Annotated in this window: 45 protein-coding genes and 3 pseudogenes; 41 read left to right on the top strand and 7 right to left on the bottom strand. The window is 64.6% G+C overall.

Annotated features, from left to right (window positions below):
• A partial coding sequence (locus WDA27_09465; GenBank protein ID MFA5891160.1) for an LLM class flavin-dependent oxidoreductase occupies positions 1-639 on the top strand: 639 nt, incomplete at its 5' end.
• Here WDA27_09465 and WDA27_09460 read toward each other — a convergent pair.
• From WDA27_09460 to WDA27_09440, 5 genes are all read right to left on the bottom strand, one after another.
• Positions 636-1,862, bottom strand: a complete 1,227-nt coding sequence (locus WDA27_09460) for a glycosyltransferase (GenBank protein MFA5891159.1) — start codon at positions 1,860-1,862, stop codon at positions 636-638. The genes WDA27_09465 and WDA27_09460 overlap by 4 nt on opposite strands.
• A gap of 48 nt (positions 1,863-1,910) precedes the next feature.
• Positions 1,911-3,182 (bottom strand): glycosyltransferase, encoded by a 1,272-nt coding sequence (locus WDA27_09455; protein ID MFA5891158.1) that lies wholly within the window; start codon positions 3,180-3,182, stop codon positions 1,911-1,913.
• Positions 3,164-4,489 carry a glycosyltransferase family 4 protein gene (locus WDA27_09450; protein MFA5891157.1) on the bottom strand — a complete coding sequence of 442 codons (1,326 nt, stop codon included), beginning with the start codon at positions 4,487-4,489 and terminating at the stop codon, positions 3,164-3,166. Before WDA27_09450 ends, WDA27_09455 begins: the two co-directional genes overlap by 19 nt.
• A 14-nt stretch (positions 4,490-4,503) precedes the next feature.
• Positions 4,504-6,885: a glycosyltransferase gene (locus WDA27_09445; GenBank protein MFA5891156.1), complete on the bottom strand. Its 2,382-nt coding sequence runs from the start codon at positions 6,883-6,885 to the stop codon at positions 4,504-4,506.
• A gap of 143 nt (positions 6,886-7,028) precedes the next feature.
• Positions 7,029-10,199: a polysaccharide pyruvyl transferase family protein gene (locus WDA27_09440; protein ID MFA5891155.1), complete on the bottom strand. Its 3,171-nt coding sequence runs from the start codon at positions 10,197-10,199 to the stop codon at positions 7,029-7,031.
• 46 nt (positions 10,200-10,245) lie between these two features.
• Between WDA27_09440 and WDA27_09435 the strand changes: the two genes are divergently transcribed.
• Complete coding sequence (locus WDA27_09435) at positions 10,246-11,097, top strand: class I SAM-dependent methyltransferase (protein ID MFA5891154.1); 852 nt, start codon at positions 10,246-10,248, stop codon at positions 11,095-11,097.
• Between the two features lie 5 nt (positions 11,098-11,102).
• Here WDA27_09435 and WDA27_09430 read toward each other — a convergent pair whose 3' ends face one another.
• Together WDA27_09430 and wecB (WDA27_09425) are read right to left on the bottom strand one after the other, a co-directional pair.
• The gene (locus tag WDA27_09430) at positions 11,103-13,109 is read right to left on the bottom strand and encodes an acyltransferase family protein (protein ID MFA5891153.1); all 2,007 of its coding nucleotides are present in this window, start codon (positions 13,107-13,109) and stop codon (positions 11,103-11,105) included.
• A gap of 364 nt (positions 13,110-13,473) precedes the next feature.
• Positions 13,474-14,586 (bottom strand): UDP-N-acetylglucosamine 2-epimerase (non-hydrolyzing), encoded by a 1,113-nt coding sequence (gene wecB, locus WDA27_09425; GenBank protein ID MFA5891152.1) that lies wholly within the window; start codon positions 14,584-14,586, stop codon positions 13,474-13,476.
• 95 nt (positions 14,587-14,681) lie between these two features.
• Here wecB (WDA27_09425) and WDA27_09420 point away from each other — a divergent pair, with 95 nt between their 5' ends.
• The 39 genes and pseudogenes from WDA27_09420 to WDA27_09230 all read left to right on the top strand — a co-directional run bounded on the left by WDA27_09420 (position 14,682) and on the right by WDA27_09230 (position 55,908).
• Positions 14,682-15,983 (top strand): nucleotide sugar dehydrogenase, encoded by a 1,302-nt coding sequence (locus WDA27_09420; protein ID MFA5891151.1) that lies wholly within the window; start codon positions 14,682-14,684, stop codon positions 15,981-15,983.
• A gap of 81 nt (positions 15,984-16,064) precedes the next feature.
• Positions 16,065-17,345, top strand: coding sequence for a geranylgeranyl reductase family protein (locus tag WDA27_09415; GenBank protein MFA5891150.1), 1,281 nt, complete (start codon positions 16,065-16,067; stop codon positions 17,343-17,345).
• Positions 17,346-17,427: 82 nt separating this feature from the next.
• A pseudogene (ndhC, locus tag WDA27_09410) lies at positions 17,428-17,781 on the top strand (NADH-quinone oxidoreductase subunit A).
• 98 nt (positions 17,782-17,879) lie between these two features.
• Positions 17,880-18,329: pseudogene (locus WDA27_09405) on the top strand (NADH-quinone oxidoreductase subunit B family protein).
• Between the two features lie 32 nt (positions 18,330-18,361).
• On the top strand, positions 18,362-18,919 hold the full coding sequence (locus tag WDA27_09400; GenBank protein MFA5891149.1) for an NADH-quinone oxidoreductase subunit C: 558 nt from the start codon (positions 18,362-18,364) through the stop codon (positions 18,917-18,919).
• A gap of 11 nt (positions 18,920-18,930) precedes the next feature.
• Positions 18,931-20,190 carry an NADH-quinone oxidoreductase subunit D gene (locus WDA27_09395; protein MFA5891148.1) on the top strand — a complete coding sequence of 420 codons (1,260 nt, stop codon included), beginning with the start codon at positions 18,931-18,933 and terminating at the stop codon, positions 20,188-20,190.
• A 29-nt stretch (positions 20,191-20,219) separates the two neighbouring features.
• A complete protein-coding gene (nuoE, locus tag WDA27_09390; GenBank protein ID MFA5891147.1) occupies positions 20,220-20,816 on the top strand; it encodes an NADH-quinone oxidoreductase subunit NuoE in 597 nt (198 codons plus the stop codon).
• On the top strand, positions 20,813-22,099 hold the full coding sequence (nuoF, locus tag WDA27_09385) for an NADH-quinone oxidoreductase subunit NuoF (GenBank protein MFA5891146.1): 1,287 nt from the start codon (positions 20,813-20,815) through the stop codon (positions 22,097-22,099). Before nuoE ends, nuoF begins: the two co-directional genes overlap by 4 nt.
• On the top strand, positions 22,089-24,554 hold the full coding sequence (locus WDA27_09380; protein MFA5891145.1) for an NADH-quinone oxidoreductase subunit G: 2,466 nt from the start codon (positions 22,089-22,091) through the stop codon (positions 24,552-24,554). Before nuoF ends, WDA27_09380 begins: the two co-directional genes overlap by 11 nt.
• Complete coding sequence (nuoH, locus tag WDA27_09375) at positions 24,551-25,708, top strand: NADH-quinone oxidoreductase subunit NuoH (GenBank protein MFA5891144.1); 1,158 nt, start codon at positions 24,551-24,553, stop codon at positions 25,706-25,708. Before WDA27_09380 ends, nuoH (WDA27_09375) begins: the two co-directional genes overlap by 4 nt.
• Positions 25,695-26,258 carry an NADH-quinone oxidoreductase subunit NuoI gene (nuoI, locus tag WDA27_09370; protein ID MFA5891143.1) on the top strand — a complete coding sequence of 188 codons (564 nt, stop codon included), beginning with the start codon at positions 25,695-25,697 and terminating at the stop codon, positions 26,256-26,258. Before nuoH (WDA27_09375) ends, nuoI begins: the two co-directional genes overlap by 14 nt.
• A gap of 14 nt (positions 26,259-26,272) precedes the next feature.
• The gene (locus WDA27_09365; GenBank protein ID MFA5891142.1) at positions 26,273-26,806 is read left to right on the top strand and encodes an NADH-quinone oxidoreductase subunit J; all 534 of its coding nucleotides are present in this window, start codon (positions 26,273-26,275) and stop codon (positions 26,804-26,806) included.
• Positions 26,806-27,105 carry an NADH-quinone oxidoreductase subunit NuoK gene (nuoK, locus tag WDA27_09360; GenBank protein MFA5891141.1) on the top strand — a complete coding sequence of 100 codons (300 nt, stop codon included), beginning with the start codon at positions 26,806-26,808 and terminating at the stop codon, positions 27,103-27,105. Before WDA27_09365 ends, nuoK (WDA27_09360) begins: the two co-directional genes overlap by 1 nt.
• Positions 27,099-29,069 carry an NADH-quinone oxidoreductase subunit L gene (gene nuoL, locus WDA27_09355; GenBank protein ID MFA5891140.1) on the top strand — a complete coding sequence of 657 codons (1,971 nt, stop codon included), beginning with the start codon at positions 27,099-27,101 and terminating at the stop codon, positions 29,067-29,069. Before nuoK (WDA27_09360) ends, nuoL (WDA27_09355) begins: the two co-directional genes overlap by 7 nt.
• Complete coding sequence (locus tag WDA27_09350; GenBank protein ID MFA5891139.1) at positions 29,069-30,583, top strand: NADH-quinone oxidoreductase subunit M; 1,515 nt, start codon at positions 29,069-29,071, stop codon at positions 30,581-30,583. Before nuoL (WDA27_09355) ends, WDA27_09350 begins: the two co-directional genes overlap by 1 nt.
• Entirely contained in the window at positions 30,584-32,044 is a 1,461-nt protein-coding gene (gene nuoN / locus WDA27_09345) for an NADH-quinone oxidoreductase subunit NuoN (GenBank protein MFA5891138.1), read from the top strand.
• Between the two features lie 12 nt (positions 32,045-32,056).
• The gene (locus tag WDA27_09340) at positions 32,057-33,025 is read left to right on the top strand and encodes a polyprenyl synthetase family protein (protein MFA5891137.1); all 969 of its coding nucleotides are present in this window, start codon (positions 32,057-32,059) and stop codon (positions 33,023-33,025) included.
• A 35-nt stretch (positions 33,026-33,060) separates the two neighbouring features.
• The gene (gene wecB, locus WDA27_09335) at positions 33,061-34,119 is read left to right on the top strand and encodes a UDP-N-acetylglucosamine 2-epimerase (non-hydrolyzing) (GenBank protein ID MFA5891136.1); all 1,059 of its coding nucleotides are present in this window, start codon (positions 33,061-33,063) and stop codon (positions 34,117-34,119) included.
• Complete coding sequence (locus tag WDA27_09330; protein MFA5891135.1) at positions 34,116-34,703, top strand: acyltransferase; 588 nt, start codon at positions 34,116-34,118, stop codon at positions 34,701-34,703. Before wecB (WDA27_09335) ends, WDA27_09330 begins: the two co-directional genes overlap by 4 nt.
• The gene (locus WDA27_09325; GenBank protein MFA5891134.1) at positions 34,700-35,779 is read left to right on the top strand and encodes a DegT/DnrJ/EryC1/StrS family aminotransferase; all 1,080 of its coding nucleotides are present in this window, start codon (positions 34,700-34,702) and stop codon (positions 35,777-35,779) included. Before WDA27_09330 ends, WDA27_09325 begins: the two co-directional genes overlap by 4 nt.
• Positions 35,779-37,074: a nucleotide sugar dehydrogenase gene (locus WDA27_09320; GenBank protein ID MFA5891133.1), complete on the top strand. Its 1,296-nt coding sequence runs from the start codon at positions 35,779-35,781 to the stop codon at positions 37,072-37,074. The genes WDA27_09325 and WDA27_09320 overlap by 1 nt, the downstream gene beginning before the upstream one ends.
• Positions 37,071-38,111, top strand: coding sequence for a Gfo/Idh/MocA family oxidoreductase (locus WDA27_09315; GenBank protein ID MFA5891132.1), 1,041 nt, complete (start codon positions 37,071-37,073; stop codon positions 38,109-38,111). The genes WDA27_09320 and WDA27_09315 overlap by 4 nt, the downstream gene beginning before the upstream one ends.
• Before the next feature lie 6 nt (positions 38,112-38,117).
• Positions 38,118-39,284 carry a glycosyltransferase gene (locus WDA27_09310; GenBank protein MFA5891131.1) on the top strand — a complete coding sequence of 389 codons (1,167 nt, stop codon included), beginning with the start codon at positions 38,118-38,120 and terminating at the stop codon, positions 39,282-39,284.
• An 85-nt stretch (positions 39,285-39,369) separates the two neighbouring features.
• Positions 39,370-40,308 (top strand): hypothetical protein, encoded by a 939-nt coding sequence (locus tag WDA27_09305; protein ID MFA5891130.1) that lies wholly within the window; start codon positions 39,370-39,372, stop codon positions 40,306-40,308.
• A complete protein-coding gene (locus WDA27_09300; protein ID MFA5891129.1) occupies positions 40,305-41,129 on the top strand; it encodes an ABC transporter ATP-binding protein in 825 nt (274 codons plus the stop codon). The genes WDA27_09305 and WDA27_09300 overlap by 4 nt, the downstream gene beginning before the upstream one ends.
• A 174-nt stretch (positions 41,130-41,303) precedes the next feature.
• Positions 41,304-44,252, top strand: a complete 2,949-nt coding sequence (locus tag WDA27_09295; protein MFA5891128.1) for a SpoIID/LytB domain-containing protein — start codon at positions 41,304-41,306, stop codon at positions 44,250-44,252.
• Between the two features lie 170 nt (positions 44,253-44,422).
• Positions 44,423-44,800: an NADH-quinone oxidoreductase subunit A gene (locus WDA27_09290; protein ID MFA5891127.1), complete on the top strand. Its 378-nt coding sequence runs from the start codon at positions 44,423-44,425 to the stop codon at positions 44,798-44,800.
• 16 nt (positions 44,801-44,816) lie between these two features.
• A pseudogene (locus tag WDA27_09285) lies at positions 44,817-45,368 on the top strand (NADH-quinone oxidoreductase subunit B family protein).
• Positions 45,365-45,862 carry an NADH-quinone oxidoreductase subunit C gene (locus WDA27_09280; protein MFA5891126.1) on the top strand — a complete coding sequence of 166 codons (498 nt, stop codon included), beginning with the start codon at positions 45,365-45,367 and terminating at the stop codon, positions 45,860-45,862. The pseudogene WDA27_09285 and the gene WDA27_09280 overlap by 4 nt, the downstream one beginning before the upstream one ends.
• On the top strand, positions 45,862-47,046 hold the full coding sequence (locus WDA27_09275; protein ID MFA5891125.1) for an NADH-quinone oxidoreductase subunit D: 1,185 nt from the start codon (positions 45,862-45,864) through the stop codon (positions 47,044-47,046). Before WDA27_09280 ends, WDA27_09275 begins: the two co-directional genes overlap by 1 nt.
• The gene (gene nuoH / locus WDA27_09270) at positions 47,043-48,050 is read left to right on the top strand and encodes an NADH-quinone oxidoreductase subunit NuoH (protein MFA5891124.1); all 1,008 of its coding nucleotides are present in this window, start codon (positions 47,043-47,045) and stop codon (positions 48,048-48,050) included. Before WDA27_09275 ends, nuoH (WDA27_09270) begins: the two co-directional genes overlap by 4 nt.
• A 104-nt stretch (positions 48,051-48,154) precedes the next feature.
• The gene (locus WDA27_09265) at positions 48,155-48,688 is read left to right on the top strand and encodes a 4Fe-4S binding protein (GenBank protein MFA5891123.1); all 534 of its coding nucleotides are present in this window, start codon (positions 48,155-48,157) and stop codon (positions 48,686-48,688) included.
• A 10-nt stretch (positions 48,689-48,698) separates the two neighbouring features.
• Positions 48,699-49,079 carry a hypothetical protein gene (locus WDA27_09260; GenBank protein MFA5891122.1) on the top strand — a complete coding sequence of 127 codons (381 nt, stop codon included), beginning with the start codon at positions 48,699-48,701 and terminating at the stop codon, positions 49,077-49,079.
• Entirely contained in the window at positions 49,076-49,564 is a 489-nt protein-coding gene (locus WDA27_09255) for an NADH-quinone oxidoreductase subunit J (protein MFA5891121.1), read from the top strand. Before WDA27_09260 ends, WDA27_09255 begins: the two co-directional genes overlap by 4 nt.
• A 22-nt stretch (positions 49,565-49,586) precedes the next feature.
• Positions 49,587-49,892, top strand: a complete 306-nt coding sequence (gene nuoK, locus WDA27_09250) for an NADH-quinone oxidoreductase subunit NuoK (protein MFA5891120.1) — start codon at positions 49,587-49,589, stop codon at positions 49,890-49,892.
• Entirely contained in the window at positions 49,886-51,904 is a 2,019-nt protein-coding gene (gene nuoL / locus WDA27_09245) for an NADH-quinone oxidoreductase subunit L (protein MFA5891119.1), read from the top strand. The genes nuoK (WDA27_09250) and nuoL (WDA27_09245) overlap by 7 nt, the downstream gene beginning before the upstream one ends.
• A gap of 12 nt (positions 51,905-51,916) precedes the next feature.
• Positions 51,917-53,446: an NADH-quinone oxidoreductase subunit M gene (locus WDA27_09240; protein ID MFA5891118.1), complete on the top strand. Its 1,530-nt coding sequence runs from the start codon at positions 51,917-51,919 to the stop codon at positions 53,444-53,446.
• Between the two features lies 1 nt (position 53,447).
• The gene (locus WDA27_09235) at positions 53,448-54,935 is read left to right on the top strand and encodes an NADH-quinone oxidoreductase subunit N (protein ID MFA5891117.1); all 1,488 of its coding nucleotides are present in this window, start codon (positions 53,448-53,450) and stop codon (positions 54,933-54,935) included.
• Positions 54,936-55,017: 82 nt separating this feature from the next.
• The gene (locus tag WDA27_09230) at positions 55,018-55,908 is read left to right on the top strand and encodes a zinc metalloprotease HtpX (GenBank protein MFA5891116.1); all 891 of its coding nucleotides are present in this window, start codon (positions 55,018-55,020) and stop codon (positions 55,906-55,908) included.
• Positions 55,909-55,947: the final 39 nt, after the last annotated feature.

The raw sequence follows: 55,947 nt of genomic DNA, 5'->3' as shown, positions 1-55,947 counted from the left end.
CGGCTTGAGGAGCTTGTCGATGTGCTCCGGCTCGCATGGGGTCCGGGGAGGTTCACGTATCAGGGACGGCATCTGTCCTTCACGGACGTCGAAGTGACGCCCAAGCCCGCGCGCCCGATTCCGATCTGGCTCGGCGGGGCAGCGGAACCGGCGCTTCGCCGAGCCGCTCGCATCGCGGACGGGTACTTCCCGCCGTCCACGGCGGGCGTGTCGGACATCGCCGCGCGCGCCGAGCAAGTGTTGCAGATGCGTCATGATGCCGGCGTCGAGGGCCCTTTCGGGTACGGAGTGTTCCTCCCCGTCGGGATTGGTCGCGATGCCGACGACGCCTGGGCGTCGATCCGCGACGGAGTGCTTCACGTGCGCGGCTCGTACATGTTGTGGGGCCGGGGCGAGCGCGACGTCTCCGGCGCGCGCGATGCGGCCCTACCGTTTGAGGCAGAGGTTCGCGCGTCGTGCGTCGTGGGGACGCCGGCTGAGGTTGCCTCTCAACTTCGCCCCATCGCCGAGAAACTGGACGGCCTAGATCTTGCCGATGTGTTCACTTCCGTGGTCTTGGTGCCGCCGGGGATGACGCGCGCGCGGGCCGCGGAAGCGATCGAGCGGTTCGCGACCGAAGTCGTTCCGCGCCTGGGCTAGCCGACTGCGCCGGACTCGCCGAGCGCCGCGTAGATGTCGCGAAGCACATCTTCTTGTGCTTCCCACGTGTAGCCGGGGGCGGCCGCGAGCGCGCGCTCCCGCATGGCCGGCAGATCATCGGAATCGACGATCTCGCGCACGGCCAGCGCGATGGACAAGGGATCGACCGCGTTGAACAACGCGCCGATGCGGTGGGTCTCGACGACCCGGCGAATGTCGGGTAAGTCGCTTCCCGCGACCGCAAGTCCGGCGTGGAGATACTCGAACAGTTTGTTTGGTGCGGCCAGCACGTTGTTGAGGCCGACGGGAAGGTAGGGCGCAATTCCGATGTCGGCGCCTGCCACGACCGCAACGACTTGGTCGTGCTCGACGACCGGTATGAACTCGATCCGGTCTCCGAGGTTCTCCTGCACAGTGATCGCGCGAAGTTCGGATTCCAGGCGGCCCCACCCGACCATCGCAAGGCGGAATCCATGAAGGTGTCGCATCGCGCGTACGAGGTTCTCGAGTCCGCGGTTTCCGGTGAACCCTCCCGAGTAGACCAGCAGCCGTTCTCCCGGCCGGCGAAGAGCAGCGAGGGGACTTGCGGCCGGATCGGGCGCCGGGCCGGCCGGTGGGCAGTTCATCACGACCGATGGCCGAGGAATCCGGTAGCGGCGCGCCATCTCGTCTGCCCGCGATTCCGAGGGCGTGATCACGACGTCGGGTGTGCTGATCAACCTTCGCTCGATACGCGCCCAGCGCGCGCGCTCGGCCTTTCCGAGTCCGGTCAGTTCCGGGTACAACTCGTGCGCGTCGTACACAAGGCGCGCGCGGTGGCGTCGGGCGGCGCGCGCGGCGGCTTGCAGCGTGTTGAGGTCGTGCGCGTGATAGACGTCGGCCGGAGTGGCCAGCGCTGCCGTCGTCAATTGTCGAGTGACCAGAATGTCGCGGAAGGTCGTCAGGGCGTATGGCCGTCGCTGCGTGGGGATCTCCCCGGCGGTGGACGCGGGAGTCGCAGCCTGTGTCGGCAGCGGCGCGCGTCCGGTGACTCGCCGGACCCAGCCCGGCACGGGTTCGACTCTGTGAATCGCGAACCCGTCGCGCGCTTCTGAGGCGGACGCGCCCGGCTCAGCTGTCGCGATCACCGTTAGTTCGTGACCTGCCCTTGCGAGCGATCCTGCTTCCTTGAGGACGCGAGGGTCGCGCACGCAGGAGTTGCGGACGATCATGCACACGCGCATGCCTGCGAGGCTATCAGTCGGAAGAATGCGGCGAGCGAACCGGCATCGCTACAGGTTCGCGTACAAGTCCAGCAGGGCGCGTTCTTCGTCTTCCCACCGGTGGATCTTGCCGGCTGCGCGTGCCGCCTCGGCGGCGGCGTCGTGGCGCGCGGCGAGCGATTGGATGGCGGCTGCCACAGACGCCGGGTCGGAGGGATTGCAGACTTCGCCGCAGGAGTGCGCGCGCACGAACTCGCCGATTTCCTCGTTGTCCGAGCAGATCAGTGGGACACCGACGGCGAGATACTCGAACAGCTTGTTGGGCAGCGAGTACCGGTGGTTCAGGCACGTATCGACGAGGAGTGAGGCGCCGCACCAAGCTCCGGCCGTCCAGCTCAACAACTCGGAGTGAGGGACCGACGCTCGGAACTTGACCCGCTCAGCGAGCCCGAGGGAGGCGACGAGTTGCTCCAATCCCGGGCGCAGCCGCCCACCGCCGAGCATCAGAAGCCCGAAGCCTTCGTCGAGAGACGCAAAGGCTGTTATCAGCGCCTCGAGTCCGCGGTCTCGTTGCATGTTCCCTTGGTGCAGGACAACTCGCGTGCCGGGTGGGAGGCCGATCTCCGCGGCGATGTTCACGGGAGCGATCTCGCATGATCCCTCGGGGACGTTTCGGACGACTACCGGCGTCCGAATCCCGTAGGTTTCGGCCGCCCACCGCGCGCGCATCGGCGTTGTGTGGATCACTGCATCGGCGCGTCGGATGAGGCGTGCTTCGAACCGCGAAACGCGTGCCGGATCTTGCACCGTGGGAAGACCCGGAGAGATCTCGTGGGAGTCGTAGACGAGTTTCGCGCGACGTACACGCGCGGCCCATGACGCGGGGGCGAGTGTGTTGAGGTCGTGCGCGTGAACGATGTCGGGACGTGCGGCGGCGGTGGCCAGCGCCATGCGCCATTCGATCGCCCAGCGTTGTGTGATCGCGGGGAGAAGGTTGAGCGCGCGTCCGATCCACAGGGATGCGCCGCGGATCGCGAGAGCCGGGAGCCTGCCCGGGAGCGACCCCGAGGAACCATCGTGGTGCCCGGAACGCAGGCGCCCGACGGCGCGCCCGGCGACAGAAGTGATGAAGTCGAATCCGGGGCGGCGGCGACTCACCCTGCGGATGCGAAACCCCTTGCGCTCTTCCCTGCGGACGGTCCGCGCCGGTTCCCATATGGCGATGATGGTGACGTCGTACCCGGCGCGCGCAAGGGCTGCCGCCTCACGTTCGACGCGTGGATCGAACTCCAGCGAGTTGCGCACGAGCATGCAGACGCGCTTCACGACTTCACCGGCCATCGGTCGGCTGGGATCAGTTCTCGATAGATCGCGAGCAAGCGCTTGGATTCAAGTTCCCAGTTGAGTTCGCGTGCAGCCGCGCGCGCGTTCGCCTTCATGCGCTCAAGGCCTTCTGTGTCGGCCAGCAGTTCGTTCACGCTGCGTGCGATCGCAGCAGGATCCGATGGGTCACACACGATTCCCACTTGGTTGCCTTCCACCACCGACCGCATCTCGGGGAAGTCGCTCGCAACGACGGGGAGGCCCGCGTGGATGTACTCGGTGAGCTTGTTGGGCAACGAGAGGTAATACGAGAGGCAGAAGTTCTTGATCAGCGCGAAGCCGATGTCCCCGGTTGCCAGAACGCCGACGAGTTGTGCGTGGGGAACGAGGCCGTGGAAGACGACGCGGTCGGCCACCCGGCGGCTGCGCGCGCGCTCCTCGAGTTCGCCGCGGTACGCGTCGTTTCCCGGGCCGACTACAACAAGAGTGCCGTGTTTGATCAGCGGCATCGCGTCGATCAGTTCCTCTAGTCCGCGGTGGGTCTGGACGCCGCCCACGTACATCAGGCGGGGGCGAGGTACATGTCCGATCGCATACGCCGCTGCCGGCTCCACGCGGCTCGTCGTTGCCGGGAGGTTGCGCACGACGTGCACCTGCCGCACGCGGTAGCGGCGTTGCATATGTTGGGCGATCGAGTCGTTGACCGTCACGACCGCGTCGGCGCGCCGAGCCCAATAGCGATCCGCCAGTTCCCCAACAAAGGTCTTGATGGGTCCGGCGTCGGCTCTCTTGCGATGTGGCCACAGCTCATGGGAGTCGTAGATCAAAGGGGCAGGGTGAATCCGACGTGCGACCCATCCTGCAAGCACGGTGTTGAGATCGTTGCAGTGGTAGGCGACCGGGTGCAATCGCCCGGCTCTGCGCCCGGCCTCCCTTGCGTAAGCGACGTTCTGCCATGTGCGATTCAATGGGAGCAGGAGCGCGCGCGCGGATTTACGCCCGGTTCCCACAGGCTGAAGACTCGTTTGCGTCTGAGATCGCTCCCGCGGGGCAGAGACGTCTGTTCCGGCGCGCGCAGGCTTTGGGCGGCGGACGAGAGTCGCGAGGGATCGGGTAACGAACCGGGCACTCCGATGTATCGGCGTTTCGACGTTCACGCGCGCCACCAGGTGCCCGTCCTCCCATGAGTCGCTCGCCGGGGCGCCGACCGCCGCAACCGCGAAGACGGTTGTCTCGAAGCCTTGCTCTTGGAGGCTGGAACATATGCGCGTGACGCGCGCATCGTGATGGAACTGATTGCGGACGAACACGCAGATTGCCGGCACGGTCTTCCCCGAACTCAGCCGGAAACCTCCGATGGTGAGACTGGGGATCGCGGGGCCGAGAGGCGAAGCCCTCGCTCTGAGAGCAAATTCTCGTACAGATCGCGGTATCGCTCGGCGTTTCGCGTCCATGTCCGTTCGCGGGTAACCCAGTCTCGTGCTGCGGCGCCCATCTGATTCCGCAATTCCGGATCGCGAACGAACACCTCTGCCTGCGCGGCGAGACTCTCGGGATCCTCAGCTACGAACGAGAGGCCGCGTTCGCCTGGTGCTGCGATCTCTTCGAGGGCGGTCACATTGCTCACTAGGAGCGCTCGCTGCATCGCCATCGCCTCAAACGGCTTGAGTGGTGTGACCAGCCGACACACGCGAAGGTTCTTGCGGGGAACGACGAAGACGTCGATAAGGGAGTAGTACTCGAGGATCTGATCGTGAGGTACCCGGCCGGTGATTCGCACGTGTTCGGTGATTCCGAGTTCACCGGCAAGGCGTCGCAAGGGCTCCAACTCGGGTCCGTCTCCGACCACGAGTCCCGACACGGCCACGCCGCGCTGGAGCAAGACCGCGATTCCGCGCAGCAGTGTGTCGACACCTTCGTAACCGCTCAGACTGGAGATGTAGCCCAGGACGGTGCGGTCGCCGGGCAGACCGAGGTCGCGCGCGAGCGCGTCGTTGCGTGCACGCGGCGTGAAGTGCTCCACGTCTACGGCGTTTGGGATGATCCAAATCCGATCCGGGTCGATACCGCGGCCGGCGATCTCCTCTTTCATTACCTCTGCGAGAGTCACGATGCGATCCGCGCCTTGCATGCACAGCGTCTCGGCGCGCAGGCGCCCTTCGTAGAACTCCGTCCCGAGCGCGTCGTCCCTACGCGATGCCCACGAGTCCTCCTGGAAGCCGCGTACCTCATACACCATCGGGATGTTGAACCGGCGTTTCAGTGCTAGTCCGACCATCGCGTTGAAGTAGCTCGACGCGGGTTGCAGCATCGCCGGCCGTACTCGCTGAACGACCTTCGCGGCTTCCGCCGCGTACCGCTCCAAGTACTCGTCCTTAGGGAGTTCGGCATAGTTGACGATATCCGGAAGCTCCAAACGGTAGTGCGGGACGCCGCCGACCGTCTCGAGGGGCTCGTACTCGTGAACGCCGTCGATCTTGGGGAACCCGAGGCGCGTGACCACGATCGGGTCGAGGCCCGCGTCTCGTTGCGCCGTCACCGTGTACATCGATCGCACCGTGTAGCCCGACTGCCGGTGCGGGAGGGTGCGCTCCAGCAGGTGCAGCACCCTGTCGGGCGCAGCAGGCTGCAGCGTTTCAGGGATTCCCGGAACCGTCGGAATCCAGTCTCCCGTCAACGTGCGCATCAGCCCGGACAGATGCCGCTCGCGTCGTTCGAATCGCGAGTCGTCGCCGCGCGCGCGCGCGTCTTGCAGTGATGCGAGCGCCGCCGACAGATTGCCCATGCCTTGGAGCGCGTTCGAGCGCAAGTAGTGGTTCCAAGGATTGCGCGGATCGATCTCGATAGCTCGATCGGCGTGGGTGACTGCCTCCTCGTATCGACGGAGGTTTAGGAAGGCCTTAGCGAGCAAGCGTGGCTGGTCCTCCGGCGACACCCGTTTCCGGATGAGAGCGATCGCGTCATCCTGACGGTCGGTGTCCAGGAACGCCGAGACCATCGACTCGACAACTGCGCGCGACGCGGAGGGCGAGCGCAAGCTCCGGTCCAGTAGCTCAAGCGCGCGCTCGGTGTCCGCCGAACGGCGGAGAACGCTGCCAAGCAGTTTGACGTAGGAAGCCTGTCCCGGAGATAGCTCGACCGCCCGCGCCGCGTGCGGCAGGGCGTCGCCTCCCGACATCAGCAGGGCGCGCGCGAGGGCGTGGTGAACTGCGGCATCTCTTGGTCGTCGCCGTGTTGCGATTGCCAGCCTTTGCGCCGCCGTCGAGAAGTCGCCCGACGCCAGTGAAACCATGCCTGCGATCCGCTGGACGGTTCCAGACTCGGGAGATCGCCGGGCGGCCTCGTTGGCCGCCGCTACTGCCGCATCAATGCGTTCTGCTCGCCGGTGAGCCTCGGCTTCGATTGCGAACCCCGCACCCGACTCCCCACGTTCTTCGCGAAGGTCGTGCGCGATCTCTCGTGCGACCTTTTCGCGACGGCGCAACGCGGCAAGGCCGCGCGCGAACGCGATGCGACTGGTGATGGGAAGTCTCTCGTTGCCCGAGACAACGATGCTTGCCAGGTTCAGCCCAGCCGAGAACATGCGCGCGGTGCGCGAGCGGCGAAACCGGGCGGAAGCGCGCGATGGATACGTTGCCAGCTGCCTGCGAGAGCCGCGGTCGACAAGGGCGCGCGCGGCGAGTCGGGCTGCAGTCTTGGTCGTCGAGGAGATATTGGTCACGGTTGCGGTTTCTCGCGGCCAATCATGCTCGAGCGTACGTGCGCGAGGAGATCCAGCCGACGGTCGATCGGCAAAGTATACCCGTGGCGATACTGCTCAGGTGTCGGCGCCGAGAGCGCCGGCGGACGGGGTTTGAGCGCCGCCTACGCGCCGGCCGGAGGATCGGCGAGGGTCCGGCCGAGTGCCGTCCGCAGGTCGGCGAGTTCCGAATCCAGATCGAGCGCGCGCGCCGGGAGTCGCGCCGGGAGGCCCTCAAGCCACTGATCGAACGCTCCCGTCATGCTCTCAGCGCGTCGCTTCAGCGGTGCGATCGCGTTCTGGATGTCGGTGCGCTGTCGTTTGCCGGCGACGAGCAGGTCGGCGAGTGCCGCCTCGGCCGCCTCGACCTGGAAGTCGAGTCCGAAGGCCAGCGCGTCCCGGCCGACCTGCCGGTAGTGAGCGCGGATCTTTGGGTCGTAGGCAATGCCGATGGTCGGAACTCCGAAGGAGTTGGCGAGGATCGACGCGTGGAGTCGCATGCCGATGCCGGCGCGCGCGCCGGCGAGCGCGCAGAGCAACCCGTTGTGATCCAACCCATCCAGGTGCAATGCGGCGTCCCGCCTCCGCATTCGATCGGCGATCGCGCGGTGCATCGCCGCGTCGTCGGCGCCGGCGCCCGGAGCCTGAAACGCGAGGAAGACGGCGCGGACTCCGAATCGTTCAATGGTTTGATCCAATAGCGCCGCCAGCCGGCTCGGGAAATCATCGGGCGCGTTCGGCCAGCGACGCGCGGCGACGAACACGTACTCCAGGCCTGTGAGTTCGGAGAGAACCCCGGCCGGGTCCGGCCGGGTGATAGTCAGGGTTGGATCGGCTCCGACGAGCAAATCCCCCCTGAAACCGCACTCTCGGAGGATCTCTGCCGAGCCTTCGTCGCGAACCGAGATGAACGCCGCAGTCTCGGCTACGTACCGCGCGAGCGCTCGCCCGAGTGAAGTCTCGAGCGGCCCGATTCCGATGCCGTATATCCCGACCGGAACGCCGGCGCGCGCTGCGGTGGCGGCCAGGAGCGCGATCGCCGCAAGACTTCTTGGCCGCGCTTCTCCAGAGAGCCACGCCGAGGCATCGTCGGATCGAAGGGCGTAGTCGTGAATCAGTCCGCCTCCGCCGATTACGAACGCGCTCGCGCCGGCGATGAGCTCGCGCGCAGCGTCCAGGTCTGCGATGTTGACGGCGGGAAGGTTGTGTCCGGCGGCCACTCCCGCAGCGTCGTATCCGATCACCCGGAGGTCCGTGTCGGGAAGTCGCTCGGCAAGGCCGGCCAGGATCAGCTCGTCGCCGGCATTGCCGCGGCCGTAGTAGCCGAGCACCGCGATGCTTCCGGTTGAAGTCGGCACAGGCGCCTTGATCGCGCCGAGGAGTGATGACAGCCAATGATCCCACCCGAACTCTGCGGCTCGCCGCGCGGCTGCGGCGCGGATCTCGTCGCACTCCGCTGCACGCGCGGCGTAGTAGGCGGACAGCCCGACTGCTTGTGCGAGGTTCTCGAAGACCAGCATTTGGCCGTTTGGGTCGAGCGATTCCGGGGCAATGCGCGCTGGTGCGATGACGAGGGCGCCGCGTGCAACCGCCGCAAAGACCGCACCCGCGCTTTCGCCCGTGTCGGCTGAGAACAGTTCGATCTCGGCTTCCGGTCCCGGAGTGACGGGAATGCCGGCCGCCTGCAACCGGGATGTGAGCGCTACTGCGCCGGGCGTCGCTCCGCGCACCAGGACGCCGGGAGGCCGCGCACTCCGGTCCGCGGAGGCGGCTTCGGGTAGTGCTATCGGAGGCAGGCCGCGCTCTTGGAAGAACTCGATCGCAGAGGGGTCGCTTGTAGCGATCGCATCGAACCTCATTGCGAAAGCTCCGGCGGCCTTCGTCGGCGACTCGAACCAGACGCCGACGGTTGTGGTGCCCGCGACCCGAAGACGTTCGATAGTGTCGGCGCGCGGCGCGCAGCCGTCGCCGAAGAGCAGGACGCGCGCGCGCGTTCGCTCGATGAGGCGCTCGAGACGTTCTCCGTCGATCTCCACCGGGCCGTCGCCGGCGCGAAGGCCCCACGGGTTTCGGGCGAGTGTCGGGCATGCGTCCACGTCGAAGGCGGCGATCCGCACTCCGAGAGCGTTGCCTGCGCTATGCAGATCGATCGGGCGCGGTGCGACGCCGGAAGCGCGAAGGAACGCAAGCACCGTCGTCTCGGTCGGTTGGGGGAGGGGCTTAGGAACCGCGCGGCGTGTTCGTCGTAAGGCGATCGACACGGGACTTTCGCCGAATTGTCGCCAGAGGTTCGCGCGCGTCCTGACGTCGAGGTCCCGCCTTTCCGAAAGCAGGCCGGACAGCATCGCCACACGGCTTCGAGCGCTCAGGCAGGCTTCGAACTCCGCGCGCACGGACGCAGAGAGCGCGAGGAGCGCCCCGGGATCCTCCAGCAGATCCGCGGCGATTCCAACCAACTCGGCTCTCGTTCGGACGGTGAGCGTCGATGCGAGTGGCGAAGCGGTTGCTTGCAGCGAGATCGACGGGACCCCCGTTGCCGCGTACGCGATCAGCCGGCTCGGGAAGCAGAACTCACCGAATCCCACAAGTTCCGGGAATGAGAACCGGGGCTCAGCTTCATCGAACGCCTGGGGGATGCTCAATCCAAGGCGGAATCGTGCTGTTGCCTCGGAGATTTCATCGGGAGCCAGCAGGCCGCCGGCGATCCCTGCGTAGTCCTCGTCACCGCGATTCATCCGCCCGAAGAACCGGGTCCGGAACGGGAGACTCGCGAGTAGATCGTAGCGGCCGTTTCGCCTTGGTCCGGTGCAGTTCCCCAGAAAGCCCAGTTCTATGTCCGCCGCGTCCGGATCCCAGCGAGCCGGGTAGCGCGCGTCGTCGGTCCAGAAGGGGAATGAGAAGCCTTTGATGCCGTGCCGTTGTTCGTAGAACGCAAGCACGTCTTCGCGGCCGGTGTGGAGAGTTACGTCGTAGGACTCGACGAAGTGCCGGTAGACGAGTTGGTAGAGCAGCGGGTCGTCGGAAAGCCAGGCGAACGTGACCGTGCCCTGCGCGCGCAGCTTCTCAACAAGGCGCGGCGTCAGGTGGTCTGCGCGGAAGTTGAACAAGGCGTCGGCCGGGAGCGCTTCATCCAGCAAAGCCTCCCACCGACGCTCGGTCTCCGCGTCGGGATCAAGGACGTATCCGGGCTCCCGGACCGGAACGTGAACGACGTCGTGTCCCTCGGCCCGCAACGCGGAGGCAAGACTGTCGACGACATGTCGTTCGAGGATGTCTCCCCACAAGATCCATTTCATGATTTCCTTGGTCCCGCTTGGTAGGTGTGCGCGTAGAATACCGCCCGTGAACAGGGACAAGATCAGCGATGTTTACGCAGGGCGGGCCGGATCTGCGGAGCAGCAGCGGCGGACGCGTGAGCGTATCCACTGGATGTGCCGCCGGGCTCGCGGGGCGGACGTACTCGACATCGGATGCAGCCAAGGGATCGCCTGCATCTTGCTCGGTCGTGAAGGTTTCGAAGTTGTCGGCATTGATCACGAACTCGAAGCGATCGAGGATGCACGTAAAGCCCTCTCGCTTGAGGATCCGGCAGTACAGGCGCGAGTCCGATTCGAGTACGTCGAAGCGGCGGGACTTCCGTTCGCGGATGCCAGTCTGGACACCGTCTTGCTGGGTGAGGTGATTGAGCATGTCCTTCACCCCGAGAAGATCCTCGCCGAAGTTCGGCGTGTTCTTCGTCCCGACGGCGCGCTCGTGATCTCCGCGCCGTACGGTCTGCACGTTCACCACGACCACAAGGACGCGATCTACGTTCGCCAACTGGTGGACCTGCTCGGAGGAGCATCTCTGCGCGTTGAGCAAATGGATCTGCTGGGCCCCTACGTCCTAGCGGTTGCAGTGCCGGGCGAAGCTGAAGGGATCACCGATTCACGATTGCTGGAGGTTTCGGAGGAGCGACTACGCGACGTCGACCTCGAAGTGGACCGCTTGCGCGGCCGCGTGTCTCAACTCACCGAGCAGCGCCAGCAATTGAACGACAGGATCTCCGAGTCTCGCAAGTCGCTCGAAAAGGCGCGCGCGCGCGCGACCGGGCTGGAGCGAACGCTCGCGCGTCAGCGCGCGCACTGGTGGTGGCGGCTCGGCCTGAAGGTGCAGCGCGTACTGCGACTCGGGCGGAAGTCCGCCAGGCCGTAAGTTCGTTAGGCCGTAAGCAGAGGGCTAACCAGCTTGGCGACTTCGGGGGCGAGCCGAAGGCTGTAGGTTGCGGTCAAGTGGGTCCGGTCGCGGTACATGATGATTCCATCACTGGTGACCACAGGGCACACAGCACGAGGGCAAATTGCGTGCGTAAGGTCGAGGAAGACCAAGCTCTTTACGCCGGTTGCGCGCTCGGCCTTTACGAGCGCCGAGTCGGTCTCGACGTGATTGCGTCTCGGGAACGAGCATCGCCCCGGAGTGGTTGGGTTGGCGGACAGACACTCAGGAGGCGGTTCGCCGGCGTGAGGCGTGTCTCGCATGACCGCGATGCGGGGTGCGACCGCGGCGAGCGATTTGAAGGACCGAATGCTTGCCTCTCGCCAGGTCGGGCCGATGGTTGAGGCGCTCAGTCGTTTGCCGTTCTCGTCGAGCGTGAGTCCCTGATACACGGAGGTGCGGCCGACGACTATCAGGTCCAGCGGGCCGATCGCGGCCAGGTGGGCGAGCAGGTTCTTGCGCCAAGGAGTGCACTCGGAGTATCTGCGTTGCAGGCGTTGGTTGTAAGCCTCGACATCGGTGACCGGACAGGCGCTCTTGGTCCACACAAACAGGCGCCAGCCGCGGGTCTTGGACGCACGGTCGAGTGCGGGGAACCAATTGAGGGCATGGCTGTCACCGATAAGGGCGACTGTCTTGACGCCATTTGGATCCCCGAAGACGCAATGGCCCGAGATCCTGATGCCGGTTGTCTGATGGCAGGCCCCAACCGCGAGGAACGGGTTGTCGTCCTTGGCCTGCTCGGGCGTCATCGCCAATGGGCCACCCTTTGGGATGGTGCTGTTTCCTGTCATCGGCAGTGCGAACGCAACCGCGACCGGAGTGAGCGAAAGGGCCAGACCGAAAGCCAGCGCGCGGCGCGGCGCGCCGCGAAGCCGGGGCGTGTAGCGGATCGGGTTCTCAACGATGTGGTGGGTAAGGACCGCAAGGCCGAACGAGACCAGAATGGCGAGGGCCTTGGTGAGCCCGAGTCCGATCGTCCAGCCCCCGCGCGTTCGCAAGAGCTGTGCGATGCCGAGTGCCGGCCAGTGCCACAGATACCAGGAGTAGGACAAGCGCCCGATGAGCGGGAGCGGACCGGATGCCAACCCCCTGCCGACCAGCGTTCTTACCGGCACTCCGGATCCGACCACCAGGCCTGCGCCGAGCACGGGGAGCAACGCCGCTGTTCCGGGGAACGTCATGCTCCCGCTGAAGGTGAGCGCAGCGATCCCGACGCCGATGATGCCGACGCCCGCAGCGACTTGCGCCGCGGCTCGGGGCACCGTGCGCAACCACGGCCGGGCGAGCGCTATGCCTGCGCCGATTGCGAGTTCCCATATCCGCACATGGGTTCCGTAGTAGGCGACGACTCCTTCGCGCGGTGTCAAGATCGCCGAACCTAGGAGCGAAGCACCGCCGACCGCGGCGAGAGCGACGACGAATGTGCGGGCACGCCGCTCCGGGTGTTTCGACGGGACCAGCTTCGTTGCGCCCACGATGATGAGTGGCCAGATCATGTAGAACTGCTCTTCGATGGCCAGCGACCAGTAATGCACGAGCAGGCTCTTGGCTCCATCCCCGCCGAAGTAGTCGCCCGCTTGGGCGGCGAAGCGCCAGTTGGCGAAGTACAGAGCGGCTGCGCGCGCATCCGCGAACAGCTCGCCGCGGCTGATCGGAGGGAGAAGCGCGTACCCCGCCAGCAGCGTGAACAGCACGACCAGGATCGCCAGGGGCAGCAGCCGTCGTGCCCGTCTGGCGTAGAACTCGGGAAGGTTCACGCGTCCGGAGCGCTGAACCTCATCCACCAGCATCCCGGTGATGAGGAATCCGGAGATGACGAAGAAAACGTCGACACCGACAAAGCCGCCCCTAAAGGACGTCACTCCGGCGTGGAAAAGCACGACGAACACCACCGACAAGGCTCGAAGTCCGTCGATGTCAGGCCGGTACGCGTGTTCTTTGTTCTTCATCCGCGAGTTGTTCCTGGCCTTGAGCGTTCTAGTTTCGCAGTTGAGAGGCCCTCGCTCGGCACTGAACTCGAAAGGAGCCCGTCGAGCTGACTGTGGGACTCTATCATCTGCTTTGGACGGCTTGGTCGCGCGAATGCCGGCGTGGTGGCGGGCGTCAGGCGGCTCGGAATGCCATCGGTGTCCCGCGCCTTTCCATCTTCTGACACGGAATCGGTGACATCGAGTTGGCCAATCCTGTCGGCCGTTGCCGTCTGGAGCATGGAGAACTCAGCATTACGTGGGAAGTGGTGTCGGGTTCTGGTGGTGGTTTTGGTCGACGCGGACGATACAAAGGACGTCGTAACGGCCACGACGCCTTACGGACCTACTTTCCGCACCACTTGATGATCACGTCCGCGATCCGCTCACCCGCATGGCCGTCCCACAGTGGTGGGCGCACGGGATCGGGGCGTGGTGCGGCGATTGCGGCGAGTCCCGCGTGCGCGATCGCAGCCGGGTCGGTTCCAAGCAGGGTGTTGGTTCCCATCGTGCACGTGATGGGTCGCTCGGTGTTGTGCCGCAGAGTGAGGCACGGGACGCCCAAGATCGTGGTTTCCTCTTGAATCCCGCCGGAGTCGGTGAGGACTACGCGCGCGCCGTCGATCAGTCGCAGGAAGTCCACGTAGCCCACCGGGTCCACACATGTGATGGTGCCGCGGGTCGGGCATCCGCCCAAGGAGATGAGCCCGTCGAGGCCGTGGGTCTGCATCATCTTCACGGTGCGCGGATGCGCGGGGAAGAGCACGGGCGTGGCTTGTGCGACTTCGCCAAGCGCCTTGAGGATTCCGCGCAGGGTCTCGGGGTCGTCGACGTTGGATGGCCGATGCAGGGTGACGAGCGCGTACTCGTGCTCGGTCAGGCCGAGGTCGTCCAGTATCCGCGAGGCGCGCGCGCGCTCCACGTGCCGGTCGAGTGAGTCGATCATCGGGTTGCCGGTGAAGTGAATCCGTTCACGCGAAACGCCTTCGCGCGCAAGGTTGTCCTCGGCTTCGGGCGAAGTGGTGAAGAGCAGGTCGGAGAGCTGGTCGGTCAGGACGCGGTTGATTTCCTCGGGCATCGTACGGTCGAAGCTGCGCAAGCCGGCCTCGACGTGGGCAACCGGCAGGTGCAGTTTCGCGGCAACGAGCGCCGCGGCCACCGTCGAGTTGACATCTCCGACGACGACGGTGAGGTCGGGACGGCGCTCCGTGAGCACAGGTTCGATGCGTTCCATGATTCGGGCGGTCTGTCCGGCGTGCGAGCCCGAGCCGACCTCAAGATGCACGTCGGGCTCAGGCAGGCCGAGGTCGTCGAAGAATGTGGCCGACATCTTGGCGTCGTAGTGCTGGCCGGTGTGGACCAGGATGTTCGTCGCGTCGCGCGCAGCGAGCGCACGGAGGACCGGTGCGACCTTCATGAAGTTTGGTCGCGCGCCGGCGACGTGAAGAACGGTGGGCACGGATAACCTCCCCGGCGGGCGGCCGGTGTGACCTTGATGGTTTGCCCCGCTACAGTGTGCGCGGTCTCGCGACAGTCTACCCGCGGAGCGTACACATGACCGATGACATCCTGACCAAGATCGAGGGTTCGCAGTGGGACGCGGCCGTTCTCGGCCTCGGATACGTGGGGTTGCCCTTGGCGGTGACGATGGCTCGGGCGGGGATCGAGGTCGCGGGCTTCGACGTCAACTCCGCCGTAGCGCGCGCCCTCGCCGACGGCCGGTCACACATCGATGACGTTTCAGGGGAGGATCTTGCCGCGGTTTCGGCCCGGACACATTTCACCTCGGACCCGGAGGACCTGCGCGCGCGCGACGTGCTGTTCATCTGTGTGCCGACGCCCCTGGCGGTAGGCAAGCAGCCGGACGTGAGCTACATAGAGAAGGCCGCACGGACGATCGCCGGGATCCTGCGGCCCGGTCACATGGTGATCCTTGAGTCGACCACTTATCCAGGCACGACCGAGGATCTGGTGTTGCCGATCCTGGAAGAGAGCGGTCTCAAGCTGGACCGCGACTTCCTCCTTGCCTTTGCGCCTGAGCGGGTGGACCCATCCAACGCCTCTTTCCGCACGTCCAACATCCCCCGCGTTGTCGGCGGCGCGTCCGAGGAGAGCACACGCGCGGCGGCGGCCGTCTACCGTCGGTTTGTCGAGAAAGTGCACCCGGTGTCCTCGGCTCGTACAGCGGAGATGGCCAAACTCCTGGAGAACACTTTCCGCTGGGTGAACATCGCGCTCGTAAACGAGTTGGCGACGGTGGCCCGAGGAATCGATGTCAACATCTGGGAAGTCATCGACGCTGCGGCGACCAAGCCGTTCGGCTTCATGCCCTTCTATCCTGGTCCCGGCGTCGGGGGGCACTGCATTCCGCTCGACCCCTTCTACCTGCAGTGGGCCGCGCGCGTCAGTGGCGGATCGACCCGGTTCGTAGAGCTGGCAGAAACGGTTAACTCCAGGATGCCGCAGGTCGTGGTTTCGCGCGTTCAGGACGCACTGAACGACCACTCCAAGCCGCTGCGTGGGTCGCGCGCGCTGGTGCTGGGGGTCTCCTACAAGCCCAACATCCGGGACTACCGGGAGTCACCTGCGCTTGAGTGCATCCACCATCTGGAGCACGCAGGTGCCGTCGTGCGCTATCACGACCCGCACGTTCCGGATCTGTCCGAAGAGGGACTGGAGATGTCGTCGGTGGATCTGACCGCCGCGGAAGTGGCCGAAGCCGACGTCGTTATCGTCCTTTGCGACCACGACGGGATCGACTACGAAAGCGTCGCGGCCGGCGCGCGCCTGGTGGTGGACACTCGAAACGCCTTCGGTCGCCGCGGTCTATCCGGCGAGTCGATTCGGCTGCTCTGATCGCCGCGCGCCCGCCCGCGCCGCTCGTTATGCTGGCGCCCGGCGGCTTGCCCGCCTTCCTTCGGTAGTCATAGGCTGATTGTGAAGGACTTCACAATCGTGCACGGGGGCAGCGTGACCGAATTCGATGCGGTTGTAGTTGGGGCCGGCCCCGGAGGGGCGAGCGCCGCCTATCACCTCGCATCCCGCGGTCGTCGGGTCCTGCTCGTGGATAAGGCTCGGTTCCCCAGGGACAAGGTCTGCGGGGACGGTCTTCCCCCGCGCGCGGTGAGGTGCCTCGAGCGCATGGGGGTAGACACCTCGGGTCCGAAGTGGGCGCGCGCCAGGGGCCTGCGCATCGTGGGCGGCGGCGTACGACTGGATCTGCCGTGGCCGGAGCTTTCGACCTTGCCGGCGTACTCCTTGGTCCAGCCGAGATACTCGTTCGACGCCTTGCTGCTCGAGCATGCGCGCTCCGCAGGGGCGACGGTCTGGGAGGAAACCGAGGTCACGGGGCCACTCGTTGACGATGCCGGCGTAGTTACCGGGGTTCAGTACCAAAACGGGGAGCGCGGCACCGTGCGCGCGCCGATCGTGATCGCGGCCGACGGCGTTGCCAACAGGTTCGGGGTCGCCCTGGGAGTCAAGCGGATCGAGCGCCGCCCGATGGGGGTGGCCGCGCGCACGTACTACCGCTCTCCGCGCGCCGACGACCCGATCCTTGAGAGCCACCTCGAGCTGTGGCGAGGCGACGACTTGATGCCCGGCTACGGGTGGATCTTCCCACTGGCCGACGGAACGGTGAACGTCGGCCTGGGCATGTTGAACACCTCTAAGCACTTCGGCAAGGTCAACTACAAGCAGTTGCTGCAGGACTGGGTCGCCGGATTCCCACCCGAATGGGAGATGAACCCCGACACGCAGACGGCCCCGATTCGTGGCGGATCGCTTCCCATGGGCTTCAACCGGACGCCGCTTGCCCGTCCGGGGCTGATGCTGGTCGGAGATGCCGCGGGCGCGATCAATCCGTTCAACGGTGAAGGTATCGCCTACGCGATGGAGACCGGCCTCATGGCGGCCGAGGTCGCAGAGGATGCGTTGGCGCGCGGCGGCGACCCGTGGGCGTTGCGGGCGTACCCGGATCGCCTGAAGGATGCCTACGAGGGCTACTACGCATTGGGTCGGATTTTCGTCCGGCTGATAGGAAATGGGACCATCATGCGCTCGCTGACCAAGTACGGGATGCCTCGCGAGGGTCTTATGAAGATCGTTTTCAAGATCCTGGCGAACCTCACCGACCCTCGCGACGGCGATGCGGCGGACCGGTTGATCAACGCCGTTGTGAAGGCGGCGCCGGCCGCGAACCGGGTTATCGGGTGGTGAACCGGAGGGTGCGAAACCCCTCGCGTTTGCGCGCGCGCGGTTGGCTACCTATCGTGAGGGCGGTCCGACGGGGGTTCGTGGCATGTTGAGTGACTATCTGCCGATCTTGTTGATGCTTGGTCTCGCGACGTTATTCGCCGTGGGGTCTCTTGCGATGGCTTCGATTCTCGGTCCCAAGAACCCCACTGCGGCCAAGTCGATGCCCTACGAGTGCGGCATCGTGCCCGAACGGCTGCCGAGCGAGCGCTTCCCGGTGAAGTTCTATTTGATCGCGATGTTGTTCATCATTTTCGACATCGAGACTGTCTTCTTCTATCCGTTCGCCGTCATTTTCCGCGAACTAAAGCTCTTCGGGTTGGCCGAAATGGGTGTCTTCATTGCCCTTCTACTCGTGGCCTACGTCTACATCTGGCGGGCAGGGGGGCTGGACTGGGAGGAAGAGGTTTCTGCGCGGCAGGCGATCAGCAAGCACATGTTGCGCTCCGCCCGGACCGAGGTCGATGTGTTCGCCGGTACTGAGAAGGTGGGCGCGTAGTGAACCTCGAAGACCACTTGCCCCAGGGCATCCTGCTTACCACGGTCGAGTCCTTCGTTCAGTGGGCTCGCCGCAGTTCTCTGTGGCCCGCTACGTTCGGCCTCGCGTGCTGTGCGATCGAGATGATGGCGACGGGTGGTTCCCACCATGACATCTCGCGGTTCGGCATGGAGGTCTTCCGCGGTTCGCCGCGCCAGGCCGACCTGATGATCGTCGCGGGACGGGTGTCGCAGAAGATGGCCCCGGTCCTGCGCCAGATCTACGACCAGATGCCCGAGCCGAAGTGGGTTATCTCGATGGGCGTGTGTGCGTCCTCGGGCGGCATGTTCAACAACTACGCCATCGTGCAGGGCGTGGACCAGATCGTCCCGGTAGACATGTTCGTTCCCGGCTGCCCGCCGCGGCCCGAGATGCTCCTGGACGGAATCGTCAAGCTTCACGAGAAGATCCGCCATGAGCCGCTGTTGAAGAAATAGGGGATATGGACGAGAAACTCGCAGTTTTCGTCGCAGAAGCTCGTGAACGATTTCCCTTGGCGGTGTCGGAGCCGGTCGAGGAGTTTGGGCAGACGTCGGTGGACGTCGGCCGCGACGGCCTTTCCGATGTCGCAGGGTTCCTTCGGGACGAGGTCCCGTTCGAGCTGCTGGCCGACTGGTCCTGCGTGGACTACTTCGGTATCGAGCCGCCCGAGCGGCGCTTCATGTGCGCCGCACACCTCGCGAGCGTCCGCTTTCCGGAGCGGCTGCGGTTGCGCGTGTGGATTCCCGAAGGCGACGAGCGCTGCCCTTCGCTCACGGCTTTGTGGCCGGCCGCGAACTTCATGGAACGAGAGATCTTCGACTTCTTTGGGATCACCTTCGACGGGCATCCGGATCTACGGCGCATCTTCATGCCGGAGGACTGGCAGGGCCACCCCCAGCGAAAGGACTACCCGCTGGGCGGCGTGAACGTGCAGTACAAGAACGGGGCGTTCATTCCGCCGCCGAACCTGCGCGTGCCGCCGGAGGCAACGACCGGATACCCAGGGAGGACCGCGTGAGCGACAGCGAGTTGTTCCTGGGCGGCCAAGACTGGGACACCGTTTCTTCCCGCACTTCCGCGGACACCCTGGTCATCAACATGGGACCGCAGCACCCGTCCACGCACGGCGTGCTCCGCATGGTGCTGGAGCTTGACGGCGAAACCATCGTCAACGCGCACTCGGTGATCGGCTACTTGCACACCGGCATCGAGAAGACCACCGAGGTCCGCACTTGGACCCAGGGCGTGACCCTGGTTACGCGGATGGACTACCTCTCGCCGTTGTTCAACGAGGCCGGGTACTGCCTGGCCGTTGAGCGACTGCTGGGCGTGGAGGCTCCCGAGCGCGCGCAGGCCATTCGCGTCCTACTCATGGAACTCAACCGAATCGCGTCGCACCTGGTTTGGATCGCGACCACAGGGATGGAACTCGGTGCGCTGTCGCTGATGCTGTACGGGTTCCGCGAGCGCGAATTGATCCTGGACATCTTCGAGCACATCACCGGCTTGCGGATGAACCACGCGTTCATCCGTCCCGGAGGTATCTCGACCGACCTTCCCGAGGGCAGCGTCGAGAAGATCCGGGAGTTCTTGGATTACGTGCCGGCGCGTTTCGACGAGTATGAGACGCTGCTGACGGAGAACCCGACGTGGATCGATCGCAACAAGGGCATCGGCGTGTTGCCGGCCGACGTTGCGCTGGGTCTCGGGGTGACCGGACCACTGCTGCGTGCCGCCGGTGTCGCCCAGGACTTGCGAAAGACGCAGCCTTACTGCGGCTACGAGCAGTACGACTTCGATGTCCCGGTGGCGACTGAGGCGGATTGCCTTGCGCGCTACCACGTACGAATGGCCGAGATGCGTGAGTCGGTCAAGATCGCGCGCCAGGTGCTGGACACGCTTCCCGGCGGACCGGTCATGGTTACCGATCCCAAGATCGCCTGGCCGGCGCAGCTCAAGCTCGGAAACGACGGGCTTGGGAACTCGCTCGACTACATCCGCTCGATCATGGGCGAGTCGATGGAAGCGCTGATTCACCACTTCAAGCTGGTGACTGAGGGGTTCTCGGTTCCGGCTGGAGAGGTGTACGTTCCGGTCGAGTCGCCGCGCGGGGAACTCGGGTTCCATGTGGTTTCCAGCGGCGACAACAAGCCCTGGCGCGTGCACACACGCGACCCCAGCTTTATCAACTTGCAAGCGATGCCGTACATGGTGCGCGGGCAGCTCATCGCCGATGTGATTGCGGCGGTAGCGAGTATCGATCCCGTGATGGGTGGAGTGGACCGATGACCCAAGGTTCGTGCAGGGACACGTCGGAGATGGGACCGCGTCGGAACCCCGTCGCGGTGCCGCCGTTGTCCGACGAGTTCTACGAGAATGCGAAGAAGCTGATCGCGCGGTACCCGCAGGGGCGCGCGCGCAGCGCGCTGCTGCCGCTGCTGTACCTGGTGCAGTCCGAGCACGGGTTCGTGTCTCCGGAAGGACAGCGTGCGATTGCCGAGATCCTCGGCCTGTCGCACGCGGAGGTCGCCGCGGTTTCGACCTTCTACACGATGTTCAAGCGCACGCCGCAGGGCAAGTGGCTGATCAGTGTGTGCACTCAGCCGGCGTGTTCGCTCGCCGGAGCCAAGGAGATCGTCGCGCGCCTTCAGGAGCGGCTCGGCATCGCGAACGGCGAAACCACCGACAACGGGATGATCTCGCTGGAGGAGGTCGAGTGCCTGTGCGTGTGTGACGGCGCTCCTGTCGTCGCCGTCAACTACGAGAACTACGAGAAGATTGCCGTCGAGGAAGCCGTCGACTTGGTGGTGCGCTTGATGCAGGGGGAGGCGCCGCCGCCGGCATCGCGCGGAGACGTGCCGCCGGACTTTGCCGCCGTTAATCGCAGGATGTCCGGTCTGGAGGCGCCGCGATGAGTCCCGACGCGCCGCTGCAGCAGACGCGGGTTCTCACCGCGCGCTGGGAGACCCCCGGTGCCGATCGTCTCCCCGGGTACCTCGCGACGGGCGGTTACGCGGCGCTGAAGAAGGCGCTCGCGATGACTCCGGACGACATCATCGGAATGGTCAAAGAGGCCGGACTTCGCGGTCGCGGCGGTGCGGGTTTTCCCACGGGACTGAAGTGGAGTTTCATCCCGAAGGACCGTCGTCCTTCGTACATCGTGTGCAACGCCGACGAGGGCGAACCGGGAACGTTCAAGGACCGCGAACTCATCGAACGCGATCCGCACCAGTTGATCGAAGGAATGGCGATCGCCGCATACGCGATCGGCTGCACCGAGATGTATGTCTTCATGCGCGGGGAGTTTTCTTATCCGGCGCGCGTGATGGAACGCGCAATCGCTGAGGCCTACGAGGGCGGGTTCCTCGGCAAGAACATTTGCGGCAGCGGATACGACCTGGACTTCGTGATCCACCGCGGTGCCGGCGCCTACATCTGCGGAGAAGAAACCGCGTTGCTGGAAGCGATCGAGGGCCGGCGTGGCCAGCCGCGCCTGCGGCCGCCGTTCCCCGCGACGCACGGTTTGTTCGCGAGTCCGACGGTCGTGAACAACGTCGAGACGTTCACGTGCGTGCCGCACATCGTCAACAACGGCCCGGACTGGTTCAAGACCCTCGGAACTGAGAAGTCGGCCGGAACCAAGATCTTCAGCATCTCCGGTGACGTCGAGCGCCCCGGCAACTACGAGGTCCCGTTCGGCACGAGCGCGCGCGACTTGATCGAAGGGTTCGCCGGCGGCGTCAAGGGCGGGAAGCGCCTGAAGGCTTTCACCCCCGGCGGTGCCTCGTCGACCGCGATCTTCGGAGCGGACAAACTCGATGTCGCGCTGGACTGGGAATCGGTGCAGGCGGCCGGATCGCTTCTTGGAACCGGCGCAGTGATCGTGTTCGCCGAGGACGTGTGCATGGTGCGTACGGCTCTGCGCTTCACGCAGTTCTACGCGCACGAGTCCTGCGGAAAGTGCACGCCGTGTCGTGAAGGAACCTACTGGCTGGTCAACGCACTGCAGCGCTTCGAAGATGGCGGCGGGCGCGAAGAGGAACTCGAGATCTTGCCGAGAGTTGCCGGAAACATCCTCGGACGCACCTTCTGCGCGCTGGGGGACTTCGCAACCGCGCCGGTCGCTTCGACGGTGGACTTGTTCGCCGACGAGTACCGCGCGCACATCGAAAAGAAAGGATGCCCGTTTGAGCGCTGAGCAGAAGATGGTCAAGCTCACGATCGACGGGCGTGAGCTTGAGGTCCCCGCGGGGACGCTGGTGATCCGTGCGGCCGAACAACTGGGGATTTACATCCCGCGCTTCTGCGACCATCCGCTGCTCGACCCGTTGGGGGCATGCCGTCAGTGCCTGGTCGAGATCGAAGGGCAGCGCAAGCAGCTGACCGCGTGCACGACGACCGTGAGCGAGGGGATGGTCGTCTCGACGCAGGCGGCGTCGCAGGCCGCGCGCGATGCCCAAGAATCCGTACTCGAGTTCTTGCTGGTGAACCACCCGCTCGACTGCCCGATGTGCGACAAGGGCGGCGAGTGCCCGCTGCAGGATCAGACTTTGAAGTACGGTCCCGGCGAGTCTCGCTACGTCGACGCGAAGCGGCGGTTCACTAAGCCGATTCCGATCAGTCCTCTCATCAACCTGGATCGCGAACGGTGCGTGCTGTGTGCCCGCTGCACGCGGTTCTCCTCGCAGATCGCCGGCGACCCGTTGATCGAGTTCTTCGAGCGCGGCGCCTCCGAGCAGGTCGCGGTTTTCGAGGAGGAGCCTTTCTCGAGCGCGTTCAGCGGCAACGTCACGCAGATATGTCCGGTCGGCGCGCTGACGACGTCGACGTTCCGGTTCCGCGCGCGCCCGTTCGACATGACCACCACTCGCTCGACGTGCACTCGCTGCGCGAGCGGATGCGCCATCGGAGTGCAAGCCCGGCGCGGCGAGTTGGTTCGAATTCTGGCCGCCGTCGACTTGGACGTAAACGACGAGTGGCTTTGCGACAAGGGTCGCTTCGGACACGCTTATGTCGCCACGCCCGAGCGCGTCACGCAACCCTTGGTGCGCAAAGGCGGAGAGCTGGTGGAGACCTCTTGGTCCGAAGCGCTCGAAGTGGTTGCGTCTCGCGTTCGCGCTGCGCGCGAGGCCGGTGCGCGCATCGGCGTGCTGGGCGGGGAGCAGTTGCTCGACGAGGACGCGTATGCGCTGTCGCGGTTCGCGCGCACGGTGCTTGGCACCAACGACGTGGACGCGCGGGTGCGCGTCGGCGCCGACGACGAAGAGCATCTGTTCCAGGCGCTTCCCAAGACGATCACCGCCACGAATCAGGACATCGACGCGGCGCGCGCGGTGCTCGTCGTCGGGCTCGACGCCCACGAGGAGTCGCCGATCGTATTCCTGCGCCTGCGCAAGGCCGGGCGTCGTCTCGGAACGCGCGTCGTCGAGGTCGGGCCGATGCGAACTGCGCTTGAGAAGTCGAGTGGCGAGTGGCTGGCTACTCCGGCCGGCGCGGAGAGCGCGGCGCTGATTGCGCTGGCGTGCGCCATCGGCGGCGAAGGGCTCGACGCAGAGTTGCGGGCCATCGTTGACGATCCGGAAGCGATTTCCGCCGTCGAGCGCGCAGGGATCGATACGGCCGAAGCCGCACGACTGGCGGAGGTTCTCGAAGAGGCTCGCGGGTCGGTCGTCGTTCTGGCGGGAGAGCGACTGGCGGGGTCGCCCGGCGCACTCCCGCTCGCGTGGAACCTCGCGCGCGCCCTTGGAGGCAAGTTCGGCTGGGTCCCACGAAGGGGAGGCGCGCGCGGTGCCGTCGATGCGGGATTGCACCCGGCGCTGCTGCCCGGTGGCCGTTCCGTTCGGTGGGCGCCGCATCGCGAAGAGGTGGAGCAAGTCTGGGGATCTCCGGTTCCCGAGGCCGTCGGCCGGGACGCGCGCGCGATTCTTGAGAACGCAGCCGAGACCGCCGTGCTGTTCTTGTTCGGCGCCGACCCGGTGCGGGACTTCCCGGGGATCACTTCGACGTCGGCACAGTTCGTGGTGGCGTGCGACATGTTCCTGACGGCCTCGGTCTCGCAAGCCGACGTTGTTCTGCCGGCTGCGGCAGGCACCGAGCGCGCCGGGACCGCGACGAACTGGGAGGGCAGACGCCGGGCGGTGCGCGCGGCGACCTCTCCGGCCGGAGCTTCGCAGGCCGACATTGAGGTCCTGGCAGCGCTGGCTGCGGAACTCGGGCATGACTTCCCCGGGACGCTTGAGGATTTGGGCGAGGAGATGCGCGCGCTTGCAGCGGAGCCGGTCGAGGCAAAACTGTTGGAGGTCTCGTCGGTGGCGGCGCCGCACGGCGACGCTGAGCGCTCCTTCGGACTGCTCTCGTACCCGATGCTGATCGACTCCGGCACCTTGACGGCGGGAGCGGATGCGCTGACCTCGACGGGCGAGGCTCCGTATGTGGTGCTGAGCTACGCCGATGCGTCGTCTCGCGGAATCGCAGACGGCACCACCGTGCGGGTCGCTTCGGCTGCCGGTGAAGTGCGCGCGCCGGCTCGGATCTCAAAGAACCTCGCTCCGGGAGTGGTTTTCGTTCCTGCAAGGCAGGGAGATGTGAATGCCGGCGTGCTGTTCGACGCCGGAGAATCGGTTGGATTCGTTCACGTGGAGGCGGTGGAGTGACGGGCATCGACATCGTCATCGCGTTTGTGAAGGCGGTAATCATCTTCGCCTTCTTGTTGGTGAGCGTCTTGTTGACGGTTTGGGGAGAGCGGCGCGCGGTGGGTTACATGCAGCAGCGCGTCGGCCCCAACCGTGTGGGTCCGTTCGGCATACTGCAGGCGCTTGCCGACGGTGTGAAGTTGATGTTCAAAGAGGACATCCATCCGTCGGCTGCGGATCGGGGAACGTTCCTCGCCGCTCCACTGGCGGCGGTCATCCCCGCGTTCCTTGCGTTCGCCATCGTTCCATTCGGTCGCGACTTCACGATCGGGAACACCGTGATACGGATGCAGCTTGCGGATCTGAACATCGGGATCTTGTTCTTCCTCGCCACCGGATCGTTGATGGTCTACGGCGTGGTTCTCGCCGGCTGGTCGTCGGGAAGCGTGTATCCGTTGCTCGGCGGCGTGCGGGCGACAGCCCAGATGATCTCCTACGAGATTGCGCTCGGGATGTCCGTAGTTGCCGTCGTGATGTACTCGGGAACCTTGTCGACGCGGGGCATTGTGGACGCGCAGGCCGGAACGTACCTGGGCTTCTTGCCGCACTGGAATGTGTTCGCTCAGTTGCCGGCGTTCCTGATCTTCATGGTGGCGGGGCTCGCCGAGACCAACCGGCCTCCCTTTGACCTCCCTGAGGCCGAGACCGAACTGGTAGCCGGATTCCACACCGAGTACTCGGGGATGAAGTTTGCGATGTTCTTCCTTGCCGAGTACTTGCACGTGATCACGACGTCGGCAATCACGGTGACATTGTTCCTCGGTGGATGGCGTGGACCGATCCTGCCGTTCGCCCGTCCGCTATGGCCCGTGATGTGGTTCTTGCTCAAACTCGTCGCGATGATCTTCGTCTTCATCTGGGTTCGCGCGACTTTGCCGAGGTTCCGCTACGACAAGTTGATGCGATTCGGGTGGAAGCTTCTCGTTCCGGCCGCGTTGGGATGGGTGATGGTCACGGGGGTCATGGTCGTGCTGCCGCAGACGGTGAGCACGGTGACGCTGACGTCGGCGATCGCGATCGCGCTGGGCTTCGCCCTGCTGGTGTGGATGGCGTACTTGCGACGCAGGTCGGTCCTTCGCTCGGTGAAGGGAGGTGTGGCCGGTGGCGTTTCTTGAGATCGCCAAGGGCCTCGCCGTTACCGCGGGGCATCTCTTCCGCAAGCCGGTCACGTTCCAGTACCCGGAGCACAAGAAGCAGCCATCGCCGCGCTACCACGGCCGCCACGTCCTGAACCGCTATGACGACGGCCTTGAGCGGTGTATCGGGTGCGAGTTGTGCGCGTGGGCTTGCCCGGCCGACGCGATCTTCGTGCAATCCGCCGACAACACGCCTGACGCGCGCTACTCGCCGGGCGAGCGATACGCGAGCGACTACCAGATCAACTACTCCCGCTGTATCTTCTGCGGGCTGTGCATCGAAGCCTGCCCGACGCGCGCGCTGACGATGTCCACGGAGTACGAACTGGCGGGTCCGAACCGCAGTGAATTGATCTACACGAAGGACCGGCTGCTTGCGCCGGAGGTGGCGGGCGTGAAGCCCGCGCCGCATACCGACGAAGAGGTGCGCGCGCGCGACATCAACTACTACGGCGGACCGCAGGTCACCCCGCCGCTCACGTCGGCCGAAGCGGCCCGCGAGCGGCTCGGCGGCGCGGGTGCGCATTGAAACGGGGGGAGTGAGTGGAGAAGTTCATCTTCTGGCCGGCGGCGGTGGTGTCGCTCGGCAGTGCTTTTCTCATGCTCCTGACGCCCAACGCGGTGCATGCGGCCCTGGCGTTGGTCGTGAACTTCTTCGCGCTGGCGTTGTTCTACATCTTGCTGGACGGGCACTTCATCGCCGCCGTTCAGGTCATTGTCTACACCGGCGCGATCATGGTTCTGTTCCTGTTCGTGATCATGCTCTTGGGCGTCGACCGGCGCGAGGATCTGAGGGAGACGATTCGCTTCCACAGACCGACGGCAATCGCCTTGTGCGTCGGCCTTGGGGGACTCGTGGTGTTCACGGTGCGGGCTGCGTTCCAGATCCCGTTCGCCGGTCTCGAATCTGCGAACGCGGCTGGGAACGTCCAGGGCGTCGGACGCCTGTTGTTCACCCACTACTTGTGGCCGTTCGAGGTGACCTCACTGCTTCTGATCGTCGCCGCGGTGGGTGCGATGGTCATCGGCAAGCGCCGGAGGCCTGAGATGCTCGAAACGGAGGACGAGGAGGCATGATCCAGCCGGCGCAGTACCTGGCTCTAGCGGCAATGTTGTTCGCCGTAGGGGTGGCGGGCGTGCTGATTCGAAAGAACGCGCTCGTCATCTTCATGTCGATCGAGTTGATGCTCAACGCTGTCAACCTCACCTTGGTGACGTTTTCCAAGATGCAGGGCAATCTCGACGGTCAGGTTCTCGCTTTCTTCGTGATGGTGGTCGCTGCCGCCGAGGTCGTGGTCGGCTTGGCCATCATCGTGTCGATCTTCCGACGCAAGGGATCGGCTTCCGTCGATGAATTCAAGGTGCTGAAGTGGTAGGGATTCTCGCGCACTCCAACACGCCGTCGATCGTCGAGTTTGGCTGGCTCATTCCGGCCTTCCCGCTGTTCGGGTCTGCGATCCTGCTGGCCTACGGGCGTCGCCTCGGGCGGGCGAGCGGCCCCATCGCAACGATCATGATGATCGCATCGTTCGTCGTCAGCGCGATCACGTTCTTCCAGATCGTAGGACGGTCGGCGGCCAGTCGCGTGTACACCGAGACGCTGTACTCATTCATCCGCGCCGGGAACTTCGACGTCAAGGTGGACTATCGGATCGATCCGCTGTCCATCGTGATGTTGTTGGTCGTGACCGGAGTGGGGTCGCTGATCCACCTCTACTCGATCGGCTACATGAAGGGCGATCCGCGCGAGGGGCGATACTTCTCGTACTTGAACCTGTTCGCGTTCTCGATGCTCGTGCTGGTGCTGGCCAACAACTTCCTGATGATGTACGTCGGGTGGGAACTGGTCGGTCTGTGCTCGTACTTGTTGATCGGATTCTGGTTCGAGAAGCGCGAGAACGCGTCGGCCGCGAAAAAGGCGTTCATCACCAACCGCGTCGGCGACTTCTCGTTTGCGATCGGGTTGTTCCTGATCTTCGCGAACTTGGGGTCGCTGGACTTCGACCAGGTGTTCACCAGCGCCCCGCTGCTGGCTGGGGGAACCGCGACGGTCATCGCTTTGCTGCTCTTTGGTGGGGCCGCGGGCAAGAGCGCCCAGATTCCGCTGTACGTCTGGCTCCCGGATGCGATGGCGGGTCCAACGCCGGTTTCCGCGTTGATTCACGCGGCGACGATGGTCACCGCCGGCGTCTACATGGTGGCCAGGACACACGTCTTCTTCGACTTGTCGAGCACTGCCGGCACCGTGGTGGCCGGAGTCGGCGTAGCCACGGCGCTCCTGGCCGGGGTGATTGCGATAGCACAGGATGACATCAAGCGCGTTCTTGCCTACTCCACTGTTTCGCAACTCGGGTTCATGTTCATCGGTGTTGGAGTCGGTGCATATACGGCCGGGATCTTCCACTTGGTGACGCACGCGTTCTTCAAGGCGCTGCTGTTCCTGGGAGCCGGCAGCGTGATGCACGCGATGTCTCAGCGCACAGACATCACCAAGATGGGTGGACTGGCGAAGAAGATTCCCTGGACGATGTTCACGTTCGTCCTCGGGTGGCTCGCAATCTCCGGTTTCCCCGGGACGGCAGGCTTCTTCTCCAAGGATCAGATCCTCGAAGGCGCTTACCACGCGCATCAGGACGTGATCTGGATCCTTGGGCTGATCGGGGCCGGTCTCACGGGCTTCTACATGACGCGACTCGTTTGGCTCACCTTCTTCGGGAAGAGCCGGGACGAAGAGGGGCTGCATCCGCACGAGTCGCCGCCGTCGATGGTGTTCCCTCTCGTCGTGTTGGGCGTTGCCGCGATCATCGGTGGATTCCTTATCAACTCGACTCCGGAGGATGGGCGCCTGGCGCGATTCCTCGCGCCGGTTGTGTCGAGTCAGAGTGCTGGTTTCGTTGAAGGCGAGGCATCGGGAGCAGTTTCCGCCGAGGGATCCGACGAAGAGCGACCGCTGTCGGCGGGCGCACTGTCGGGGCTCGCGACTGCTGCGGGACTCGGTGGTGTTGCGCTGGCGTTCGCGATGTACTCAGGCGGGTTCGACTGGCGCCGCCGCAGGGAGAACCCAGGGGTGGTGTGGCGCACGGTCCGGAACAAGTTCTACGTCGATGAGGTCTACCAGTTCATGTTCACGAGTCTGGGCAGACTCGGAGCGACGACGCTGGCATTCGTGGTCGACGCTCGATGGATCGACGGCTTCGTGAACGGCATCGGGTCGGTGACTGGGCGGCTGGCGGCGAGTGGTCGCCGTGTGCAAACCGGCTTGGTCCGTTCCTATGCGCTCAGTCTCCTCGGGGGCGGCATCATCCTGGTCGGGTTCCTGTTTGCGAGGGCGGTGCGCTGATGCGGTGGCTGAGTTGGACTCTTTGGACGCCGATCGCCGGCGTGGTGGTGCTTGCTTTCTTGCCGAAGGCCAAGCATGAGCTGATTCGTTGGTGGACGTTGCTCGTTTCGGTTGTGGCGTTTGCGTTCTCGATTGGAATCCTGGTGAACTTCCGCACCGGCGTCGGCGGGTTGCAGATGGTCGAGCGCGCGACTTGGATTCGCCAGTTCGGCGCCTCCTATCACTTGGGTGTCGACGGAATCAGTCTGTTCCTGGTCTTGCTGACGACGTTCTTGCTTCCTGTGTGCGTGTTGGCGTCGTGGAAGGTGGACAAGAACCCCAAGATGTTCATGGGGTTGCTCCTGGCGTTGGAGTCCGCGGTCATCGGAGTGTTCCTGTCGCTCGACCTCTTGCTCTTCTACCTGTTCTGGGAGGCCATGCTGGTCCCGATGTACTTCCTCATCGGGTACTGGGGACACGAACGTCGCATCTACGCGGCGGTGAAGTTCTTCTTGTTCACTCTGCTCGGCGGGGTGCTGATGCTTGCCGGCATCTTGGTGACGGTGTTCACCGCGAGCCGCGAACTCGGCGGGATCACGTTCGATCTGACCAAACTCCAAAACGTGACGTTCGCGGGTTCCACGGGGCGGTGGCTCTTCCTTGCGTTCTTCGCCGCGTTTGCGATCAAGATCCCGCTGTTCCCGGTGCACACGTGGTTGCCCGACGCGCACACCGAGGCGCCGACGGCCGGCAGCGTGATCCTGGCCGGCGTGCTGTTGAAGATGGGTGGATACGGCATCCTGCGGTTCGCAATCGGGCTGTTCCCGGCGGTGGCCCGCGAGTTCGCACCGTGGATTGCGGCGCTGGCGATCATCGGAATCATCTACGGGGCGCTCGTCGCGATGATGCAGCGGGACCTCAAGCGTCTGGTTGCGTACTCGAGTGTCAGCCACCTTGGGTTCGTGGTGCTGGGCATCTTCGCCTTCTCGTTGACGAGCATGCAGGGCGCGAGCCTGCAGATGATCAACCACGGGTTGGCTACCGGGGCTTTGTTCCTCATCGTCGGCATGCTCTACGAGCGTCGTCACACTCGGTTGATCGAGGACTTCGGTGGACTGGCTAGTGTCGTCCCCGTGCTCGCGGGGACGTTCCTGATCGCATCCCTGGCGTCACTGGGGCTGCCCGGTCTCAACGGGTTCGTCGGGGAGTTCCTGGTTCTGATCGGGACGTTCACCGAGCACCGGCTGTGGGCGATTCTGGCCGCTTTCGGCGTCATTCTTGCTGCGATCTACCTGCTGTGGGCGTACCAGCGCGTCATGTGGGGTCCGCTGGAGCGGGAGGAAAACAAGAAGATTCCGGACCTGGGCGCGCGCGAGAAATTGCTGTTGGCCCCGGTGCTCGGGCTCATCTTGGTTCTCGGCGTGTGGCCGCGGCCGCTGCTGGACCGGATGGAACCTTCGTTGGAGCGGGTCCTGGAACGTGTTGAATCCGCAACGCCCGCCGGCGTGTCGCTAAGTTCGGTTGGAGGTCGGTAGATGCCCGTAACGCAAGCACCAGCCATTAGCTGGCAGGCGATCGGCCCGGTGCTGGCGCTCGGCGGCGGCGCCGTCGTGGCCCTTCTAATCGGTGCAGTCCGGCAGCAGGTGTCGCGAGTTGTGCTTGCCGGGGTGACTCTGATCTCGATTGCCGTCTCAGGGGGACTTACGTACTCGCTGGCGGGCAAGCACATTGTGGGGATGCAGGGGATGGTGGCCTCCGACGGGGTGGCCCTCTTCACCAATCTCACGCTTTTGGTGACCGCGGCACTTGTGACGCTGGTGAGCTTTCACTACTTGCGCGCGCGGCGTATTCATCGGGTCGAGTACTACCCGTTGCTTCTCCTGGCTACTGCGGGGATGGTCATGCTCGCCGCGGCGAACGATCTCATCATGGTCTTCATCGCGCTCGAGGTGCTGTCGCTGGCGCTGTACGTGATGGTGAGTATGGCTCGGCGCGACGCGGGAGCGCAGGAAGCAGCCTTGAAGTACTTCCTTCTTGGGGCGTTCTCGAGTGCGATTCTGCTGTACGGGATTGCCCTGATCTTTGGCGGCGCGGGGACGACGAACATTTCCCGGATCGCCGGCCAGGTCGCCGCGGGCTCGATGGACAACCGGCTGGTGTTCGTCGGTCTCGGTCTGATTCTGATCGGGTTCGCATTCAAGATCGCGGCCGTTCCGTTTCACATGTGGACCCCGGACGTGTACCAGGGGGCGCCCACGTCGGTCACCGCTTTCATGGCCGGTGGAACAAAGGCTGCCGGGTTCGCCGCGCTGCTGCGGGTGCTGATGGTGTCTTTCGGTTCACTTCAGTGGGACTGGCGCCCTGCGATGTTCGTCCTTTCAATCGTGACCATGGTGGTCGGGTCGCTCCTGGCGATAGCGCAGACGGACGTGAAGCGGTTGCTCGCATACTCGTCGATCGCGCATGCGGGCTTCGTCCTTGTCGGTGTCGTCGCTGCCAACGGCGAAGGCCTTGCCGGCGCGTTGTTCTACCTGTTGGTGTACGCGGTCATGACGGTTGGGGCGTTCGCCGCAGTGATGGTGTCCGCCCCCAACGGTAAGGAACGTCTGGATCTCACCAGTTGGACGGGACTGGGGCAGCGTCACCCGGTCTTCGCCGGGGTCATGACTTTGTTCCTGTTGTCGCTTGCGGGCATCCCGCCGACGGCCGGGTTCATGGGCAAGTTCTACGTGTTCTCGGCGGCGATCAACGCAGGCGAAACGGGCCTGGTCGTGGCCGGCGTCTTGGCCAGCGTTGTGGCCGCCTTCTTCTACCTTCGTCTCATCGTCGTGATCTGGCTCGAGGATGCTCCGGCGGAGGACGGCGACGGCGGACTCGGGCTTACTCGGCCGGCGTCGGTTGCCCTTGCGCTTGCCTCGATCGCCGTCGTCGCCGTCGGTGTGTGGCCGCAGGCGCTGATGGATCTGGCACGGCATGCCGCCGTGTTCACCGGGTAGGCTGTCGTCTCCATGGGTGCCGTACGCGACCCGGTCGCGATCCTCGAACTCGACATCCGAGCCGACCTGCAGCTGGTGGAATCCCAGCTGCGTGAATCCGTTGGCTCGGATCAATCGCTTGTGCACGAGGCCGCGCTCTACCTGATCCAGGCCGGCGGCAAGCGCATTCGTCCGAAGCTAGCGCTCCTTGCCGGGCGCGCGGGGGACCGACTCGGCCCGCCTCTGGTGTCCTGCGCGGTTTCGGTCGAGTTGATCCACTTGGCCAGCCTGTACCACGACGACGTCATCGACGAGACGCTCGTGCGTCGGGGTGTGCCGACTGCGCACGTTCGATACGGCAACGACGTAGCCGTGCTGACCGGCGACTTCTTGTTCGCCCGCTCATCCGCGCTTGCTGCGCGCCTCGGACCGTATGTTTCCGAGCGCTTGTCGGACACGATCGCCGCGCTGTGTGAAGGCCAGATCATGGAAGGTCAGATGGCAGGCCGTCTCGACGTCGCTCCCGAGCACTACCTCGAGGTGATCCGGCGCAAGACGGCGTCGCTGATCGCATCCTCATGCCATCTTGGTGCGTGGCTGTCGGGCGCTTCTGCGGAGATCGTGCAGGCGTTGACCACATTCGGCGATGCGATCGGGATGGCGTTCCAGTTGGCCGACGATATCCTCGACATCGCCGCCGAGCAGGAGGAATCGGGGAAGGTCCCCGGAACCGACATCCGCGAGGGTGTGCTTACGCTCCCCGCGCTGCATACGCTCGAGCAGGGCGGTTCCGGCGGGGACGCGTTGCGTTCGGCGCTGGAGACGCAGGACGTCGAGGCCGCTCTCGGACTGCTGCGAACCAATGGATCGCTGGAGTTTGCGCGCGCGGCGGTCGCGGATTGGCAGCGCGCGGCGGTGGATGCGCTGGCTCCGATTCCCGACGGGCCCGTCCGGGATGCACTCGAGCAGGTCGCCGCATTCATCGGCGAACGCAAGTCCTGAACCCGGCCCGTGATGGGCGGCGGGGGAGTGCGGCGGTGAAAGTTCTCAACGTGGTGGGCGCGCGCCCGCAATTCGTGAAGGCTGCGGCCGTGTGCCGCGCGCTGCGCGCGCGCCCCGGAGTCGACGACATCCTGGTGCATACCGGGCAGCATTACGACGCCGACATGTCCGACGTGTTCTTCGAACAGCTTGCAATCCCGGCACCGGATCGTTCTCTCGGCGTCGGCAGCGGGACGCATGCCGCGCAAACCGCGGCGCTACTGGTGGCCCTGGAGGAGACGATTCTTTCCGAAGCTCCGACGCTTGTGTTGATCTACGGGGACACCAACACGACGCTCGCGGGCGCGCTGGCTGCGGCAAAGCTGAACGTGCCGGTCGGGCACGTCGAGGCCGGCCTTCGCTCCTTCGACCGCCGGATGCCGGAAGAGGTCAACCGCGTCGTGGCGGATCACGTCTCGTCGTTGCAGTTCTGTCCGACGGTGACTGCGGTGAAGAACCTGCGGGCCGAGGGGATCGAGACCGGAGTGCACATGGTGGGCGACGTAATGGACGACGTCCTGCGATGGGCTTTGCCTTACAAACGCGATGCGGTGCTTGTTGAGTGCGAGGTCGAGCAGGGCGACTACTACCTCATGACGGTCCATCGCGCGGCAAACACCGACGATCCGGCGCGGTTGGAGGCGATCGTTCGCGCGGCGTCGAAGTTGCCGGTTCCGGTGGTGTTCCCGGCGCATCCGCGAACGCGAAAGGCGATCGCTGCGGCTGGGATATCTTGTGAGGGCAACCTCCGGATGATTCCGCCCGTGGGCTACCTGGAGTCGTTGGCCCTGCAGTCGAGCGCGCGCGCGGTGCTCACCGATTCGGGCGGCGTGCAGAAGGAGGCCTACATGCTCGGTGTGCCGTGTGTGACTTTGCGCGCGGAAACTGAATGGCCCGAAACAGTGGCTGCCGGGTGGAACGTGCTGGCCGACGTGGACGGAGACGCAATTGCGGCGGCCGCGCTGCGCCCGGTTCCTCATGAGCGCCCCCCGCTGTTCGGCGACGGGCACGCGGCTGAGCGCATCGCGCAGATCTGCGAGGAGGCAGTGTCGTGAGTGATCCCTTTGTGCACCAGACCGCGTCGGTCGAGGAGGGTGCGGTTCTCGGCGAAGGGACGTTCGTTTGGCATCATGCCCAAGTGCGGCGCGGCGCGAGCGTCGGCGACGAGTGCGTTGTCGGCAAAGGCGTCTACATCGGTGCCGGGGTGACGGTGGGCAGCCGTGTGAAGATCCAGAACTACGCGCTTGTTTTCGAGGGTGCGACGGTCGAGGACGGGGTCTTCATCGGCCCCGGCGCGATCCTTGCCAACGACCGGTTTCCGCGCGCCATTGCGCCGGACGGCCGGCTGAAGTCGGCCGACGACTGGCATCTTGGGGACGTGCACGTCGAGCATGGCGCGTCGATTGGAGCTGGGGCGGTGATTGTTCCCAGCGCGCGCATCGGGCGTTGGGCCACGGTCGGGTCGGGCGCCGTCGTCACGCGCGATGTTGCTCCGCATGAGTTGGTCGTCGGGAACCCGGCGCGCGTCATCGGCTACGTATGCTCGTGCGGATTCCGACTCGCCGCAGAAGGCGATGCGTGGCACTGCCGTGAGTGCGACCGGAATTTTGTTCTTCCGGCCCTACAGGAGGCACGATGATCCCGATTTCCCGTCCGCAGATTGGTCCGGAGGACGAAGAGGCCGTCTTGCGCGTCTTGCGCTCCGGCCGCTTGGCTCAGGGTCCGGAAGTTGAGGCGTTCGAGGGTGAGTTTGCGGCGCTGTGTGGGGTTCCTCACGCTGTTGCCTGCGTGAACGGTACGGCCGCCTTGCACCTGGCCCTGCTGGCTCACGGTGTTGGACCTGGGGATGAAGTGCTGGTCCCCACGTTTACGTTTGCGGCTTCGGCCAACGCGGTGTTGGCTTGCGGCGCGCGCCCGGTCTTCTGCGATGTTCGTGAAGACGACTTCTGCATCGACGTCGAGGCCGCGGGGGCGCGCGCCGGCCGCGCGACGCGCGCGGTCATGCCGGTGCATCTCTATGGGCAGGTCGCCGACATGGATGCGGTGAGCGCGCTCGCCGAGGCGCACGACCTCGCCGTTGTTGAGGACGCTTGTCAGGCGCATGGCGCTACCTACAAGGGAGCGCGCGCCGGCTCGTTCGCGACGGCGGCGTTTTCGCTGTATGCGACTAAGAACTCGATGAGCGGTGAGGGTGGAATGGTCACCGCGCAGGACGACGAGACGACCCATCGCCTGAAGTTGCTGCGCAATCACGGGATGGAGCAGCGCTACGTTCACTTGACGTTCGGCCTCAACCTTCGGATGACCGACTTGCTCGCCGCCGTCGGACGCGTGCAGCTTTCGCGACTGCTTGCAGGGAACGCGCGCAGGCGGGCCAACGCCGAGTTCTACGCTGCGGCACTGCAAGGCATCGAGGGTCTGATTCTTCCGCGCGAGATGCCCGGCCGGGAGTCCGCGTGGCACCAGTTCACCGTGCGTGTTCCGGGTCGCCGCGACGCGGTGTTGGAGCGACTTCGCGCCGACGGCGTGGGAGCCGAGGTTTACTACCCGACACCGGTTCACTTGCAGCCGGCGTATGGTCCGGATCCTGTGTCGCTGCCGGTCGCCGAGCGCTTGGCGCGCGAAGTGATTTCGATTCCGGTCCATCCGGCGTTGACGGACGTGGAACGCGAGACCGTGACTACGGTGCTGGCGCGCGCAATGAAGGAGGCTTGATGTCCGATCCGAAGGTTGTCGTCGTCGGCCTCGGCAAGATCGGGCTGCCGCTGGCGGCTAGGTTTGGCCTCGCCGGTTTGCGGGTCACAGGGTGTGACGTTTCCCAAGAGCGTGTGGATGAGGTCAATGCCGGACGGAATCCCATCGCAGGAGAAGTCGGGCTCGACGCGGCCGTTGCGGAGTGCGCCGCCGACGGCCGACTGCGTGCCACAACCGAGACATCGGCGGCGGTGAAGGACGCCGATGTGGTGGTGGTCGTCGTTCCCGTCGTAGCCGTCGGTCACGGCGAACTCGACTTCCGGTTCATGGATGCGGCGAACGACGCGATCGCGGCGGGACTGCACGCGGGGATCACCGTGGTGTGGGAGACTACGCTGCCGGTTGGGACCACGCGGCGCTTCGCAAACGCGCTCGCCCAACGTGCGGGGCTTTCTATCGGGACCGACTTCTTCGCTGCTTTCAGCCCCGAGCGTGTGTACTCCGGTCGAATCCTGCAAGACCTCGAGGCATATCCGAAGATCGTCGGCGGAGTCGATGCTGCAAGCGGGGCGCGCGCGCGCGCGTTCTATGAGCGTGTGTTGCCCAACGTTTCGGTGGAGGAGGTCCCCAACGCGGAGACCGCCGAACTGGTGAAACTGGCCGAGACGACCTACCGGGATGTCAACATCGCTTACGCCAACGAACTCGCTCGCTACGCGGCCGAACGCGACATCGACGTCGAGCCGGTGATTCGCCTGGCGAACACCCAGCCGTTCAGCCACATCCACGCCCCGGGCGCCGGCGTCGGCGGCCACTGCATTCCGCACTACCCGCAGTTCATCCTCGCCGACGGAGCCGACGCGCCGTTGATCCGGCTCGCGCGCGAGATCAACGACGCGCAACCGGGATGGGTCGCGGACCAGATCGCCGGAGAACTCGGCACGCTTGATGGCAAGTCCGTTCTCGTGCTCGGCGTCAGCTATCGCGAGAATGTGAAGGAGACGACCTCGAGCCCCGGGGTCGATCTGATCCGGCTTCTGCCCGCGCGCGGCGCGCGCGTGGCGGCCAACGACCCGTACTTCAGCGACGATGAAGTGCGCGCGTTCGGCGCCGAGCCCGTGGGCCTCGATCGCATAGGCGAGTTCGACGCCGTCATCTTGCAGGCGAAGCACGACGAGTACGCCTCTATCGACTGGTCGGTGCTGCGCGCCGGTCAAGTCGTCTTTGACGGCCGCAACCGGCTTGACGGCGCCGCGATCGCTGCCGCGGGCGCCGTTTGTCTTTCCGTCGGTAGGCCGGCGAGGAGGCCAGTGTGAGCACTTTGCGAACCGCGGTTCTTGGGCTGGGCGTGATGGGTCGCCATCACGTGCGAGTTTGGCAAGAGATTCCCGGCGTGCAGCTCGTGGCTGTGGGTGACATCGACGCTGAAGCGGTGGAGCGCGCGACGCGTGGCCGCACGTTTGCCGGATACACGGAGTTCGAGCGATTGTTCGAGGAGTCTCAGCCTGATGCGATTTCCATCGCCGTTCCGACGAGCTTTCACGAGCAGATCGCTGTGGCGGCGATGGAGCGGGGGATCGCGGTTCTGATCGAGAAGCCGCTGGGTCCCGACGCTGCCGCCGCGCGCCGGATCGTCGAATGCGCTGAGCGAACCGGCGCGGTCGCCACCGTCGGCCACATCGAGCGCTTCAACCCCGCCGTGCTGGAACTAGAGCGCAGACTTGCCGACGCGCCGCTCGGACGGATCTTCCAGATCAAGAGCCGTCGTACGGGTCCGATGGCTGCCCGCATCCGCGACGTCGGAGTGACGATCGATCTTGCGACGCACGACATCGACATCATGCGCCAGGTCGCGCGCGCGCCGATCACTCGCGTCTATGCCGAGACCGCCCAGCGGATCCACTCGATGCGTGAGGATCTATTCACAGGCCTATTCCGTTTCGCAAGCGATGTCGTCGGTCTCCTCGACATCAACTGGTTGACTCCCACCAAGATCCGCGAGCTGTCGGTGGCGGGGGAGCGCGGCATGTTCGTCGTGGATTACCTGACCCAGGATCTGACCTTCTACGAGAACTCGGAGGCCGACCCCAACTTCGCTCCGCTCGCGCAGGTGTCCGGGGTCAGCGAGGGGAACATGATTCGGTACGCGATTCAGAGGCAAGAGCCGCTGCGCGCCGAACTCGTGGCATTTGCGGCCGCCGCGCGCCGGGAGTGCGAGCCCGGGGTTTCGCTGCTCGACGGCCTCGCCGCGGTTGTGATCGCGGAGACTGCGCTGCGCTCTGCGGCGACCGGGCGGTCGATCGACGTCGACGAAGGGCATCTGCTGTCGGGCGACGCGGCCGCGGGAAGGTAGGGACCGATGCCTCGCGCGCTCATCGTCACTCACTCCTACTACTTGCGTGATACCCGGCCGCGCCGGCACGCGCAGGCGCTTGCCGCTGCCGGGTGGGATGTCGAGGTGCTGTGCGCGCGCGACGAGGGTGAATCCGTGACGGAGCGAGCGAGCGGGATTCTCATTCGCAGACTTCCGGCGCGCCGACGTCGCGGCTCGAAGTTCCGATACATCTATGAGTATTTGAGTTTCGCGGCGCTGTGCCTCGTGGCAATCACGGCGTTGCACATTCGGCGCCGCTACGACCTGGTCTACGTGTTCTCGATCCCCAACGCGCTGGTCTTGTCGGCGGCGGTTCCGCGGATCCTCGGCGCGCGCGTGATCTTGGACGTTCGCGATCCGATGCCTGAGTTCTTCCAGTCGAAATACGCCCTGGCGGATGCGCATCCACTGGTGCGGGCACTGCTCGTCGAGGAGGCAATTTCATGTCGCTTCGCGAGCCGCGTCGTTACCGTGCACGAGGCGCTGGCCGACGTGCTTACTCGCTCCGGACGCCGGCGTTCCGACATTTCCGTCGTCATGAATGCTCCGGACCCGCGTGTGTTCTCCGGCTCGCCGGCCGCGATTCGGCGTGATCCGAGCGACCGCACGATCTTGTACGCGGGGACGGTGGCGGACCGGTACGGCGTGGACACGCTGGTGCGTGCGCTTGGGAGGCTTCGAGACGATATCCCAGCTCTTCGACTGCGCGTGGTTGGAGACGGAGACCTCGTCCCTCGGCTCCGTGAGTTGGCGCGCGCCGAGGGTGTCGATCATCGACTGTTGTTTGACGGCCCCGTGCCGCTCGACCGCGTGCCGGGCATCGTGGGGGAGTGCTGGCTGGGGGGGCAACCCCATCGAACCGACCCTCTCATGCGATTCTGTTTCTCCACGAAAGTGCTGGAGTGGGCGGCCCTCGGCTTGCCGGTGTTGTGCGCGCGCACCGAGGCTTTCGCGCGCGCGTTTACAGACGAGGAGTTCCTGTTCGTGCGTCCCGGCGATCTGGACGACCTGTGCGAGAAGATCCGGCAGGCGGACGCCGATCCGGAGGGACTCGCCGCGCGCGCTGCGCGCGCGCGGCTGTCGGTGCAGCGGTTCGACTGGGACCGCGAGAAGCTCCGCCTGCTTGAAGCCGTCGTCGTCGACGGGCCCTGAAGGCTGTTCGACCAGGGCGAGGTGCCCCGCATTCGTCCCGGACGGTGAGCCGATATACTCTCACCCAGCCAACTCGGCACTCACTATGCGCCTCGGAAAGAAACGCTCTCAGTTCTCCCCGGAGACAAAGGCCTCGCCGAAGCCTGCGCCGGTCCTCCGGATCAAAGCACGGGACGGTGCTCCCTTTCGCGTGCTCGATGCCGACCAACTGGTGCTTGAGACAGCCCGCTCGGTGGCCGGATACCGGCACTACGTGAGGGAGTTGTGGCAGCGACGAAGCCTGATTCGCGTGCTGGCGGGTCGCGAGTTGAAGAGTTCCTACGAGATGAACGTCGTCGGCTTCGCGTGGTGGCTAATGGAACCGCTGTCGCTCACGGCCGTCTACTACTTCCTGATCAACGTCTTGCGGGGGGGCACGAGCACGCCCCGAGCTCAGGTGCTCCAAGTGCTGGTGGCTGTGCTTCCGTACAAGTGGCTGGCGTCATCGCTGATCGGATCCATGGGTGTCGTGCGCGCCAACTCGAATCTGGTAACCGACTTGTACTTCCCGCGCGCGTTGCTCCCGATCACCGAGATCGCAGTTGGGCTGGCGCACTTCCTTGTCGGCTTGTTGGTGATTCCGCTGTTCATGATTGCTCTGGGGATCGCTCCGTCTTGGTCGATACTTGCCCTCCCCCTCGTCGTCTTCGTTCAGTCCGTCTTGATCCTGGGGCTCGCTTATCCGATGTCGGTCTGGGGTCTTAACTACCGCAACCTGCCCGGGCTGACAGTGAACCTGCTGCGGCTGTGGTTCTACTTGTCGCCGGGTCTGTACACGCTGGATTCGCTTCACGTCGAATGGGCTCGCCGGTTGATGCATCTCAATCCTCTGACGGGGCTGTTCGAGTCGTATCGGGGGGCGGTTGTAACCGGCAGTATTCCGGTGTGGGACTTGCTGTACTCCTTTGTATTCGGCGGGATCTTCGTCGTTGCCGGAGGCTTCTACTTCACGCGGCGTGAGCCCCATTTTGGGAAGATGCTATGAGTCAATACGCGCTTCGCTCGCGCGACCTCGGTCTGCGATTCTGGCTAAAAGGAACGAGGGACTCTACGGTCCACTCGCGCATCGCGCACTTCATTCAGCGCAAGCCTCCGATGGAGGAACATTGGGCGCTTCGGCACGTGAACTTCGACGTTGGCCAGGGCGAGGTGTTCGGAGTCATCGGGTCCAACGGTTCGGGTAAGTCGACATTGCTGCGTGTTCTTGCGCGCATCTACCACCCCGACGAAGGCGAGCTGCTGATCCGAGGAAAGGTGTCGAGCCTCATCACGCTCGGCGCCGGATTCCAGGGGCAACTCACAGGCAGGGAGAACATCCACTACAACGGCCTTTTGCTGGGACTGACGCACGAGCAGATCGCCCAGCGGCTGGACAGCATGATCGAGTTCGCGGAACTCGGGAAGTTCATCGATCAGTCGGTCCGCACGTACTCCAGCGGAATGCGGGCGCGTCTTGGGTTCAGCGTCGCGGTGCACGTGGACCCCGAGATCTTGGTTGTCGATGAGGTGCTTGTGGTCGGAGATGCGCGTTTCCGTCAGCGCTGCGCCGACAAGATGCGCGAGCTGTTCCAGCGGGGTACGACCGTGGTGATGGTCCAGCACAACATGGACGCCATTCTTCAGATGTGTCATCGATGCATGTGGCTGGACAAGGGTTCACAGCGGATGATCGGTAAGCCGGAGGACGTGGTGCGGGCTTACCTAGAGAGCAACGGGCAGAAGATGCCCGCCTCCGCAAACGTCGCGAACGCGGTAAGCGGCTCGGACGCGTCGTCGTCGACCGGCGATGGCTCGGGCGGCGTCTGAGACCTCGTCGACTCGGCGTTGCAGCAGTCAACTGCTGAGTAGAGTTGTCGTCTATCGTGGTTTTTCGAGCTAATTGTCATCTTTCGGGCTAAAGGTTTCCCCCGGCAATTGCCGAGACTCCACTTGACGGTCTTTGCCGTCGTGGAGGACAGTTCACACAGGGGGAACTGGGGTATGCGTCGTTGTTTGGTCGTCGCGCTGTGTGTCGCCGTCGTCGCTTCGTTGCCGGTGGCGTCGCTCTCGACCGCCGGTCCCGCAGCCCAGGCGCGCGCGGCGACGGCTCCGCTGCCGACGAATGCGAAGTTGTTCGTCCCCGGCCACGGCTGGGGGCACGCGCGCGGGATGGGTCAGTACGGTGCCAAGGGCATGGCGCAGTCGGGGAAGGCTTGGACCGACATTGTCACGCACTTCTACTCCGGTGTAACCCAGGGCAAGCGCAATGGAGAAGACATTCGGGTACTCGTTGCCACCGGACCCAGCGTCACGGTAACCGCCGATCGCCCGTTTACCGTCTCGTGGTCCGATGGCGCGGCGATCGCTACCAGCGATGACGCGAATCCTTACCTTCGTGCTCGCTACACAGGCTCGAAGTACGCCGTGGAGCGTTCGGCGTCGTGGAAAGGTCCCTGGGCCGCGGTGGCCAGCGGGTCGAAGTACGTGGTGTTCACGCGCGGGTCGAGTGTGCTGCAACTGGTCGCCAACAGCAAAGGCGGAACGCGGTACTTCCGCGGATCGTTGATCGCGCGCTATTCGTCGAACGACGGTATGCGCGCGATCAACGAGCTAAGGCTTGAGGAGTACCTGTACGGGGTGGTGCCCCACGAATCCCCGGCCTCCTGGCCTGCCGAGGCGCTCAAGAGCCAATCCGTCGCCGCGCGTACGTACTCCGTGTACAAGAAAGACGCTGCTCGATCCAAGGGCAACAGCTACGACATCTGCTCCACGACTTCGTGCCAGGTGTACTACGGCTACGCGCGCAAAGAGTCCGCGAGCAGTTCGCGGATCGCGTTGGAGTACTCGTCGTCCAATTCCGCTGTGGACGCAACCGCCGGTCGGGTCCTTCTTTATGGAGGCAAGCCCATTCTTGCCGAGTACTCGTCTTCCACGGGTGGATACACGGCGCCCAGTTCGGTCGCGTACATGAAGGCCGTTCCCGACGCCGGAGATACGGTGAGCCCGTATCACGACTGGGATGGAGTGGTGACGGTCGCCGACGTCGTGGCGAAGTGGCCGGAGATCGGTGGGCTTACCGGCGTCGACGTTACAAAGCGAAACGGGTATGGCGAATGGGGCGGCCGGGTCAACGAGATGAAGCTTGTTGGAACGAAAGGTGAGGTCACTCTCAGCGGCGGGGACTGGCGCAGCGCCTTCAGTGGTGCCGGCGTGCGGAGCAACTGGTTCGACGTGAAGTACTGGGCCGGGCAAGTCGTGTCGGTTCCCGCGTCGGTCTCGATTCGCGCAGGTGATACCAAGACATTCCGGGCCAGGATCAAGAACACGGGTACTGCAGCGTGGCCGATCGGCGGCGAGGTTCGTCTTGCCGCCGCAGGAGTTGAGGATTTCAGCGGGCCCGGCTGGGTTTCACCGACGCGCGCCGCTGCTGTGACCCGGAACGTCTCGCGCTCGAAGGCCGACGACGTCCGGCAGGGGGAGACGGCCGAATTCGATGTCCCTCTGAACGCCTCGAGCGTGCAGCCGGGGACCTATACCGAGCGTTTCCGTGCGATCGCCGACGGCTACTCGACAATGAACCCGGTGTTCTACGTCTCGATTGAGGTGCTCTCGGGCTGGATCGAGGCTGCGCCGAATCTGCTGACGAACAGTTCATTCGAACGCGGGCTCACGGGTTGGGCGGCCGCAGGCACGAATCGGGCCGACCGGGTCGTCACCGACGTCCGCAGGGACGGCGAGGCTTCCCTTGCTCTCACGGGCGGCGGCTCCAAGTCGATGTCGCAGACCGTTGCCTTTGCGAGCGGGAAGGCCCGTCGGTTCGCTCTCGGAGGCTGGAGTCGAACCACGGGCTCTTCGTCCGACGGCGGGGCAGTCGGACTGACCGCGGTCGCAACCTACGCCGACGGTGCGACCAGCCGGTGGGATCTGGCGTTCTCGCGCGCGCCCCACGTCTGGACGTACGGTGAGAGGGAGTTGCTCACGAGCGGCACGCGCGAACTGGCCTCGATGACGGTTTCCGCGGTCTTCCAAGACCAGACCGGCACCGGGCACTTCGATGCGATCCGCCTGATCGAGTCGGTCGTCCGGAACCCGTCCTTTGAGGTAGGTCTGGCGAGTTGGGGAACGCAGGGTCTCGCCGGCGCAGACGGCGTGACGGACGCGGAGTTTCAGGACGGGGTTCGGGCCCTCGCCCTCTCGGGTTCGCCCGAGTCGAAGAGCGTCTATCAGAAGGTAAGGATCGCCGGTCCCCGGTACATGAGGTACGTGGTTCAGGCTTGGACAAAGAACGTGGGAACGGATGCGGCCGGCGGGCCGATCCGAATGAATCTGAGTTTCGTCAACACCGACGGAAGTCGTACGGCGGTGGTATTGCCCCTGGATTCAGCCGAGCACGATTGGGCGCAAGTGGAGACGATGGTGCGGGCCGATAAGCCCTTCTCAGACGCTGTGGTTTACCTGTCGGTGGCCGGTCAGACTGGAAAGGTGTACTTCGACGACGTGCGAGTCGTGGAGAGTTGGAGCCGGAACCCGTTCTTCGAGAGAGGTCTGGATTCGTGGACTGGTCGCGACCTGGCTGACGGCGATGGACCGGTTTCGACGTTGTTCCGTGATGGAGGCCGCAGCCTGAGGTTGTCCGGCGGCTCCCGTCGAGGCGTGGTTCAGGGGGTCCCGGTGGCCGGGAGCGCACGCAGGAGGTTCGTGGTGTCGGCGTGGAGTCGGAGCGCCGGGACCTCGTCTCAAGGCTTCGTTGGGCTCATCATCGCGTTCCGGAACCGCGACGGATCTACCGGTTGGCAGCGCATCCCGTTCGCGCGGGAGCCACATGACTGGACGTTTGTCGAGAAGACCGTGACGGCTCCGAATTCCTTTAAGCGGATCGACATCTACGGCGCCTTCTACGACCAGACCGGTTACACGAACTTCGACGGTATCCGGCTTCGCAGCGCCTGAGCTGCGGCCGTCCATTCGCCCTAGGGTCCGGGTTTGCGGCGGCTTTTGCATGCCCGGCCGCTGCGTTAACATGACGCCCGCCTCAGAAAGCCATAAGATGCGCGCGGCGCGACGCTGGCACCGCGCGCGGCGCGTGAGGGATCGGATCAGGAGTAGGGGCGTTTTTCGGCGTGAGTTACTCGCAGTACTTGGGTCAGTACGGAACCCTGGGTGCCCTCGCAGTGGCGGGTGCGGGTTTCGTTGCTGTCGGGTTCCTTGCCAATCGCATCATGCGGCCGGTCACGCCCCGACCCGAGAAGTACACGACCTACGAGTGCGGCGTGGACCCCGTGGGCAAGGGATGGAGCCAGTCTCAGATCCGGTACTACATCTTCGCTTTCCTGTTCGTGATCTTCGACGTTGAGAGCGTATTCCTGTTCCCGTTCGGAACGATCTTTGAGAAGTTCCCCAACCCGGGATTGGTCGTCGTCGAGATGATCGTGTTCGTCGGCATCTTGGCGATCGGACTGCTGTACGCGTGGAAGAAGAAGGTCCTCGAATGGATCTGACCGGAAGGGACGCAGCCGCGGCATGGGTCTTGTAGAAAAGGTCGATTTTCCGCAGCCGGCCAAGTTCGTCCTGAACTGGGGGCGCCGGTACTCGCTCTGGGTCATGAACTTCGGTTTGGCGTGTTGCGCGATCGAGTTGATCGCCGCATCCACGAGTCGTCACGACTTCATCCGACTCGGCGTGATTCCGGTGGCGCACGGTCCTCGTCAGGCCGACATGCTGATTGTTGCGGGCACGCTCACGGACAAGATGGCGCCCGCGTTGCGCCGCGTGTACGAGCAGATTCCGGAGCCCAAGTACGTGATTAGCTTCGGTAGTTGCGCCAACTGCGGAGGTCCGTTCTGGGACTCCTACTCCGTGACCAAGGGCGTTGACCAGGTGATTCCGGTTGACGTGTTCGTGCCTGGGTGCCCGCCGCGCGCCGAAGCGATGTTGGAGGGGATCTTGCGCCTGCAGGATCGAATCGCGGGAGAGAGCCTGAAAGACCGACTCGCAGGCCGTGCCGAGTCCGAGCCCATCGTGGTCGGCGGAGGCCCTATCTTCCAGACTGAGATCCGCGACGCATGAGCCCCGACGAGATCGTTGCGCATCTAACCGAAGCAACGGGCGCCGTCGAGCGCGCCGAGGTCGCGCACGGCGAGGTGTCCGTATGGGTGCACTCAGAGCGCTGGGTCGAGGTTGCTGCGCATTTGCGCGACTGCGGGCTGTGCCACTTCGACTTTCCGACGTTCCTCACTGCAGTTGATGAGGAGGATCAAGGGTTCGAAGTCGTGTTGCACGTGTACTCGGTGCGCCGCCGGCACCATCTCAACTTGAAGACGCTCGTTGGGCGCGAGAATCCTCAGCTTCCGACGCTGTCGGAGATCTGGCGCGGCGCCAACTGGTGTGAGCGCGAGACTTCGGAGCTCTTCGGGATCGACTTCGTAGGCCATCCGAATCTAGTGAAGCTGCTGCTTCCTGTTGAGTTCGAGGGTTTTCCGCTGCGCAAGGAGTTCTTGCTAAGGACGCGCGAGGCCAAGGAATGGCCCGGGCAGAAGGAACCGGAAGAGGCGGCCCACTGATGCCTTCCGACGAGATGCGTACGGCCGGAATCCTGCCTGGAGGCCCTGGGGAGGGCGTGCAGGTCGTGATCGCCGACGATCAGGAGCTGCACACGCAGGAAATGACGCTGTCGATCGGGCCGCAGCACCCGTCGACTCACGGAGTGTTGCGCGTCGTGTTGACGCTCGACGGTGAGCGGATCGCAACGGCGACGCCGGTGATCGGGTACATGCACCGCGCGATGGACAAGTTGGCCGAGGTGCGCGACTACCGGCAGATCATTGCCCTGGCGAACCGCCACGACTGGCTTTCGGCCTTCGGCAACGAGCTGGGTGTCGCGTTGGCGGTCGAGAAGTTGATGGGCCTCGAGGTTCCCGAGCGCGCGCAGTGGATTCGGATGTTGCTCGCCGAGTGGAACCGCGTTCTCAACCACCTCGTCTTCATCGGGTCGTTCGGTCTGGAACTTGGCGCGATGACTCCGATGTTCTACGCGTTCCGTGAACGCGAGGACATCCAGGAGTTCATGGAGGCGGTTACCGGCGCGCGCCTGCACTACACATTCACCCGCATTGGCGGCCTGAAGGACGACCTGCCCGCCGGATCGCTCGCCATGAGCCGGTCTTTGGTGACGAAGGTGCGCCGGAGGCTTCCCGACTACAAAGGCCTGCTGCTGGGCAACGAGATCTTCAAGAAGCGTACGGTCGGGATCGGCCGCCTGGCGGGAGATGTGGCGATATCCTACGGCGTCACCGGCCCGATTCTGCAGGCTTCCGGCGTCGCGGAGGACGCGCGCAAGACCCAGCCATACCTGAAGTACGACCAGGTCGAGTTCGACGTTCCGGTTGGCGAGAATGGCGACTCCTACGATCGTTTTCGCGTCCTTCTCGGGCGCATCGAGCAGTCGTTGCGCATCATTGAGCAGATCCACGACCTGATTCCGGCCGGCCCGGTAATGCCCGGCAAGATGCCGAAGAACATCAAGCCGCCGGCAGGGTGGACGTATGTTCGGACGGAGAACTCGCTCGGCGAACTCGGGTACTACCTCGTCTCGCGTGGAGACAAGACGCCGTGGCGCATGAAGATGCGCACTCCGTCGTTCCACAACGTGAGCATGATCCCTTCGCTTCTAAAGGGCGTGCTCTTGCCCGACCTGATCGCAGTTCTCGGCAGCGTGTTCTTCGTAGTGGGAGATGTTGACCGGTGATCTTCGCGCACTTGTTCGAGAACCCGTGGGCCATCCTTGCGCTGAAGCTCGGCGCGGTCCTGGGGTTCTTCTTGGTGGCGCCGCTCGTGATGGGGTATGCCGAGCACAAGGTTCTTGCGCACATGCAGGCCCGTCTCGGTCCGATGGAGGCCGGGAAGTTCCACGGGTGGGCGCAGTTGGTCGCCGACGGCGTGAAGTTCATTCAGAAGGAAGACATCATCCCGGACGCCGCGGATCGCAAGGTCTTCGCGATCGCTCCCGGCGTGGTGCTGGTCCCGGTGATCCTGGTGTTCCTTGTGCTTCCGTTCGGACCCGGTCCTGCCGGGGACGCGGCGAACGGTTGGTGGGGAGAGAACCTCGATGTCGGCGTCTTCTTCGCGCTGGCGATCAGCGCTATCAGCGTTATCGGGATGCTGATGGCCGGCTGGTCGAGCGCGAACAAGTTCTCGCTCATCGGGGCGCTGCGTGGCGCCGCACAGTTGATCGCCTACGAGCTTCCCCTCGTGCTGGCTGCATCCGCGGTCGTTATGCAGGCGGGGACTCTGTCCCTCGTCGGGATCGCCCAGGCGCAGACCACCTACTGGTTCATCCTGCCTCAGTTCGCCGGCTTCGTGATCTTCATGATGGCCGCTCTGGCTGAGTTGTCGCGGCCTCCGTTCGATATGCCGATCGCGGAGTCCGAGATCATCTTCGGACACATGACCGAATACACCGGAATCCGCTTCGCGATGTTCATGCTCGCGGAGTACGCGGGGGTCGTGTCGCTGTCGGCGATCGCCGTCGTGCTGTTCCTTGGGGGTTGGCACGGCGTGCTCATTCCGTGGATCCCTGCTCCGGTTTGGACGCTCCTCAAGATCGCGGGTTTGTCCTTCGTCGTCATTTGGTTGCGCGCGACGTATCCGCGCCTGAGGGAAGACCAACTCCAGAAGATGGCCTGGAAGTACATGATCCCGATCGCGCTGGTGAATGTGCTGCTGACGATGATCTTCAAGGTGGTCTTCTAGCGATGGCGATGACTCGTGAAGATCGCCGGGCGCGCGCCCGCGCCGTCGAGGAACGGATAGCCGCCGTGAAGGGCGTCGGTGCGGTGTACGGGCTTATCAAGGGCATGTCGGTCACCTTGCGTACGATGCTGCGGCCGGCAGTCACGGCGCAGTACCCGCACGTCAAGCCCGATCTTCCGCCGCGTACTCGCGGAGTTATCGCCTTCAAGCCCGAGAACTGCACCGTTTGCATGCTGTGCGCGCGGGAGTGCCCCGATTGGTGCATCTATATTGAGTCTCACAAGGATGTCGTGCCGCCGAAGACCCCGGGCGCGCGCGCCCGCACGCGCAACGTCTTGGATCGCTTCGCGATCGACTTCGCCCTGTGCATGTACTGCGGGATCTGCGTCGAGGTTTGTCCCTTTGACGCGCTGTTCTGGTCGCCGCATTTCGAGTACTCGACCTCCGATATGAGTGAACTCACCCACGAGATGCAGACTCTCAACGGGTGGATGGGCTTGGTGCCGCCGCCGCCGTCTCTTGAGGAAGGTGCGGAGCCTCCCCTGGAGATCGGCAAGGAGGCGAAGGTGTACGGCGCTGCTCCGGCCGCTCCGGCGGGTCGAGGCCGCTCCGGCGGTCGAGGCTGCCACGGTCGTTGAGGCTGCCCCGGTGGCCGCTCCGGCGAAGTCGACCGCAGCAGATGAGGGCCATGCGCCGCCGGAGATCGATGAGGCCGTTTTCGCCGAACAGATCGCGGCCGGCAAGTCCGAACGCGAGGCGCGCGCCATGGCGAAGAAGGCTTGGATTCTCGCCCGCAAGAAGGCTGCTGCCGGCTCTCCGACGCCGGAGGTCCCGGCACCCGGCGCCGCACCACCGGCCGCCGCCCCTGCGGTTCCCGCCCCCGAGGCCACCCCGACCGAGGAGCACGCGCCGCCGCAGATCGACGAAGCCGTCTATGCCGAACAGATCGCGGCCGGCAAGTCCGAACGCGAGGCGCGCGCTATGGCGAAGAAGGCCTGGGTCCTCAAGCGCAAGAGGGGCGAAGCATGAACTGGGGCGCGATCTTCATTGCAGCTTTCGGTGTCGTAGCCGCGGTCGCCGCGGTCGCCGTCGTCGCCGGCCGTAACGTCGTGCATGCAGCCCTGTACCTTGTTGGGGTCCTCGGCTCGATCGGCGCCATCTTCTTGCTGCTCGGCGCCGAGTTCATCGGCTGGACGCAGATCCTGGTGTACGTGGGCGCGATCGTTGTTCTGCTCCTCTTCGGTTTGATGCTGACCGCGGCCCCGATAGGTCGCACGGCACTGGATAACGAGCAGCGTGGACTTGCGGCGGTAGCCGCCGCAGCGGTCTTCGGGGTGTTCACGTACCTGATTTGGAGTGCCTTCGGCAAGGCCGAGATTCCGCTACAGCAGGTAGTGCGCACGAAGGACGTCGGGACGGGGTTGTTCAGCGGGTACATCCTGCCGTTCGAGTTGGTTTCGATCTTGCTGCTGGCCGCTTTGGTCGGCGCCATCGTCTTGGCGAAGAAGGACTGATGATGCGGACGGGAGAGCGGTCGTGAGCCTTGCGTGGGTGCTGACGCTGGGGGCGTTTCTATTCAGCGTCGGTGTGTACGGAGTTCTTGCTCGCAAGAACGCAGTGCTGGTCCTGATGTCGATCGAGTTGATGCTGAATGCCGTGAACATCAACTTGGTCGCGTTCAACGCCTGGTTCCAGGACGCCACCGCAACGGGCCAGATATTCGCGCTGTTCATCATCACGGTCGCCGCCGCCGAAGTGGGTGTCGGTCTCGCGATCATTCTGCTGATCTTCCGCAACCGGAAGACCATCAATGTGGATGAGGTGGATCTCCTCAAGTGGTAGCCACTCTGTTTGCGACCGAGCATGCCGTCGTCGAAGCGACTGCAAATATCGTCACGCGGAACTCGTGGCTGATTCCCGCGCTACCGTTCTTGGCGGTCGCGCTGATCGCAGTGTTCGGCAAGCGCATGCGACGCGGCGGATCCGAGATCGGGATCGCCGCTGTTGGGATCGCCGCGGTGCTGTCGTACGTCACGATCGCGGATTTCATCGGCGGGGGAGGCCCGACGGTCCTTCGCGCGTTGAACTGGTTCCCGTTCGGGGGCGACTTCCGCCTGCCGCTGGGGATGCGGGTCGACGGCCTGACTGCGGTGATGTTCGTAGTCGTGACCACCGTGTCGCTGATGGTGCAGATTTATTCGACCGGATACATGCACGGTGACAAGCGGTTCACGTGGTACTTCACGGCGATCAACCTGTTCACCGGCTCGATGTTGTTGCTGGTGATTTCCAGCAACCTCTTGCAGATGCTGATCGGCTGGGAACTGGTCGGTGTGTGCTCTTACCTGCTCATCGGGTTCTGGTGGGAAGACAAGTCCAACTCCGACGCCGCCATCAAGGCCTTCGTGACCACCAAGACCGGCGATGTTCCCTTCGTCATTGGGATCTTCGTGCTGTTCGCCTCGACGAAGACCTTCGACATCGCGGAGATCCTGCAGAAGGCTCATGAGGGCGACATCGGATCGCTCGCCTTGACCTCGGCTGCGATCTTGATGTTCGGTGGCGCGATCGGAAAGAGCGCGCAGTTCCCCTTGCACGTTTGGCTGCCCGACGCGATGGCCGGTCCGACGCCGGTCAGCGCACTGATCCACGCAGCCACCATGGTGACCGCGGGGGTGTTCCTCATCGCGCGCATGTTCCCCGTCTTCGAGGGATCGTTGGCCGCGATGAACGTGGTGGCGATCATCGGGGCGATCACCATGCTGATGGCGGCGCTACTAGCGATGATTCAGGACGACATCAAGAAGGTGCTTGCATACTCCACGATCAGCCAACTGGCATACATGGTTGCCGCGCTCGGCGTCGGAGCAGGAAACGCGGGCGTCTTCCACTTGTTCACTCACGCCTGGTTTAAGGCCCTGCTGTTCCTCGGGGCCGGCAGCGTCATCCACGCAGTCCACTCCAACAACATGAGCGAGATGGGCGGCTTGAAGAAGTACATGCCGACGACCTACTGGACGTTCTTGGTCGGCTCGTTGGCGTTGGCCGGGATCCCCCCGCTCGCCGGGTTCTTCTCCAAGGACGAGATCCTGACCGAGGCATTTCGTTTCGGAAGCGGGGCCGCCGAGGGGCACGGATCCTCTGCCGTTGCGCTTATCGTCTACGGCGTCGGGATCGTCACCGCGTTTCTCACTGCGTTCTACATGTCGCGGGCCGTTCACCTCACGTTTGAAGGGGAGTACCGGGGACACGGCCACCCGCACGAATCCCCTTCCGCGATGACGTTCCCGCTGAAGTTCCTCGCGGTGCTTGCGGTAGTCGGTGGATTCGTCGGGTTCCCAGCTTGGAAGGGTGGCTTCGCAACCTGGACGGCCGTCGGCGAAGCGCACGTTTCGAGCGCCAGCATTCCGCTGATCATCGTGTCGGTGCTCGTCGCCGTCTCGGGGATTGCGCTTGGTCGCAAGATGTACGGGCAAGTGCCGGCAGAGGAGCCGCTGGCACGCCTGGGGTGGTTCTACAAGCTCCTGGAGAACAAGTACTACCTGGACGACTTCTACTACAAGGGAATTGTCTATCCGATTCGGGACTCCATCTCGTCGGCCATGTATTGGCTCAATCAGAACGTGTTCGACGGCGCCGTCAACGGAGTCGCCGAGGTCGCACGCCGCAGCGGCCAACGCGTGTACGACGTGGTCGATCAGCAGGTGATCGACGGCGCGGTCAACGGAGCTGGAATCGGAACGCGCAAGGGCAGCGGTGTTCTGCGCACGATGCAGTCCGGGAATGTCCAGCGTTACGCGGCGATCTTGTTCGTCGGCGTGGCGGTCTTGGCGTTCCTGTTCACTCGTTTCTGACGGAGGGGATCGATGACGTTCGATAAGTGGCTGCTGTCGCTGGTGGTCTTCGCGCCGTTGGTGGGCGCGGGGCTGATTGCGATGACCCCGCGCGCTCGCAAAGACCTCATCCACTTCGTCGCCGTTGCGTCGTCGGGGCTGGCGCTCTTGCTTAGCATCGTCGCTCTCGCACGCTTCGACTACGGCTCAACCGGGAAGATGCAGTTCGAGGCGAACACGAGTTGGATCTCGACGATCGGTGCGCGTTACCACATGGGCGTCGATGGGATCTCGCTTCCAATGCTGGTGCTGACGACCTTGCTGACGTTCCTGTGCGTGCTCTACACGCTCAAGATCATGCCGAAGCCCCGTGATAAGCGGAAGGGGTTCTTGGCTCTGATCCTGCTGCTCGAGACCGGCATGTCGGGGACGTTCACGGCGCTGGACCTGGTCCTTTTCTTCGTGTTCTGGGAACTGGTCCTGGTCCCCATGTACTTCATGATTTCGATCTGGGGCAGTGAGCGGAAGGAATACTCGGCCATCAAGTTCTTCTTGTACACGCTGTTTGGAAGCGTGTTCATGCTGCTCGGCTTCCTCGCGATGTACTTCCGGTCGGACGTCGGCGGCGCACACACCTTCGACATGATCGCGCTGCAGGGACAGCACTTCGGCGGGGTGGGCTTCCAGAACCTCGTGTTCCTCGGCTTGTTCCTCGGATTCGCCATCAAGGTGCCGATGTGGCCGTTCCACACATGGCTCCCCGACGCGCACGGCGACGCACCGACGGTCGGGAGCGTGTTGCTGGCCGGCATTCTGCTGAAGATGGGAACCTACGGCTTCATTCGCATCGCGCTGCCGTTGCTGCCGGACGCCGCCAAAGACTGGGCGCCCTACATTGGTGCGCTGTCGGTTATCGCGATCATCTACGGCGCGCTGTGCTGTCTGGCGCAGAAGGACATCAAGCGACTGATTGCGTTCAGTTCGGTCGGGCACATGGGATTCATAATGCTCGGTATCTCCACGTTGACGCCGACGGGAATCAACGCGGCGATCTTCGGCATGATCGCTCACGGCGTCATCACGGGGATGCTGTTCTTCCTCGCGGGGTCGATCTACGAGCGTTATCACACTCGTCAGATCGACGACATCGGTCCCGGAATGCTGCAGAAGATCCCTCGGATGGGGGTCATATTCGTGTTCGTGGGGATCGCGTCGCTCGGGTTGCCCGGTCTCGCCGGGTTCTGGGGCGAAGTGCTGGCGCTGCTCGCGGCATTCAATCCGGCCCCCGGCCTGCCGAATTCGCTGTTCCGCACTTACATGGTTCTTGGAGGCGTGGGGACGATCCTGACTGCCGGGTACATGTTGTGGCTCATTCAGCGGCTGAATCTGGGGGTGCTTCGGGAGAAGTGGGCCAAGGATCGCCAGATCGACGACGTGCGGTCGATCGAGACGCTTGCCTGGGCGCCGCTGCTGGCCTTCGTCCTCTTCCTAGGGGTCTACCCCCGCGCGATCTTCGACATCACCACCGGTGCCGTGAACGGTCTAACGAGGGTGTTCCGCTGAGATGACGATCGCTCTGCACGTTCTCGCGACCGCGACCGTTCAGGTCGATTTGCACGCGATCGCGCCGGAAGTCGTTCTCGCCGGCGCGCTCCTGGCCGTTCTCGTGATCGATCTGTTCTTGCCGGATCGATTCAAAGAGATCAACGGAGCGATCGCGATGGCCGGAGTCGTGGGAGCTGCGATCGCGCTTGTGACGCTGATCGGTGAGCACCGTACGACGTTCAACGGGATGTTCGTGCTGGATTCTTACGCGCTGCTGTTCAAGTTCCTCTTCTTGGCCGTTGCCGGCGTGCTGCTGCTGATGACGGTGGACTACCTCAACGAGGAGGTTCGTGGTGCGCAGGGGGAGTTCTACTTCCTTCTGCTCGCCAGTTTGCTCGGCATGATGGTGATGCCGAGCGCGCGCGACATGATCGCGTTGTTCATCGCGCTGGAGACCGTCAGCATTCCGGCATTCGTTCTCGCCGGGTTCAAGAAGCGAGACGCGAGTTCGAACGAGGCGGCGATCAAGTTCTTCCTGATCGGTGTGCTCGCCTCGGCTGTGATGCTGTTCGGCATGTCGCTCATCTACGGGGTGGCTCGCTCGACGAATCTCGCCGTTATCGCGGAGGCCTTGCAGGGAAGGACGCACGATCCGCTGGTCTCGGCAAGCATCTTGCTGATAATCACGGGGTTCGCGTTCAAGGTGTCGGCGGCTCCCTTCCATTTCTGGGCACCGGACACGTACGAGGGTTCTCCGGTGCCTGTGGCTGCGTTTCTTTCGGTCGCTTCGAAGGCCGCCGGATTCGCAGGCTTGCTGCAGGTAGCCTTCCTGGCCTTCCCTCATCACACCCACGTTTGGGCGCCGGGCTTTGCGATCTTGGCCGCAGCCACGATGACCGTGGGGAACGTTATCGCGCTGTCGCAGACCAACATCGTGCGGCTTTTGGCGTACTCGTCGATCGCGCAGGCGGGGTACATGTTGCTGCCGCTGGGTGTGGTCGCCGGGAAGGGCCCCGAGGTGCAGGGCGATGCCTTCGCGTCGGCGCTGACCTACATTCTGATCTACTCGTTCATGAACTTGGGGGCGTTTGCGGTCGTGATCGCCGTCGGGCGTCGCAAGCCCGGCAATCTGATCTCCGACTACGAAGGGCTCTTGCAGCGTGAGCCTGGGCTCGCGCTGGCCGGCGCGTTCTTCCTGCTGTCTCTCGCCGGAGTCGTGCCGACCGCCGGCTTCTGGGCGAAGTTCTTTGTTTTCCGGGCCGCGATTTCCGGGGGGACGATCTGGCTGGCCGCGCTCATGGTCGTCAACACGCTGGTGGGCCTCTACTACTACGTTCAGGTCGCCGCGAAGATGATCCTGCGTGAGGCCCCGGACCGGGAGCGTTTGGGTGTCCCGAGGGCGTTGACCGTCGCAATCGCGTTGATGGTGCTGGTCATCGTCGTGGTGACCGTGTACCCGGACGCGTTCAACCACTTCTCGCCGCGCTCGACGCTGATCGCCCTGTAGCTCCTCCGGCGGCGGGAGACGGCGCGCGCTAGCATCGATGTGACCGGCCGGCCGCACGGCGGCCGGTGTCGGAGGAGGATCGATGTCGCGGAACACACTCAGGACGTTCGTCTTCATGGCAGCCTTGGGTGCCGTGCTTGTTGCGGTCGGCAACTTCTTGGGAGTTGCGTTGTGGGGCCCGGACGGGCGTTCGAGCGGCATGCTGATCTTCCTCGGACTCGCCGCCGTGATGAACTTGGGCAGCTACTGGTTCAGCGACAAGATCGTTCTGGCGATGACGCGCGCGCGCCCGGTTGCCGAGGCCGATGCGCCGTCGCTGTACCGTACGGTTCGGAACTTGTGCGCCGCAGCCAACATGCCGATGCCGCGCCTGTACATCATGGCCGCGCCACAGCCGAACGCGTTTGCCACCGGCCGCAACCCGCAACACGCGGCCGTCGCCGTCACCGAGGGCATCTTGGAGATCCTCTCCGAGGAAGAACTGTCGGGAGTGCTTGCGCACGAGCTGTCCCACGTGCGCAACCGGGACATCCTGATCGGCGCGGTGGCCGCGACGGTGGCCGCCGCGATCACGATGCTTGCACGTATGGCCATGTGGGGAGCGATGTTCGGCGGCGGAGGGCGAGACCGTCGCGATGCGGGTCCATTCGGCGCGCTTGCTTGGCTGCTGTCGCTGGTGCTCGCGCCGATCGCCGCGCTGCTCATCCAGATGGCGGTGTCGCGTTCGCGCGAGGCGCAAGCCGACGCGAGCGGGGCGCACTTGCTCGGCGATGCCACGCCGCTCGCTCAGGCACTCATCAAGATCGACGGTGCATCCCGGCGGATCCCACAGTTGAAGGTCAACCCTGCCGTATCGCACCTGTTCTTGTGCAACCCGTTGCGCGGCGGAGGGGGTCTCGGCAAGCTCTTCATGTCGCATCCCCCGCTTGAGGAGCGCCTCGAACAGCTCCGCAAGCTCGGCGCGCGCGTGTAAGGCCTGAGGAGCCTCGAGTGCGACCGATCGGTCGTTTCA

This window comes from Actinomycetota bacterium, assembly GCA_041658565.1.
Classification (GTDB): Bacteria; Actinomycetota; AC-67; order AC-67; family AC-67; genus JBAZZY01.
The sequence above is the reverse complement of the archived record's forward strand: the minus strand, read 5'-3'. Positions and strand labels throughout refer to the sequence as shown.

Excerpts from the sequence above, each read along its gene's own strand:
- WDA27_09455 (MFA5891158.1), bottom strand. The coding sequence starts at position 3,182 with ATGGCCGGTGAAGTCGTGAAGCGCGTCTGCATGCTCGTGCGCAACTCG.
- nuoF (MFA5891146.1), top strand. The coding sequence starts at position 20,813 with ATGAGTCCCGACGCGCCGCTGCAGCAGACGCGGGTTCTCACCGCGCGC.
- WDA27_09255 (MFA5891121.1), top strand. The coding sequence starts at position 49,076 with ATGAACTGGGGCGCGATCTTCATTGCAGCTTTCGGTGTCGTAGCCGCG.
- WDA27_09235 (MFA5891117.1), top strand. The coding sequence starts at position 53,448 with ATGACGATCGCTCTGCACGTTCTCGCGACCGCGACCGTTCAGGTCGAT.
- nuoN (MFA5891138.1), top strand. The coding sequence starts at position 30,584 with ATGCCCGTAACGCAAGCACCAGCCATTAGCTGGCAGGCGATCGGCCCG.
- WDA27_09240 (MFA5891118.1), top strand. The coding sequence starts at position 51,917 with ATGACGTTCGATAAGTGGCTGCTGTCGCTGGTGGTCTTCGCGCCGTTG.
- WDA27_09440 (MFA5891155.1), bottom strand. The coding sequence starts at position 10,199 with ATGAAATGGATCTTGTGGGGAGACATCCTCGAACGACATGTCGTCGAC.
- nuoE (MFA5891147.1), top strand. The coding sequence starts at position 20,220 with ATGGGACCGCGTCGGAACCCCGTCGCGGTGCCGCCGTTGTCCGACGAG.
- WDA27_09350 (MFA5891139.1), top strand. The coding sequence starts at position 29,069 with ATGCGGTGGCTGAGTTGGACTCTTTGGACGCCGATCGCCGGCGTGGTG.
- WDA27_09275 (MFA5891125.1), top strand. The coding sequence starts at position 45,862 with ATGCCTTCCGACGAGATGCGTACGGCCGGAATCCTGCCTGGAGGCCCT.
- WDA27_09400 (MFA5891149.1), top strand. The coding sequence starts at position 18,362 with ATGGACGAGAAACTCGCAGTTTTCGTCGCAGAAGCTCGTGAACGATTT.
- WDA27_09320 (MFA5891133.1), top strand. The coding sequence starts at position 35,779 with ATGTCCGATCCGAAGGTTGTCGTCGTCGGCCTCGGCAAGATCGGGCTG.
- WDA27_09305 (MFA5891130.1), top strand. The coding sequence starts at position 39,370 with ATGCGCCTCGGAAAGAAACGCTCTCAGTTCTCCCCGGAGACAAAGGCC.
- WDA27_09280 (MFA5891126.1), top strand. The coding sequence starts at position 45,365 with ATGAGCCCCGACGAGATCGTTGCGCATCTAACCGAAGCAACGGGCGCC.
- WDA27_09230 (MFA5891116.1), top strand. The coding sequence starts at position 55,018 with ATGTCGCGGAACACACTCAGGACGTTCGTCTTCATGGCAGCCTTGGGT.
- WDA27_09420 (MFA5891151.1), top strand. The coding sequence starts at position 14,682 with ATGACCGATGACATCCTGACCAAGATCGAGGGTTCGCAGTGGGACGCG.
- WDA27_09310 (MFA5891131.1), top strand. The coding sequence starts at position 38,118 with ATGCCTCGCGCGCTCATCGTCACTCACTCCTACTACTTGCGTGATACC.
- WDA27_09295 (MFA5891128.1), top strand. The coding sequence starts at position 41,304 with ATGCGTCGTTGTTTGGTCGTCGCGCTGTGTGTCGCCGTCGTCGCTTCG.
- WDA27_09325 (MFA5891134.1), top strand. The coding sequence starts at position 34,700 with ATGATCCCGATTTCCCGTCCGCAGATTGGTCCGGAGGACGAAGAGGCC.
- WDA27_09300 (MFA5891129.1), top strand. The coding sequence starts at position 40,305 with ATGAGTCAATACGCGCTTCGCTCGCGCGACCTCGGTCTGCGATTCTGG.
- WDA27_09265 (MFA5891123.1), top strand. The coding sequence starts at position 48,155 with ATGTCGGTCACCTTGCGTACGATGCTGCGGCCGGCAGTCACGGCGCAG.
- WDA27_09430 (MFA5891153.1), bottom strand. The coding sequence starts at position 13,109 with ATGAAGAACAAAGAACACGCGTACCGGCCTGACATCGACGGACTTCGA.
- WDA27_09340 (MFA5891137.1), top strand. The coding sequence starts at position 32,057 with ATGGGTGCCGTACGCGACCCGGTCGCGATCCTCGAACTCGACATCCGA.
- WDA27_09460 (MFA5891159.1), bottom strand. The coding sequence starts at position 1,862 with ATGCGCGTGTGCATGATCGTCCGCAACTCCTGCGTGCGCGACCCTCGC.